This window comes from Cypionkella psychrotolerans, from assembly GCF_001294535.1.
Taxonomy (GTDB): Bacteria; Pseudomonadota; Alphaproteobacteria; order Rhodobacterales; family Rhodobacteraceae; genus Cypionkella; species Cypionkella psychrotolerans.
This window is the reverse complement of record NZ_LGIC01000083.1, coordinates 111,873-167,812: the sequence shown is the minus strand read 5'-3', so window position 1 is coordinate 167,812 and position 55,940 is coordinate 111,873. Positions and strand designations below refer to the sequence as shown.

55 protein-coding genes (2 of these 55 cut by a window edge) are annotated in these 55,940 nt (G+C 60.8%); 38 read left to right on the top strand and 17 right to left on the bottom strand.

The window, feature by feature from the left end; translation table 11 throughout:
- The 9 genes from AKV04_RS19310 to ribD all read left to right on the top strand — a co-directional run.
- Positions 1–1,020, top strand: partial view of a hypothetical protein gene (locus AKV04_RS19310; RefSeq protein ID WP_054008032.1) — the 3' portion only. The gene continues 141 nt to the left of window position 1, outside the view; only the last 1,020 of its 1,161 coding nucleotides appear in the window; its start codon lies off the left edge, out of view; its stop codon occupies positions 1,018–1,020.
- Positions 1,021–1,030: 10 nt separating this feature from the next.
- Positions 1,031–1,471, top strand: coding sequence for a hypothetical protein (locus AKV04_RS19305; RefSeq protein WP_054008031.1), 441 nt, complete (start codon positions 1,031–1,033; stop codon positions 1,469–1,471).
- A 149-nt stretch (positions 1,472–1,620) separates the two neighbouring features.
- Complete coding sequence (locus tag AKV04_RS27925) at positions 1,621–1,803, top strand: Com family DNA-binding transcriptional regulator (RefSeq protein ID WP_082351749.1); 183 nt, start codon at positions 1,621–1,623, stop codon at positions 1,801–1,803.
- Positions 1,800–2,624 (top strand): DNA adenine methylase, encoded by an 825-nt coding sequence (locus AKV04_RS19300; protein WP_054008030.1) that lies wholly within the window; start codon positions 1,800–1,802, stop codon positions 2,622–2,624. The genes AKV04_RS27925 and AKV04_RS19300 overlap by 4 nt, the downstream gene beginning before the upstream one ends.
- A gap of 478 nt (positions 2,625–3,102) precedes the next feature.
- Entirely contained in the window at positions 3,103–3,228 is a 126-nt protein-coding gene (locus AKV04_RS27615) for a hypothetical protein (protein WP_268871810.1), read from the top strand.
- 135 nt (positions 3,229–3,363) lie between these two features.
- A complete protein-coding gene (locus AKV04_RS19290; RefSeq protein ID WP_054008028.1) occupies positions 3,364–3,966 on the top strand; it encodes a hypothetical protein in 603 nt (200 codons plus the stop codon).
- A 363-nt stretch (positions 3,967–4,329) separates the two neighbouring features.
- Positions 4,330–5,214 carry a DUF3800 domain-containing protein gene (locus AKV04_RS25755; protein ID WP_082351748.1) on the top strand — a complete coding sequence of 295 codons (885 nt, stop codon included), beginning with the start codon at positions 4,330–4,332 and terminating at the stop codon, positions 5,212–5,214.
- A 428-nt stretch (positions 5,215–5,642) separates the two neighbouring features.
- The gene (nrdR, locus tag AKV04_RS19280) at positions 5,643–6,110 is read left to right on the top strand and encodes a transcriptional regulator NrdR (protein WP_054008026.1); all 468 of its coding nucleotides are present in this window, start codon (positions 5,643–5,645) and stop codon (positions 6,108–6,110) included.
- A gap of 14 nt (positions 6,111–6,124) precedes the next feature.
- Positions 6,125–7,192 (top strand): bifunctional diaminohydroxyphosphoribosylaminopyrimidine deaminase/5-amino-6-(5-phosphoribosylamino)uracil reductase RibD, encoded by a 1,068-nt coding sequence (ribD, locus tag AKV04_RS19275; RefSeq protein WP_054008025.1) that lies wholly within the window; start codon positions 6,125–6,127, stop codon positions 7,190–7,192.
- A gap of 84 nt (positions 7,193–7,276) precedes the next feature.
- On the opposite strand, the gene AKV04_RS19270 is transcribed toward ribD, so the two are convergent.
- Genes AKV04_RS19270 through AKV04_RS19260 form a run of 3 tightly spaced genes read right to left on the bottom strand, consistent with a single transcriptional unit; the run spans position 7,277 to position 10,233 of the window.
- Entirely contained in the window at positions 7,277–7,705 is a 429-nt protein-coding gene (locus AKV04_RS19270) for a VOC family protein (RefSeq protein ID WP_054008024.1), read from the bottom strand.
- A gap of 48 nt (positions 7,706–7,753) precedes the next feature.
- Positions 7,754–9,106 carry a hypothetical protein gene (locus tag AKV04_RS19265; RefSeq protein ID WP_054008023.1) on the bottom strand — a complete coding sequence of 451 codons (1,353 nt, stop codon included), beginning with the start codon at positions 9,104–9,106 and terminating at the stop codon, positions 7,754–7,756.
- A 5-nt stretch (positions 9,107–9,111) separates the two neighbouring features.
- Entirely contained in the window at positions 9,112–10,233 is a 1,122-nt protein-coding gene (locus tag AKV04_RS19260; protein ID WP_156317686.1) for a hypothetical protein, read from the bottom strand.
- 254 nt (positions 10,234–10,487) lie between these two features.
- Here AKV04_RS19260 and AKV04_RS19255 point away from each other — a divergent pair, with 254 nt between their 5' ends.
- Entirely contained in the window at positions 10,488–11,321 is an 834-nt protein-coding gene (locus tag AKV04_RS19255) for a thymidylate synthase (RefSeq protein ID WP_054008021.1), read from the top strand.
- Positions 11,322–11,334: 13 nt separating this feature from the next.
- Positions 11,335–11,811 (top strand): dihydrofolate reductase, encoded by a 477-nt coding sequence (locus tag AKV04_RS19250; RefSeq protein ID WP_054008020.1) that lies wholly within the window; start codon positions 11,335–11,337, stop codon positions 11,809–11,811.
- A 93-nt stretch (positions 11,812–11,904) separates the two neighbouring features.
- On the opposite strand, the gene AKV04_RS19245 is transcribed toward AKV04_RS19250, so the two are convergent.
- Genes AKV04_RS19245 through AKV04_RS19230 form a run of 4 tightly spaced genes read right to left on the bottom strand, consistent with a single transcriptional unit; the run spans position 11,905 to position 16,034 of the window.
- Positions 11,905–12,534 (bottom strand): ATP-binding cassette domain-containing protein, encoded by a 630-nt coding sequence (locus AKV04_RS19245; RefSeq protein WP_054008019.1) that lies wholly within the window; start codon positions 12,532–12,534, stop codon positions 11,905–11,907.
- Positions 12,531–14,192 (bottom strand): ABC transporter permease, encoded by a 1,662-nt coding sequence (locus tag AKV04_RS19240; RefSeq protein ID WP_054008018.1) that lies wholly within the window; start codon positions 14,190–14,192, stop codon positions 12,531–12,533. The genes AKV04_RS19245 and AKV04_RS19240 overlap by 4 nt, the downstream gene beginning before the upstream one ends.
- Positions 14,189–15,373: an ABC transporter substrate-binding protein gene (locus tag AKV04_RS19235; RefSeq protein ID WP_054008017.1), complete on the bottom strand. Its 1,185-nt coding sequence runs from the start codon at positions 15,371–15,373 to the stop codon at positions 14,189–14,191. The genes AKV04_RS19240 and AKV04_RS19235 overlap by 4 nt, the downstream gene beginning before the upstream one ends.
- A gap of 55 nt (positions 15,374–15,428) precedes the next feature.
- On the bottom strand, positions 15,429–16,034 hold the full coding sequence (locus AKV04_RS19230; RefSeq protein WP_054008016.1) for a CDP-alcohol phosphatidyltransferase family protein: 606 nt from the start codon (positions 16,032–16,034) through the stop codon (positions 15,429–15,431).
- A gap of 177 nt (positions 16,035–16,211) precedes the next feature.
- Here AKV04_RS19230 and AKV04_RS19225 point away from each other — a divergent pair, with 177 nt between their 5' ends.
- The 3 genes from AKV04_RS19225 (at position 16,212) to AKV04_RS19215 (ending at position 18,186) form a co-directional block, all read left to right on the top strand.
- The gene (locus AKV04_RS19225) at positions 16,212–17,333 is read left to right on the top strand and encodes an acyltransferase family protein (RefSeq protein WP_162232915.1); all 1,122 of its coding nucleotides are present in this window, start codon (positions 16,212–16,214) and stop codon (positions 17,331–17,333) included.
- A 128-nt stretch (positions 17,334–17,461) separates the two neighbouring features.
- Positions 17,462–17,866, top strand: a complete 405-nt coding sequence (locus AKV04_RS19220) for a DUF2177 family protein (protein ID WP_054008014.1) — start codon at positions 17,462–17,464, stop codon at positions 17,864–17,866.
- Entirely contained in the window at positions 17,863–18,186 is a 324-nt protein-coding gene (locus AKV04_RS19215) for an arsenate reductase family protein (RefSeq protein ID WP_054008013.1), read from the top strand. Before AKV04_RS19220 ends, AKV04_RS19215 begins: the two co-directional genes overlap by 4 nt.
- A 34-nt stretch (positions 18,187–18,220) precedes the next feature.
- Here the strand turns inward: AKV04_RS19215 and AKV04_RS19210 are convergent, their stop codons facing one another.
- Entirely contained in the window at positions 18,221–18,427 is a 207-nt protein-coding gene (locus tag AKV04_RS19210) for a cold-shock protein (protein WP_054008012.1), read from the bottom strand.
- A gap of 149 nt (positions 18,428–18,576) precedes the next feature.
- Here AKV04_RS19210 and AKV04_RS19205 point away from each other — a divergent pair, with 149 nt between their 5' ends.
- A complete protein-coding gene (locus AKV04_RS19205; protein ID WP_054008011.1) occupies positions 18,577–18,933 on the top strand; it encodes a hypothetical protein in 357 nt (118 codons plus the stop codon).
- A 197-nt stretch (positions 18,934–19,130) separates the two neighbouring features.
- Here AKV04_RS19205 and thrS read toward each other — a convergent pair whose 3' ends face one another.
- Positions 19,131–21,077 carry a threonine--tRNA ligase gene (thrS, locus tag AKV04_RS19200; protein ID WP_054008010.1) on the bottom strand — a complete coding sequence of 649 codons (1,947 nt, stop codon included), beginning with the start codon at positions 21,075–21,077 and terminating at the stop codon, positions 19,131–19,133.
- Between the two features lie 125 nt (positions 21,078–21,202).
- Here thrS and AKV04_RS19195 point away from each other — a divergent pair, with 125 nt between their 5' ends.
- Together AKV04_RS19195 and AKV04_RS19190 are read left to right on the top strand one after the other, a co-directional pair.
- Positions 21,203–21,958, top strand: a complete 756-nt coding sequence (locus tag AKV04_RS19195; RefSeq protein WP_054008009.1) for an alpha/beta hydrolase — start codon at positions 21,203–21,205, stop codon at positions 21,956–21,958.
- Positions 21,958–22,674, top strand: a complete 717-nt coding sequence (locus AKV04_RS19190; protein ID WP_054008008.1) for an alpha/beta fold hydrolase — start codon at positions 21,958–21,960, stop codon at positions 22,672–22,674. The genes AKV04_RS19195 and AKV04_RS19190 overlap by 1 nt, the downstream gene beginning before the upstream one ends.
- Before the next feature lie 50 nt (positions 22,675–22,724).
- Here the strand turns inward: AKV04_RS19190 and phaZ are convergent, their stop codons facing one another.
- A complete protein-coding gene (gene phaZ, locus AKV04_RS19185; protein ID WP_082351745.1) occupies positions 22,725–24,194 on the bottom strand; it encodes a polyhydroxyalkanoate depolymerase in 1,470 nt (489 codons plus the stop codon).
- Between the two features lie 104 nt (positions 24,195–24,298).
- Between phaZ and phaC the strand changes: the two genes are divergently transcribed.
- The 5 genes from phaC to AKV04_RS19160 all read left to right on the top strand — a co-directional run bounded on the left by phaC (position 24,299) and on the right by AKV04_RS19160 (position 28,950).
- Positions 24,299–26,104 carry a class I poly(R)-hydroxyalkanoic acid synthase gene (gene phaC, locus AKV04_RS19180; RefSeq protein ID WP_054008007.1) on the top strand — a complete coding sequence of 602 codons (1,806 nt, stop codon included), beginning with the start codon at positions 24,299–24,301 and terminating at the stop codon, positions 26,102–26,104.
- A gap of 154 nt (positions 26,105–26,258) precedes the next feature.
- Positions 26,259–26,714: a hypothetical protein gene (locus tag AKV04_RS19175; protein ID WP_054008006.1), complete on the top strand. Its 456-nt coding sequence runs from the start codon at positions 26,259–26,261 to the stop codon at positions 26,712–26,714.
- A 132-nt stretch (positions 26,715–26,846) separates the two neighbouring features.
- A complete protein-coding gene (gene phaR, locus AKV04_RS19170) occupies positions 26,847–27,401 on the top strand; it encodes a polyhydroxyalkanoate synthesis repressor PhaR (RefSeq protein ID WP_054008005.1) in 555 nt (184 codons plus the stop codon).
- Between the two features lie 15 nt (positions 27,402–27,416).
- Entirely contained in the window at positions 27,417–28,364 is a 948-nt protein-coding gene (locus AKV04_RS19165; protein WP_054008004.1) for a LysR family transcriptional regulator, read from the top strand.
- 64 nt (positions 28,365–28,428) lie between these two features.
- On the top strand, positions 28,429–28,950 hold the full coding sequence (locus AKV04_RS19160) for a PhnA domain-containing protein (protein WP_054008003.1): 522 nt from the start codon (positions 28,429–28,431) through the stop codon (positions 28,948–28,950).
- Between the two features lie 156 nt (positions 28,951–29,106).
- Here the strand turns inward: AKV04_RS19160 and AKV04_RS19155 are convergent, their stop codons facing one another.
- A complete protein-coding gene (locus AKV04_RS19155; protein WP_054008002.1) occupies positions 29,107–32,547 on the bottom strand; it encodes a pyruvate carboxylase in 3,441 nt (1,146 codons plus the stop codon).
- Positions 32,548–32,875: 328 nt separating this feature from the next.
- Between AKV04_RS19155 and AKV04_RS19150 the strand changes: the two genes are divergently transcribed.
- Complete coding sequence (locus AKV04_RS19150) at positions 32,876–35,308, top strand: ATP-dependent helicase (RefSeq protein WP_054008001.1); 2,433 nt, start codon at positions 32,876–32,878, stop codon at positions 35,306–35,308.
- Positions 35,309–35,386: 78 nt separating this feature from the next.
- Here AKV04_RS19150 and AKV04_RS19145 read toward each other — a convergent pair whose 3' ends face one another.
- Entirely contained in the window at positions 35,387–36,535 is a 1,149-nt protein-coding gene (locus AKV04_RS19145) for a benzoate/H(+) symporter BenE family transporter (protein WP_054008000.1), read from the bottom strand.
- A gap of 704 nt (positions 36,536–37,239) precedes the next feature.
- The gene (locus AKV04_RS19140; RefSeq protein WP_054007999.1) at positions 37,240–37,455 is read right to left on the bottom strand and encodes a DUF1127 domain-containing protein; all 216 of its coding nucleotides are present in this window, start codon (positions 37,453–37,455) and stop codon (positions 37,240–37,242) included.
- Between the two features lie 303 nt (positions 37,456–37,758).
- Between AKV04_RS19140 and AKV04_RS19135 the strand changes: the two genes are divergently transcribed.
- The 8 genes from AKV04_RS19135 (at position 37,759) to mraY (ending at position 47,299) form a co-directional block, all read left to right on the top strand.
- On the top strand, positions 37,759–38,859 hold the full coding sequence (locus AKV04_RS19135) for an Mrp/NBP35 family ATP-binding protein (protein ID WP_054007998.1): 1,101 nt from the start codon (positions 37,759–37,761) through the stop codon (positions 38,857–38,859).
- Positions 38,860–39,559: 700 nt separating this feature from the next.
- Complete coding sequence (locus AKV04_RS26515) at positions 39,560–40,057, top strand: division/cell wall cluster transcriptional repressor MraZ (RefSeq protein WP_162232914.1); 498 nt, start codon at positions 39,560–39,562, stop codon at positions 40,055–40,057.
- Position 40,058: 1 nt separating this feature from the next.
- Positions 40,059–41,072 carry a 16S rRNA (cytosine(1402)-N(4))-methyltransferase RsmH gene (gene rsmH, locus AKV04_RS19125; RefSeq protein WP_082351753.1) on the top strand — a complete coding sequence of 338 codons (1,014 nt, stop codon included), beginning with the start codon at positions 40,059–40,061 and terminating at the stop codon, positions 41,070–41,072.
- A 3-nt stretch (positions 41,073–41,075) separates the two neighbouring features.
- On the top strand, positions 41,076–41,447 hold the full coding sequence (gene ftsL, locus AKV04_RS19120) for a cell division protein FtsL (RefSeq protein WP_054007996.1): 372 nt from the start codon (positions 41,076–41,078) through the stop codon (positions 41,445–41,447).
- Entirely contained in the window at positions 41,444–43,231 is a 1,788-nt protein-coding gene (locus AKV04_RS19115) for a peptidoglycan D,D-transpeptidase FtsI family protein (protein WP_054007995.1), read from the top strand. Before ftsL ends, AKV04_RS19115 begins: the two co-directional genes overlap by 4 nt.
- Positions 43,232–43,246: 15 nt before the next feature.
- Positions 43,247–44,728 (top strand): UDP-N-acetylmuramoyl-L-alanyl-D-glutamate--2,6-diaminopimelate ligase, encoded by a 1,482-nt coding sequence (locus AKV04_RS19110; RefSeq protein WP_054007994.1) that lies wholly within the window; start codon positions 43,247–43,249, stop codon positions 44,726–44,728.
- On the top strand, positions 44,725–46,173 hold the full coding sequence (locus tag AKV04_RS19105; RefSeq protein WP_054007993.1) for a UDP-N-acetylmuramoyl-tripeptide--D-alanyl-D-alanine ligase: 1,449 nt from the start codon (positions 44,725–44,727) through the stop codon (positions 46,171–46,173). The genes AKV04_RS19110 and AKV04_RS19105 overlap by 4 nt, the downstream gene beginning before the upstream one ends.
- Before the next feature lie 43 nt (positions 46,174–46,216).
- Positions 46,217–47,299 (top strand): phospho-N-acetylmuramoyl-pentapeptide-transferase, encoded by a 1,083-nt coding sequence (gene mraY / locus AKV04_RS19100; protein WP_054007992.1) that lies wholly within the window; start codon positions 46,217–46,219, stop codon positions 47,297–47,299.
- A 137-nt stretch (positions 47,300–47,436) separates the two neighbouring features.
- Here the strand turns inward: mraY and AKV04_RS19095 are convergent, their stop codons facing one another.
- Positions 47,437–48,135: a hypothetical protein gene (locus AKV04_RS19095; protein ID WP_156317683.1), complete on the bottom strand. Its 699-nt coding sequence runs from the start codon at positions 48,133–48,135 to the stop codon at positions 47,437–47,439.
- A 313-nt stretch (positions 48,136–48,448) separates the two neighbouring features.
- Here AKV04_RS19095 and murD point away from each other — a divergent pair, with 313 nt between their 5' ends.
- Positions 48,449–49,849, top strand: coding sequence for a UDP-N-acetylmuramoyl-L-alanine--D-glutamate ligase (murD, locus tag AKV04_RS19090; protein ID WP_054007990.1), 1,401 nt, complete (start codon positions 48,449–48,451; stop codon positions 49,847–49,849).
- 213 nt (positions 49,850–50,062) lie between these two features.
- Here murD and AKV04_RS19085 read toward each other — a convergent pair whose 3' ends face one another.
- Positions 50,063–50,677 carry an NUDIX hydrolase gene (locus AKV04_RS19085; protein WP_054007989.1) on the bottom strand — a complete coding sequence of 205 codons (615 nt, stop codon included), beginning with the start codon at positions 50,675–50,677 and terminating at the stop codon, positions 50,063–50,065.
- Positions 50,674–51,144 (bottom strand): DUF983 domain-containing protein, encoded by a 471-nt coding sequence (locus AKV04_RS19080; protein WP_082351744.1) that lies wholly within the window; start codon positions 51,142–51,144, stop codon positions 50,674–50,676. The genes AKV04_RS19085 and AKV04_RS19080 overlap by 4 nt, the downstream gene beginning before the upstream one ends.
- A 197-nt stretch (positions 51,145–51,341) precedes the next feature.
- Between AKV04_RS19080 and AKV04_RS19075 the strand changes: the two genes are divergently transcribed.
- From AKV04_RS19075 to AKV04_RS19060, 4 genes are all read left to right on the top strand, one after another.
- Entirely contained in the window at positions 51,342–51,944 is a 603-nt protein-coding gene (locus tag AKV04_RS19075; protein ID WP_235815712.1) for an EF-hand domain-containing protein, read from the top strand.
- Between the two features lie 181 nt (positions 51,945–52,125).
- Positions 52,126–52,725 carry an RNA polymerase sigma factor gene (locus AKV04_RS19070; RefSeq protein WP_054007988.1) on the top strand — a complete coding sequence of 200 codons (600 nt, stop codon included), beginning with the start codon at positions 52,126–52,128 and terminating at the stop codon, positions 52,723–52,725.
- A 12-nt stretch (positions 52,726–52,737) separates the two neighbouring features.
- On the top strand, positions 52,738–53,070 hold the full coding sequence (locus AKV04_RS19065; RefSeq protein WP_156317679.1) for a dihydroorotate dehydrogenase: 333 nt from the start codon (positions 52,738–52,740) through the stop codon (positions 53,068–53,070).
- Between the two features lie 3 nt (positions 53,071–53,073).
- Entirely contained in the window at positions 53,074–53,592 is a 519-nt protein-coding gene (locus AKV04_RS19060; RefSeq protein WP_054007986.1) for a periplasmic heavy metal sensor, read from the top strand.
- 60 nt (positions 53,593–53,652) lie between these two features.
- Here AKV04_RS19060 and AKV04_RS19055 read toward each other — a convergent pair whose 3' ends face one another.
- The gene (locus tag AKV04_RS19055; protein WP_235815711.1) at positions 53,653–55,023 is read right to left on the bottom strand and encodes a diguanylate cyclase; all 1,371 of its coding nucleotides are present in this window, start codon (positions 55,021–55,023) and stop codon (positions 53,653–53,655) included.
- Positions 55,024–55,178: 155 nt separating this feature from the next.
- On the opposite strand from AKV04_RS19055, the gene AKV04_RS19050 reads away from it, so the two are divergent.
- Positions 55,179–55,460 carry a DUF3572 domain-containing protein gene (locus AKV04_RS19050; protein ID WP_054007984.1) on the top strand — a complete coding sequence of 94 codons (282 nt, stop codon included), beginning with the start codon at positions 55,179–55,181 and terminating at the stop codon, positions 55,458–55,460.
- A 78-nt stretch (positions 55,461–55,538) separates the two neighbouring features.
- Positions 55,539–55,940, top strand: partial view of an HAD family hydrolase gene (locus tag AKV04_RS19045; protein ID WP_082351752.1) — the 5' portion only. Its footprint extends 285 nt past the window's final position; 402 of the gene's 687 nt are visible here — the first part of the coding sequence; it begins with the start codon at positions 55,539–55,541; its stop codon lies beyond the right edge, outside the window.

Sequence of the window (55,940 nt, the reverse complement as noted above, 5' to 3'; positions counted from 1 at the left end):
TTGGGCGCCATGGGGGCGGCCATCGTCGCCAAAACCGCCGCCTACACCGTGGTGGTCGGCGACCGCGGTAAAGTGCTGGATTGCTCGAACACTTGGACACTGACCTTGCCTGCCGCAGCCACGGCCGGGACGGGGTTTTCGCTGCTGATCCGCAATGGCGGCAGCGGTATCATCACGCTGGACCCCAACGCGGCCGAGCTGATCAACGGGGCTTCGACCGTCCCTCTCGCGGCCGGGCAATCCACACTCCTCGTCTGCACTGGCACGGCTTGGGTCACGGTAGGCGCGGTGGGCAGCGATGCAGCGGCGTTTCTGGCCATCACCGGCACGGCGCTGCAATCCGCCCTCGATGACACCACAGTCGGGCGGATCATGAAGGTCGGGGCCTTCGGCTGGGGCATCAACAACACCGGACCCACGGCACTGACTGATCTCGATGCCAACCGGGTCAGCGGCTTGTTCTTCTGGGCCTCCACCGCCACAGGTGCGCCGGAAGTGGCGAATGGCGTGGTGCTGCATATGACTAAGTTCGCCGGGGTCACCCAGAACGGATCGCAGCAGCAAATCGCCTTCTCGGCATCGGGCACGGTGTTTTTCCGCTCGTCGAAAAGCACCGGGCTTTGGAGCGCGTGGACCAGTTTGCTGCAGGTCAGCACGGCTGGGCTGATGACGCTTGCGGGCAATGCCACCGGCGCGTTGGCCATTACCATTGCCGACGATGCCGTCGGCATCATCACTACACCGCGCCAAGGCGGCTTTGCGGACATCACTTGTGCTGGGGCCACCGCGAGCCCGCTGCCTGACTTCTCGGGGCAGGTGTATTTCGACGCGGGCACCACGCTGCAAATCATCAAGGGGGCTGCCTTCACCGGGCTTTCCGCGTTCTTCAATGTGGTGGCCACTGACGTGCTCGGCACCACCGGCACCGATGCTTACGTCACCGTGGCGGTGCAAGCCGGTGTCCTGAAAATCGAAAACCGCTCCGGTGCTGCGCGCACTTTCCAAGTCACCTTCAGCTGAGGTCCGCCCGATGATTGCCACACAAATCGACGCCACGACATGGATGGTCACCGAAGGCGAAACCGACCTCACGCCGGGTCAGCAGCACCGCGTGGCGCTGCCTGCCGGGAGCAGCTCGGCCGCCGCCGCGATTGCCTTGGTGCAGTCGATGTTTGCCCCGGAGCCCGTCTTGTCCCCTGAAGCAAAAGCCGCCGCCGAACTTGCCGCCCGTCGCAGCAATATGGTGTGCAGCCCCTTGCAGGGCCGTCTCACGGCCGGGCCTGCGATCTGCGCCGCACTGGATGCCACGGCCTCTGATCCAGCCACGCCTTGGGCCATGCGCGTGGCCATCCAGAACGCCCGCGAATGGCGGCGGACCTCGCAGACCATCGACGAGATGGCATGGTTGTTGGGCTTCGATCCTGCGCAAATGGACAGCCTGTTTGAAGCGGCAATGACCGTGGCTGTCTAAAGCAAAACCAGTCTCCTTTTAAGGAGGCCGGGGGGTGCGCTAACACCCTCCAGCACGGGGACTATCCGCCAAGACAAGCCCCGCCGACCAGATTAACATTATGGCCGCTCCACCCCTCGAGAGGCGCGGCGAACTTGGGTCTAAACTACATGCCGGATCAAGAGATTCGTTGCTGCGCTTGCGCGCGGTTGCTATTTAAAATGCAGGCAGGGGCGCTGGTTGGCACCCTTTCCGTGAAGTGCCCGCGCTGTCGGGCGTTCAATCATCTGAGGCCTTCGAGCCCGAACCCAGAGCGCACGCCTGCGCCAGACCCGTTCGGAGCCAAAACGTGAAGCCACAGACCCTCTCGCCGATCACACCCGTCCGCCCGGTTGCCCCATGGCTGGGCGGTAAGCGCAACCTTGCAAAACGCATCTGCGCGCTGATCGACAATGATACAAACCACACGACCTATGCCGAGCCTTTCGTCGGCATGGGCGGGATATTCTTGCGACGGACACGATGTCCGCGCGCAGAGTTCATCAATGATCGCGGTCGCGACGTCTACAACCTGTTCCGGGTGCTGCAGGAGCATTACGTCGCCTTCCTCGACATGCTGCGCTTCCAGATCACCACGCAGGCAAACTTCAACCGCCTGGTCGACGTTGACCCCGAAACCCTGACCGATTTGCAGCGCGCAGCGCGCTTTCTTTATCTGCAAAAGCTGGCCTTCGGTGGCAAGGTTTCTGGCAAGAACTTCGGCCTCTCAATGGATCGGCCGGGGCGGTTCAACCTGACCACGCTGGAGCCGGATCTCGAGGCCCTGCACAGCCGTCTTTCCGGCGTGACGGTGACCTGTCTGGACTTCGCCGATTTCATCCGCCGCGTGGATCGGCCTGAGACGCTGTTCTATCTCGATCCGCCCTATTGGGGCTGCGAGGGCGACTATGGCAAGGCGCTGTTTGCCCGCGAGCGGTTCGAGGAACTTGCGACCGTTCTAGGGGGCTTAAAGGGGCGTTTTATCCTGTCTTTAAACGACGTGGACGGCGTGCGCGAAACCTTCAAAGCCTTCCGATTTCGCGAGGTGAAAACCACCTATACCATCGCGGCAAAAGGGGCGGCACCGGAGCGGGCAGAGGTGCTGATTGCGAACTATGACCTAGGCAGCATTTGAGAGCTGTCGTCCTGAGATTGGGAACCAGATCGCACTTGCTGAAGTTATGTAACTGCACTCCAAATCTGTCGTGAGTGGCGGAGTGTAAGGCGCGTCGAATCGAGCCCTCGAGTTCGGCGCGCCTTTTTGCCAAAGCAGCAGCTCGGCGGAGGCCTTACATGATGAACAGGTAAAGCGCCCCGGCGAGAACGCAGTTAAATGTGAACAACACGACCGACAGGCGGACGTCATCCATAGCGATTCCCCCTTTTCATGCCGACAATTTATTCTGCGCGCGCCTCTTTTGATTGCAACAAAGACCGCGAAACATCGGCAAATTCTGGCTCATTTCCTGCGCGGCGACCGTCTGGCTGGACCGATCCGCTGCAGCCGGTAACGGCGTGGTGCCAATGGCTGCAGCGCGCGTGGCGCATGCTGAAGGCAGAACTGATGGGGTGAAAGGGGCGTTTAAACGGGGCTTAAATGCCCCGTTTAATGGGTGCGCGAAACCTTCAAAGCCTTCCGATTTCGCGAGGTCAAAACCACCTACACCATCGCGGCCAAGGGGGCGGCACCCGAGCGGGCCGAGGTGCTGATCTCGAACTATGAGCTGGGCGGGTTTTGACTGTGTGAAACCACCCTTTAAACAGGGCTTAAATGCCCCGTTTATTTTTCAAAATCTAACACGCCGTTCGCTGCAAGTCGCAGTTGCGCAACAGCATCATAACGGTGCTAAGATGCCTGTTCATGGAGGTGCTCAATGGGATTTGATGATTTTTTCGGTCTAACCTTAGGTGTGCAAGTGGCACTCGGTTCGGGCTACCTAGCATATTCCACCGCCTATGCCGGGCTTCGGCGTGATCACGGCACTGAAGACGCAATTTTCATCTCGTTGGCGTTTGGCGCACTTGCAACACTTGTATTCTCGATTTTGGAACCTTTCGGGAAGTGGTGGCAGTCGATAGGTGCGTTGCTCATTTGCTTGGTCGTCGGCAGCGCTTGGCGCATGTTCGCGCGCGGTTGGTGGCATAAAATTTTAGCATTTTTCGGAGTTCATCGGGAAGATGGCGTCCATTCGCCATGGCACGCTCTCATTCACGCAAAATATAAGGTAGGTCAGTTCTCTGTGCACACTAAGAACGGCCGTGTGCTTTATCTGAATGACAGGGCTGCATTTCACGGCTTGCCCTGGGACGGCTTATATCTTGGTGGAGATGGTGGGGTTGTGATGGTGGTGGAGGAGGAGGAGCTTCCCGACGGCACCACCGAACAACGTGCGGGCATCAAGGATACTGCATGGGGAACGCGCTTGACCTACATTCCAGCGGACGAGATCGAGCGCGTCAATATCCGTCTCAAATAGATATTATTTTTTGGGTGGTGGGGTCGGCCCGCCTGTCGTCAGTTTGTTTGGTGACACGCTGCTCTGGGTTCCACGGATCGGTGAAGGCGAAGCGCCTTTTTTGTCGCCCTGGGGCGCGCCAATCTTCTTCTCTGTCAAGACGATTCTCCTAATTAAACGATGTTAAGTTCAAATAGTGGACGCTGCGAGTGAGCTTTGCAAGGCTGCGTCAAATTGGATGGCGCTGCCACTCTCAGTGCGAATCTGAGTGCACGCTGAAGGCGGAGATCGGGCGTTAAACTGCCCTTTTATTGGGGCTTAAACGCCTCCTTTTATGTAGGTTAAGGATTTGACTCGGGGGGCAATTTCGTCTGCACTTGACCTATGAACATACGCCCCGAATCTGCTTCATTTGTGCTTTACGTCGACGAAGCTGGCGATGACGGCTTGAGAAGCTTTAAGCCAGAAGATCCGAAGGGATGCACTGAATGGTTGTGTCTTGCCGGATATTTGGTGCGCGCAGAAATCGACAAGACTTTGCCTGATGTTCATTTATCGCTTCGTCAGGCAGTGGGATCGCGCCAGTCGGATGTAATCCACTATAGGAACCTGAGTGACCCCAAAAGACTTGTTGCTTGTGAGCACTTGGCGAAGACGCCAGCGCGAGCTTTTGCGGTCTGTTCGTACAAACGAACACTTCAGAATTATCACAATCCTCGAGTAGTTGCCGCAAACGGGGGATCTTCGCAGTTTCTATACAACTGGCTGATCCGAATGCTCTTGGAGCGAGTGACCGATTTTGTAGTGCGTGACGCATCCTATGAGAGGAACAAAGATTACCTACGAGTCGTGTTTTCCCATCGTGGTGGCCACCGATTTGGCCAAATGAAAGCATATGTTGAACAGCTCAAGGCCCAAGCTGTCGGCAATAGCACGTGGATTAAGACCCGTGAGATTAGACCAGAAGTGCTCAGATTTCAGCATTTTGAGTCTGTGCCGTACTATCAGATGGCAGGATTGCAGTTGGCAGATATTGTCGCCAGCGCAGTCTATCAGGGGCTTGATACTCATGCTCCGCGTTGGACCTGTAACCCAGCAAAGGCCCTCTCGAGGCTGGTGGCGCGAGAGGTGGTGTCTGGACGAAGGCTGACAGCTGATTATGGGCTCACGCTAGTCCCGCAGCCCCACAAGGTCGCGCTGAGACACGATCAGCGTCAACTCTTCGAAGCATATGGCTATGTCTTCGATGAGGGACATGCGTTTCGATAACAGGGTAAGTGTGGGTTTCCGGGCCTAGGTTGATCATTCGCGTTAGGCCACGATCCGATGCGCGACCGTCGTTTGATCCGGCTACCCCAAAGGAGCGTCCAAGGTTTTCCGGCAAACCCACAAATTCAAAATAGCACACTAGACTTGCTGGGTCATTTCCATTTACGACCCGTTTCGATCAAAATCGTGTTGCTGCCAACTCTGCTGTCAAACTCTGCCAACTCTGCTGTCACGCCACACACAATCAGTGGCAGGTCACTCGGTTTTTAGACGTCACCTGAGTCCTGCCCGCCACAGTCTACAGCTATATGCAGTATCTGCGATCATCCCCCTAGGCGAAGGCTAGGCAATGGCGCTAGGGTCTGTGGATAACTCGGCAGGATAGCCGGGACCGAGGCAGTAACAAATAACAAGCAAGGAGGGAGCCGATGCGCTGCCCATTCTGCGGAAACGTCGATACGCAAGTCAAAGATAGCCGCCCTGCGGAGGATCACGTTTCGATCCGCCGCCGTCGGTTTTGCCCGGCCTGCGGTGGGCGCTTCACCACCTATGAGCGCGTGCAGTTACGTGATCTGGTCGTCGTCAAAACCTCGGGCAAGCGGGAGGATTTCGACCGCACCAAGCTGGAACGCTCGATCCGCATCGCGATGCAAAAACGCCCGATTGATCCCGAACGGATTGATCAGATGATTTCCGGAATCGTGCGCCGCTTGGAATCTTTGGGCGATACCGACATCTCGTCGAAGGTGATTGGTGAGATCGTGATGGAATCTTTAGCGCGCATCGACACGGTCGCCTATGTCCGGTTTGCCAGCGTTTACAAGAACTTCCAAGCCGCTGATGATTTCGACCGCTTCGTGTCTGAACTCCGCCCCGGCACCGCTGCGGACGAGTGAGCGACGCAGACCATATGGCCCATGCCTTGCGCATCGCTGCGCGGGGCTTGGGTCGTACTTGGCCCAATCCGGCCGTCGGCTGCGTGATCATAAAGCAGGGCGTGGTTGTGGGCCGAGGCTGGACCCAACCGGGGGGGCGCCCGCATGCCGAGGTGATGGCCTTGGCACAAGCCGGAGAGGCTGCGCGTGGGGCCACGGCTTACGTCACGTTGGAACCCTGCGCGCATCACGGCAAAACCCCGCCCTGCGCCGAAGCTTTAATCGCCGCAGGGGTGGCGCGGGTGGTGAGTGCGTTGCAAGACCCCGACCCGCGTGTATCGGGCAAAGGCCATGCCATGCTCCGTGCCGCTGGCATCGCAGTCACTGAAAACATTCTGCTAGCTGAGGCCACCCGCGCCAATGCGGGCTTCCTGAAACGCGTCACCCAAGGTCTGCCCTTCGTCACCCTGAAACTCGCCACCACCTTGGATGGCCGCATCGCCACCGCCTCAGGCGAATCGCGCTGGATCACCGGGCCTGTCGCCCGCCGCGCCGTCCATACCATGCGCCTGAACCATGACGCCGTGCTGATCGGCTCCGGCACCGCCCGCGCTGATGATCCTGATCTGACAGTGCGCGAGTTGGGTGCCACGCATCAACCGATCCGCATCGTGATGGACAGCCGCCTCAGCCACAGCCCAGACAGCCGCCTCGGTCATACCGCCAAAACCTCGCCGGTCTGGCTGCTGCACGGCCCCGACGCGCCACCGGAAAACCGGGATTCTTGGACAGGGCAGGGCGCGACCCTGCTGGAAACTGCCTGCGAAAACGGAACCATAAACCCCCGCGCGGCGCTGCAAGCCCTCGCTGGTCAAGGCCTCACCCGGATCTTCTGCGAAGGCGGCGGCACCTTAGCAGCCGCGCTGATCCGCGCCGATCTGGTCGACGACCTCGCCCTATTCACCGCAGGTGCACTGATCGGCGGTGACGGCCAAGCCAGCCTCGCCGCCCTCAACCTCACCACCCTCAAAGACGCCCCTCGTCTCACCCTGCGCGAGACCAAAACCATAGGACCAGACGCCTACAGCCTCTGGTCCTTTTGACTGTTCAATTTCTTAACCATTCACATTGGCTCAAATATCCCCGCCGGAGGCGCAGATTTCAGCCTGCACTCCGGGCGGAAATCCTCACCAACTCCCGGTATTGCCCATCGACGCCCAAGGCTCCGCCGCAGCCAAGGCCTCCCCCTTCTGCAAAATCTCGATCGAGACGTTGTCGGGCGAACGCACAAACGCCATATGACCATCGCGCGGCGGGCGGTTGATCAGCACACCATTGGCCGCCAAATGCGCGCAGGTGGCGTAAATGTCATCGACTTCGTAAGCCAAATGCCCGAAATGCCGCGAATCCGACGGCAGACCCGCATCGCCATCCCAGTTATAGGTCAGCTCCACCGGACACTCCGGCTGACCGGGAGGCGCCATGAACACCAGCGTAAAGCGGCCCTTGTCATTGGTATAGCGCTTGGTCTCCTCCAGCCCGAGCAGGCGGTAGAATGCCATCGAGGCATCAAGGTCCAGCACCCGGACCATGGTGTGCAGATATCGGATTGTCATGTCTCTCTCCTCATATCTTGGCTGAGAGGCGGGCCGAAGGTTGCCCGCCTAGAAATTGGATTTGAAGCCCATACTGACCCCAACCTCGCGCGTCGTGAACAAATCGACATTGGACGAGACGTCCGATGCTGTCACCGTTACGCTGGGCGAGAACCCCATATAATCAAATTCGTTCAAATCTAAAGTGACAGCCAGCAGATTTCGGTGATCAACCCGGCCATCCAACAGATCAAACGGTGAAAACGGATAGTCGCGCAACTCGGACGAGGCGCTCAGCGACAAGCCCATGCCCGCGACAGGCTGGGCTTTGCGCCACACCACGCGGGCCGCGATTGAGGTGTTCTCCAATCCGGGGCTTTCGGTCACAGTGTCGCGTCCCGACAGACTAAACTGCAAAATATCTCCGGTTTGCAGGCGCTTGGTGGCCGCCACCGTCATGCTATAGACGTCAGAAGATCGAATGGTGGCATCCAGCCGGGTTTGCTTTTCCCCCGAGACGCCAAGATACAGCCCCAAAGAATTCGACACGATCAGATCGCCGCCAAACTCCAGCCGCAGCCGATTGGCCAGATTACGCCCGCCAGACCAATCGTGGCCTGCAAACGCGCCAAAGCGGTAGGTTAGCTTGCTGTCCACCGGGCGATACAGCCGGGTTACTCCGGCTTCCACCGTGGCCGTGGCATAGTTTTTCGCCTCCGCCTCGGGCGCAATATCGTGGGCCTCAGATGACAGCCAGACCTGCGACTGATCAAGATGCAGCGAAAACTCAGTGCGCGTGGTGGCGGTGGGCGGCAGCCGATAGGTCAGATCGGCAGCAAAATTCGCCTCGATTCCCGACAAAGCCGACTGCTCGCCCGAGATTTCAATTTCAGGCGGCAACCACGGAATGCCGGGGTTGCGAAAGCTGGTCGCGGTCGAGCCGTTGTTGACGTTGGACGAGGGGCGGACTGACAGATCAAACTGCAAGATCAAAGGGTTGCTTGATCTAACATAGTCAAACTGCGCCCGAACCACCTCGCGCGCTTCGGGGCTGGTCGCCAGATCGGCGGCCTTGCGCAGCCACAACTGCGCGGCCCCTTTGCGATTGTCCTGCGCGTAAGAACTGGCAATAAACATCGCCGCACTAAAGCGGGTCTCGGGGTCTTGGGTGGCGCGGAAAGACAGCCGCGCCGCCTGACGCGACTCCGGCCCTGTCGACGAGGCCTGCGCTTTCAGAAAAAGCGCTGCCGCGTCATGCGGATCGCGGCCCAGCAAAGCCTCGGCTACTGCCATAGCGCCTATCTGATCGCCCGTGGCCATCAGTTGAAAGCCATATGCCCGCATTTGTGCAGGACTTAGCTCCCCTGCCGCCAAGGGCAGGGCTGCAACCATCATCCCAAGCACCAGCGCAAAGCGCAGCATCACCCTCACCGTTGCAGAATGAAGCCGCCGGTTTCGCGCACCCCTACACCTTCATAGCGCAGATCGTCGCCCTCAACCACATAGACGCCAACCACCTGTTGCCCGGCAGCGTTGTTCCCTGAAACCACGGCGTAATACTTGCCTTCTTCAAAGCTCACGGCCTTGCCACCGCTGTCGACGTAATAGCTGCCCAATTTGCCGACAATTTCGCCGTTGTCGTTCATCACGCCCGGCCCGATGGTGAATTGAATCGTCGGCAAGGTGCTGTTGGTGCGCCCGGTTTTGGCATCCAGCGCATCCAGCACGGTTTGGGTCACATCATTGCCAGCCAGATCGTAAATCCGGCGGTTGTAGACCCGGCCCTGCACTGCATTGCCGTCATTGAAATCGTCAAAGTCAATGTCCATCGTCATATCAGCGGTCGACATTTCCATGCCACCCGCACCTTTGAAATCACGCAGACCGGCAACTTTACCGCTGTAATGCGCCTGACCACGATAGGCGGGGTTCTTGGCACCCGAAGTCAGGAATTCTTCGCTGGTGCCTGAACCTTCGGCGGGCAAAGTCACCCCCCCGGTACGGCTATAGATAAAGCCGCCAAAGCCATAATCGACATATGACCCGGTGCGCACGATCGCGAATTTCACCGACCCGTCGTTTGACACGCCATAGATAGCACGATGTTGCAACTGATCAATCGGCTGGCCAGTCACGGAATCGGGCAAGCTGGGCTTGCCATCATACAAAGCATAGGTCGCTTTCTTGCCCGTGACATTGTTCAACTCGCCCGGCGTGGCGCGGTCAAACACGTTGTTGCCGTCAAAGCCAAGGTTATCGACCTTAAACGTATCGTTAGTGCCGTTGTAGCTGACCTCGGTGACATAGCCGTTGCCCGAATCGCCGTTCGAGGTATCCTTGCCCTTCGGCTCATACCGGGTGACGCCGGAGGCAGGCGTGGGCGAGGTGGTGCCCGGCGGCAGCCCGCCTTCGGTGGTAATTCCGCCGTTCGGATCAGGCGTTACGGGCGTGGTTGGGTCGGTCGGCACGGTCGTATCTGGAATAAACGGGTTGCCGCCACAGGCAGATAACAGCAGCATGGCCGCAAGCGTCAAACGGATCGGTTTCATCTGTGGTCCTGCCCATAGCATCAAAAATCACATCAACTTTGCGTGCAAAACCCTTGAAAGTCAAAGCGGATTCGATTTCGCCACCTGATCTTTCGCCGCTGTGCCCGCTTGGCATCACCCACTGCCCAGCGCAAGCTTCGGCCTTGGCCTGGCGCAGAGATCATGTCTATATATAGACAAACCACCGCCAATCCTGACAACAGCTTGTCACGCCGTCACAAAACCAAAACCCTCAAGCCAAACGGAACACAGACGTGCAAACCTATCTCGACGCATTGCGCCGCGTGCTGGCCGAGGGCCAAACCTCGACCGACCGCACCGGCACCGGGACGATTTCGTATTTTGGCATGCAGAGCCGCTACGATCTTTCGCAAGGCTTTCCTCTGGTCACCACCAAGAAATTGCACCTGAAATCCATCATCCACGAGCTGTTGTGGTTCCTGAATGGCGACACCAATATCGGCTATCTCAAGGCCAATGGCGTCGGCATCTGGGATGAATGGGCCGATGAAAACGGCGATCTTGGCCCGGTCTATGGCGCGCAATGGCGGCGGTTTCCGAAATTGACCCCGGCGGGCGACGACCCGCAAGGCCGCCCGCTTTACTACGCCGATAGCGTCGATCAGATCGCCGATCTGGTCACCGCGATTCGCAAAACCCCCGACAGCCGCCGCCTGATCGTCTCGGCCTGGAACCCCGGCGAGGTGCCAAACATGGCGCTGCCGCCCTGCCACACCCTTTGGCAAGTTCGCATCGCCGGGCGTAAACTTCATCTGCAACTCTACCAACGCTCGGCCGATATGTTCCTCGGTGTGCCGTTCAACATCGCCTCTTATGCGCTGCTGCAAAGTATGTTGGCGCATGTCACGGGCTACGAGCCGGGCGATTTCATCCACACCATGGGCGACGCGCATATCTATACCAACCACATGGAACAGGTGCAGACCCAACTCGCCCGCAGCCCAAAATCCTTGCCAACCCTGCGGATCAAGCGGCAAGTCAGCTCGATTTTTGATTTCAAATATGAAGATTTTGAGTTTCTGAACTACGATCCCGATCCCGCCATCAAAGCCCCCGTGGCTGTGTAAGGGGGCCGATCTCATGCTCAGCCTCGTCGTCGCCCGCGCCCGCAATGGGGCTATCGGCAAAGACAACCTGATCCCATGGCACGCGCCCGAGGATCTGGCGTTCTTTCAACGCGAAACCACCGGAGGCGCGATCATCATGGGCCGCAAAACCTGGGAAAGCCTGCCGTTCAAGCCGTTGAAAAACCGGCTGAATTGCGTGGTCTCGTCTGACAAATCCCTGACCGAGCATGTCTTCGCAACCCCCGAAGCTGCCCTCACATTTGCCCGCGCCAGCGGCTATGCCCGCTCCTATGGCATCGGTGGCGCAGGCATCTACCGCGCGCTGCTGCCCCTGGCGGATCGCCTGCTGATCACCGAAGTCGCGCTAGATATCCCTTATGCCGACGCCTTCTTCCCAGATTTTGACGCAAAAGACTGGCAGCAACTGTCCTCAATCCCATTGCGTGGAGAGGCTCCCATTTGCATCGCCACAGAATACCTCCGCCGCTGACTCTCTAAAACTTATCTAAAATTGTCATCCTCTGCGCTCAAATATCCTCGGGGTCCGGGGGCGAGCCCCCCGGGGTGTCCCACAATCCAACCCTCACAAAACCACCACCGCCCCGCCAGCCTCCGCCGCATCCTCGGGATCATGCGTCACCATCAAGGTCGCAATGCCGCGTGCGCGCAGATGGCCGAACAAGAACCGCCGCATCTCACCGCGCAAACCCGCATCCAGCTTGGAAAACGGCTCATCCAACAGCAAGGCCAAAGGCTCGGCCAACAGCGCCCGCATCAAAGCCGCCCGCGCCCGCTGTCCACCGGATAGCGTCGCGGGGTCACGCATATACATGTCCTGCAGCCCCGCTTGCGCCAAAGCCGCCTCCACTGCCGCCCGCCGCATTGCCCGGCCCCTCACCGCAGCAGGTAGCCCAAACGCCAGATTGTCCCCCAGCGACAAATGCGGAAACAGCAGCGCGTCCTGAAACATCACCCCGATCCGCCGCGCCTCGGCGGGCAGGGTGGTCATATCGCGGCCCTGCACCAGCACGCGGCCCGTGCAGGAAAACCCATGCGCCAGATGGCCGCCAATCGCATCCAGCAGGGTCGATTTGCCCACCCCCGACGGTCCCATCACCGTCGCCACCGCCCCACAGGCCACCTGTAATGACAAGGGCGCGAACAACGCCACCCCCCCACGCCGCACCGAAAGCTCCACCAGTTCCAGACTCATACTCCACCTCCGCGCAGATCACGCCTGTTGCGATGCCACCACGCCGGGATCAGCGCCGCCAGCGCATAGGCTGCAAAGGGCAGGGCGGCTTGCAGGCTGGCATACACCGCCGTCACCCGGCGATCTGAGCCCGACGACAACGTCACCGCCTCGGTCGTCAGTGTCGCAATCCGCCCCGCGCCCAAAAACAACGTCGGCAGATATTGCGCCACCGACACCGCCACGCCAATCGCGCCTGCGGTCATGATCGGGCCAAGCAACATCGGCAAGCGCAGTGTGAACAACCGCCGCCAGCGCCCCGCGCCCAAAGCTGCCGCCACCTGCAGCAACCGCGCATCCAAGGCCCGCCACGGCTCTGACAAGGCGATCATCACATAGGGAAACACGAACAAGGCCTGCGCCCAGACCACTGCTATGTAGCCGCCCGAGATGCCCGCCCGCAAAAACACCACGTTCAGCCCATAGAGAAACCCAATCTGCGGCATCAGCAGCGGCAGATAAATCAACGCCTCTGCCCAAGCCGCGCGCGTGAGGTCTTCTTCTGCCTCCAACCAGAACACCGCCAGCAGCAGCGACAGCATCACCGTCATCCCCGCCAAAATCAGCGTATTCATCAAGGCCTTACTCCACATCGCGCTCATCCAGAGCTCGCCAGACCAGCGTTCGGGCCAGATCATCGGATAAGACCACCGCCAGGTCAGCGACCACACCAGTAGCGACAGCAGCGCTGCCAAAGCTAACCCCATTAGCCCCCACACCCCAACCCGCGCCACCTGCAAACCCGGCGCCCAAGACACCCCCCGCCCGCCGCGCCGCAACCACCAGCGCCCGATCCCGCGCAGCACAACCTCCGCGCCCCAAAGCGCAGCAATACAGCCCACCACCAGCCCCGCTTGCAATAGCCCCCCCGCCGAGGCAGGCAGGATCATCGCCACATCGGCCGCATTGAACCAGCGCAGCACCGCCACCGCCAAAGTTGGCGGGTTCGACGGCCCCAGAATGATCGCCATATCCACCACTGACAGCCCGTAGGCCAGCACCACCCAAACCGGCAGCCGGATCAGCGGCCAAAGCTGCGGCAAGATCAGCTTGATCCACGCCAACCCCGGCCCATAGCCCATCGCCCGCCCCGCTGCGATGTGATGTGCCACCGGCAGTTGTGCCAGCCCCGACGCCATCACCAACAGCAAAAACGGCAGTTCCTTCACCACCAGCCCCAGCATCAGCGCCAGCCCCCAACCGTCATGCACTGTCGCCAGATCCGGCGGCGAAGCCCATCCCATCACCGGTGCCAAAACCCGCGCAATCCAGCCCGAGGGGGCCAAAACAAACGCCAACCCCACCGCCATCGCCGCGTGTGGTGTCGCCAGAAACGGGGCCAGCCAACGCATCCGCCCCGGCACGCTGGCACAAAACCCCATCGCCAAGGCCAGCGCGATCAGGGTCGAGCCCAGCCCCGTCACCAGCGTCAACCGCACACTACTCGCAAACCCCGGCTGGGCCAGCAGCATCCGCCACGGCTCCAACGACCATGCGCGTAGCCCCAGCGCCGGCAACACCCCAAAGGCCGCGCGCGCGGTTTCGGCCAATCCCACCACAATCGGCGCGATCAGCCCCAGCAATACCACCGCCAAAACCGCGCCGCGCAACTTGCTCATTTGGTGTAACGCTTGGCCCATTCCGCGACCAGCCGCGTCATCCAACTGGCATGAGGCTCCAGCAACACCGGCCCCAGATCCTCCAACGCGGGCAGGGCTGCAGCCTGCGGCAAAGCCGCAAACCCGGCCTTGCCCGCCGCATCCAACCGCGCTGGGTCCAGCACCGCAAACGAGCCCAAAACCGTAATATCCTGCATATGCGCTTGCGTGGCGGGCTCTAGCAAAAAGTTTGCCACCACCTCGGCCCCCGCCGCATGGGCCGCATTGTAGGGGATCGCCACGAAGCTGATATTGCCAATACTGCCCGCTTTCGGCACGAACACCCGCGCGGTCTCGGGCAATGTCCCTTCGGCAATCGCCGCCGCGGTCGAGGCCGGATCAAACGACATCGCAATATCGACCTCGCCATCATTCAGCATCTGGCTCTGCACCTCACCACTGGCCGGAAAGGTCGCCCCGCCTTGCCACAGGTTCGGCCGCAACGCGTCATACCACGCCCACAAAGGAGCAGTCGCCGCAGCAAAAGCCGCCTCGGTCACCGGCTGCTGCAACACGCCCGCATCGGGTGCCAGCTCAATCAACGCCTGCTTCAGAAACGTCGCCCCCATGAAGTTCGACGGGTCTGGATGCGTCATCCGCCCCTTATGCACCGCCGCCCAATCGACAAACCCAGCCATATCCGCTGGCACATCCGCCACCTTGGCGCTGTCATAGCTGAACACAAACTTAGCCAGCCGCCACGGGCTTTCCATGCCCTCGACCGGCACGGTAAAATCCACCGAAGTCGCCGAACCAGCCCCCAGATCAAGATATTTCGCGTTCGGCAACCCCGCCACAAACGGCCCGTGCAGTAAACCCTGCTCTTTCATCGCCAGAAAATTCGGCCCGTTGATCCAAATCAGATCGACCGAGCCATCCGTATCCTGCCCCGCCGCTTTCTCGGAAATCACCCGCGTCACCGCCTCCGCCGTGTCGGTCAGCTTCACCTGCTCAACCTTCACACCATACAGCGCCTCGGTCTGCGTGCCGACCCAAGCGATAAACGCGTTGGTGCGCGCATCGCCACCCCAAGCGTTGAAATACACCGTCTGGCCCTTCGCTTCGGCCAAAGTCTGCGCCCAATCAGCAAGCGCAGGGGTGGCAAACAGCAGCCCAAGGGCGGCGATCAGCGGCAGTTTCATGGCAACTCCAGTATCATAAATTCATATCATATCAGCACGATATAGCCCGCGCGCCTCACGCGGCAAAGGCCTGCCAGCCCATCCGCCAGCGCAACGCCGTGGTCAGGCAACAGGCAAGCGCATAGCCATAAGCCAGAACGGCAAACCACGCCGGAAACAACGCCATCGCGGCAAAGATCGCAATGGTTTCAAAGCCCTCGGTCAAGCCGCCGAGATAATAAATCCCCTTGCTGGGATAGTCCGCCGCCGTCAAACCGCGCCGCGCCGCAATGCTGGCAAAGGCCAGAAACGATGATCCGGTGCCGACAAAACTGGCGATCAGCACGGCGGCGGGCAGGGCATTGCCCCCCGGATCAGCCAAAGCAAACCCCAGTGGAAACAGCGCGTAAAACACGAAATCCAGCGCAATATCCAAAAACGCCCCGCGATCCGTCGGCCCGATAAGCCGCGCAACAGCACCATCCAAGCCATCCGCCACCCGGTTCAGCACCAGCAAAACCAGCGCCAGTCGATAAAACCCGAACGCCAAGGCAGGCACCGCCAGCGCGCCCAAAGCAAACCCGACGAGCGAGACTTGATCCGCCGTGACCCGGCGCGCAAGCCCGCGCGCGGGCCGTTGCAACAGCCTGTGCTGCAACGGCAAAAGTTTGGCGTCGATCATGCGTGCCCCCATATTTCGTCGCCAGCATAGGAGGTTACGTCGATCCGCCGAACGTTTTTCACACCAATGCCAAAAACGTGAGCATTTTGCGCGATTGCCGCGAAATCGCCCTCTCTCAGGGGGGGTAAATGCGCTACACACCCGTGACCGATTTGCCAGTCATCACCGGAGTTGCCCGTGCTACCATTGGACCGAGCCACCAATCCCAGCCTGCGTGCGCTTGAAGCTCTGCGCGGCTATGCCTCGGTCGTTGTGGTTTTGCACCATTTCGCCTTGGGGTTCTTGCCCGCGTTCAAGGCCCAAATGTCTCGGGGCTTGCCCGCTTACAGCTTGGGCTGGCTGCTCAACGGCACCGGAGCGGTCTATGTGTTCTTCTTGCTGTCGGGCTTTGTGTTGACGCTGAAGTATTTCGAAAGCGGCGAAGCCAAAGGGCTGATCGGTGCCGCAATCAAGCGCTTGCCCCGGCTGTGGCCACCCGCCGCTTATGGGGTCTTGCTGGGCTATATCGCCCTGCGGTTTCAGTTGAATTACAATGGCGAAGCGGCGATTTTGGCCGGGTCTGACTGGTTGGAAAAATTCGCCTATACCGATCAAACCCAAGACATCAGCCTGCTGCGTGCGGTGAAAGAAAGCATCACGGTGTTTCTGCGCTATCGCACTTTGCAGTTCAATTCGAACCTATGGACCATGGTTGTCGAATTCTATGGCAGTCTGCTTGCGCTGTTTGCGGCCTTCGCATTGGCAGGTCTGTTCCGCCCCCGTGTTTTGGCGCATAAACGGCAGTGCCTCATCAAAGCGGGCCTGATGTTGGCTGTGATTGCGGTCAATCTGATGATTCCGCACGGATATGGCTGGACGTTCACCGTCGGGGCCGGGCTGGCCTACGGCTACAGCCACCGCTATTTTTTGCCAAAACCGCTGGCGATTTGCATGGGTGTGCTGGGGTTGATCTTGGTTGGCTCTCCGGTTGCCGGACAGTCGATGCTGGGTGCGGCTTTGATCGTGCTGTGCGTCACCACGCCCAGTGCCACGCCGGGGTTTTTGCTCGGGCGGATCGGTCAGTTGTGCGGCCGCTGGTCCTTCCCGCTCTACATCAGCCACACCATCGGCGTGCTAACCCTTGGCAGCTTCGTTTATGTGAACGCCGCCAGCCTTGGCGCACCGCTGCAACTGATCGCCGCTTTCATCGCCACCTGGGCTTTCGCCATCACCTTCGCCTATCCGGTTTTGCGCTGGGAGGCGTGGTATCTGCCACGACTAAATGGCCAAATCCGGCGGCTGTTTGCGGACAAACCTTAATTTTTCGTTAAAACGACCCAGTTAACGCCTTGATATTAAACGCATCCAAAAGGTCCCGAGTTGGGACCCTCCGAAAACCCCTCGCCAAACTCACCCCGCAGCCTACCTTCCGGCCAAAGGAGAGCCCCATGCAAATCGCAACCCTCTATATCCTGACCGCGCTGATCTTCCTGATCCTCGATTCGGTGATGCTGACCCTCCACATGCAGCCGTTGTTCCGCCGCCACCTCGGCGATCAACTGCTGCCCGAAATCCGCTACCTCCCCGCCGCCGCCTTCTACGCGGCCTATATCGCGGGCCTGTTGTACCTGATTTCAATCCCCGGCCTGAAATCCGACACCCCCGTCTTCCTGCCCGCCGCGATCTTGGGCGCGATGGCCTACGGCACCTATGAATTCACCAGCTACGCGGTTATGAAAGCCTGGAGCCCCGAGATGGTCGCGACTGACCTGATCTGGGGCACCTTCCTGACCGCCGCCTCGGCTTGGGGCGGGGTTGCTTTGACCAAGATGATATTCAAAGGCCTGCAATGATCCTCTACGGCATCTCCACCTGCGACACCTGCAAGAAAGCCCTGAAAGCGCTGGAGGCGGCGGGCAAATCTGTGACCTTCCGCGACGTCCGCGCGGAACCGCTTTCCGAGGCCGAGATCGACAAGATCGTGATGGAATTTGGTGATCGCGCGGTGAACAAGCAGTCCACCACCTATCGCGGTTTCAACGATTTCCTGAAAGCCTCGGACCCCGAGGCACAAATTGCAGCCCAACCGGCCGTGATGAAACGACCAGTGATTGAGGCCGATGGCAAATACTACCTCGGCTGGGATGACGCGGTGCAAGCGGCCCTGCTGTAAGGAAAACGGCCCCCTGAAGGGCCGCTTTCAAACCTTAAAGCAAGCGCAGATCGCCTGCGGATTCCTTGCCATCGCGACCAGATTGCAGCTCGAAGCCGATCTTCTGGTTGTCATTCAGGCCCTTCAGCCCGGCGCGCTCGACTGCCGAGATGTGAACGAAGATATCCTTCCCGCCATCATCGGGCGCAATAAAGCCGTAGCCCTTTGTGCTGTTGAACCATTTTACGGTGCCGGTTGGCATGCCGTCTCTCCTATCTCAACCCTCCCGAGGCGATATTACCCCGGGCCGTGCAATCCAGGTCTTCCGGGCCAAGCTAGGCGTTCAGAAAGTCTGTCGTCACTGATGAAATCATGCCAAACCTTAGGCGAAAATCAAGCACGGAGATTCGGGTGAGAAACGCTGCACTGACTTTAGGCTTGATTGGCGGCGTTTTGGCCATGATTGTTGGGTTTTTTGGCTATGGCTATACCGAGTTCGTGGCCAGCCACGACGCGATTGGCGATTTCGGCAACCAAGTCGATCATCCGATGGTGATCAAAATGGCCAGCTTTCTGGCCCCGATCCTTGCGATTGCAGGGGCGGCGATGGCGCGGTCGCAAAATATTCCAGCGGGGGTTTTGATGCTGGCCTCGGCGGTGGGGATCTATGTCGCCTTCGGATTCAACGTCTTCACGATGTTCCCGATTGCGATGTGCGGCCTTGGCGGCCTGTTGGCACTGGCCGCGCGGCAACCGGATACCCATTAAACAGGGGCCGCCTCGGGTGGTGGGAGGCGGATCAGAAGACGCGCTGGGCGCGCGATTTCCGCCGAGCGGAGCCACCACTCAGCGGCGCTGCCGGGTCTTGGATTTGCTCTTTCTGAAATACCCCCGCCGGAGGCTTGCGCGGTTTCGGCGGAAGCCTCCGGCGGGGATATTTAGACCAAGATGAAATTGAGCAGGTTTCAGTGCCCCGACGGCGGCAAAGCGGCAAAGCCAAACTCGGCCAAGGCCTGATCCAAGCTAAGCGTCTCGGTGCGGTTGTCACCCAAGCGGCGCACCGACACCGTGCGGTCTTCGACTTCTTTCATCCCGACCGCAAGGATCACCGGAACCTTGCCGACAGAATGCTCGCGCACCTTGTAGTTGATCTTTTCATTGCGGGTGTCAGCTTCTGCCAGTACGCCTGCTTTGATCAACGCGTTGGTGATCTCATGCACGAACGGGTCGGCATCGGACACAATCGAGGCCACCACGACCTGACGCGGCGCCAGCCAGAACGGCAGTTTTCCAGCGTAGTTTTCGATCAGAATACCGATAAAACGCTCGAATGAGCCGAGGATCGCGCGGTGTAGCATATAGGGGCGGTGCTTTGCGCCATCCTCGCCGACATATTCCGCATCCAGCCGCACCGGCAGGTTCGGATCAACTTGGAAGGTGCCGCATTGCCATTTGCGGCCAATCGCGTCGGTCAGTTTGAAATCCAGCTTCGGGCCATAAAACGCGCCTTCGCCCGGATCGACCTCATAGGACACGCCAGCAGCCTTGATCGCGGCCTCCAGCATGCCTTCGACCTTATCCCATGTCTCATCCGAGCCGATGCGCACATCCGGGCGGGTGGAGAATTTGATCTCAAAGCCGTCAAAGCCGAGGTCTTTATAGACGCTGGCCAGCAGTTTGATGAAGGCCTCGCACTCCGAGCCGATCTGATCCTCGGTGCAGAAGATATGCGCATCGTCTTGCGTAAAGCCCCGCACCCGCATCAGGCCATGCATGGAACCTGACGACTCATAACGGTGGCAGGAGCCGAACTCGGCCAGCCGCAGCGGCAGGTCGCGGTAGGATTTCAAACCTTGGTTAAAGATCTGCACATGGCAGGGGCAGTTCATCGGTTTCAGCGCGTTGATGCGCTTTTCTTTCGCGCCTTCCTCGTCCACCTCGACGATGAACATATTCTCGCGGTAGGCTTCCCAGTGGCCGGATTTCTCCCACAGCACCCGGTCAACCACTTGTGGCGTCTTGATTTCCTTGTAGCCAGCCGCTTTTTGACGCCCGCGCATATAGTCTTCCAACTGGCGGTAAACCGTCCAGCCATGCGGGTGCCAGAACACCATGCCGGGGGCTTCGTCCTGGATGTGGAACAGGTCCATCTCACGGCCCAGCTTGCGGTGGTCGCGCTTGGCGGCCTCCTCGAGCATGGTCATATGGGCTTTCAGATCATCACGGTTTTTGAACGCGAGGCCATAGATGCGCTGCAGCATCGGCCGCGACGCGTCGCCGAGCCAATAAGCACCCGCCACATGCGTCAGCTTGAAGGCGTCGGCAGGCACCTGACCCGTGTGGGCAAAGTGCGGTCCACGGCAGAAATCCTGCCAATGCCCGTGCCAATACATCCGCAGGTCTTCACCCTCGGGGATGCGGTTGATCAGTTCGATCTTGAACGGCTCGTTCTTGTCTTCGTAGAATTTGATCGCCCGGGCGCGGTCCCACACCTCGGTGCGGACGGGATCGCGGGCGTTGATGATCTGCTTCATCTTGGCTTCGATCTGGCCGAGGTCTTCCGGCGTGAACGGCTCGGCGCGGTCGAAATCATAAAACCAGCCGTAATCGCGCACAGGACCAATAGTGACCTTCACATCCGGCCAGATTTCCTGCACCGCGCGCGCCATGATGTGGGCGGCATCGTGGCGGATCAGCTCCAGCGCTTGGGCATCATCGGCCAAAGTGTGGATGGCGATGCTGGCATCGCTGTGGATCGGCCACTGCAGGTCGTAATGCGCGCCGTTGACCGTGGCGGAGATGGCTTTCTTCGCCAGACCCGGTGCGATGGACATAGCCACCTCGGCAGCCGTCACGCCGGCGGCGTAATCGCGCTTATTGCCATCAGGGAACGTCAGGGAAATCTGGGACATTTCGTCCTCCTCGTCGTTTTGGCGCCTACGAAACGCCCGGTTGCGGGTTATGTGAGCGGGGTTTTGCCTATCGCCCGTGGCCTTGTCAACCGCAGGCGGCTAAGGTGAAGAAAAAGTGAGGCAGCATGACCGAACCGCACCAGTTGACCACAAAGCAGGGCCGCCGGATTGCCTATCATTTCACCAAGGGGCAGGGGCCTTGCGTGGTGTTTTTGGGCGGTTTCAAATCGGATATGACCGGGACCAAGGCGGTGTATTTGCAGGATTGGGCTGAGGCTGCTGGGCGTAGCTTTCTGCGCTTGGACTATTCCGGGCATGGAGTTTCCTCGGGTGATTTTCTCGACGGCGCGATTGGCGATTGGTTCGAGGATGCTTTGGCGGTGATAGAGGCGGTCACTTCGGGGCCGCTGGTGCTGGTGGGCTCGTCGATGGGCGGCTGGATTTCGCTGCTGGTGGCCAAGGCGATCCCAGTGCGGATTGTCGGTCTGGTCGGCATCGCTGCGGCACCTGACTTTACCGAAGACAACATGTGGGCGGATTTCACCGACGCGCAACGTGCTAATATCATGGACAAAGGCCAGATCGGCTTGCCGTCGGACTATGCCGACAGCCCCTATATCATCACCCGCCGCCTGATCGAGGAGGGTCGCAATCGGCTGGTTCTGCGCACGGCTTTGCCGCTGAATTTCCCCACCCGCTTGCTGCAAGGCACCGCTGATATTGACGTGCCGCCCTCGGTCGCGCTGCGTCTGCTGGATCACGCCACGGGCGAGGATATCCGCCTGACCTTGGTGAAAGGGGCCGATCACCGCTTTTCCACCCCCGCTTGCCTTGCCTTAATCACTGACGCCATCGCCGATGTGCTGAAGGCCACAAACTGATGCCGCATCCCGAACCCTTGGTACTGATCCCCGGCCTGATGGCCGATGCGCGGCTGTTTTTGCCGCAGATGGTGCGCTTAGGGGCGGCGCGGGCGATGCAGGTGGTGTTGCCGACCAAGGGCGAGACGGTGGAGCAGATGTCAGAGGCCGTCCTGCCCGGCCTGCCCGAGAAATTCGCGCTGTTGGGGCATGGCTTGGGCGGCGATATTGCGCTGGATCTGATCCGGCGGGTGCCAGATCGCGTCACCCGTGTGGTGCTAATGGCGACCGATCCTTTGTCGGAACCGCCACAAGCCGCCGCTGCCCGCGAAGCCCGGATTGTCGCCGCGAAATCGGGGCGCTTGGCCGAGGCGATGCGGCAGGAGATTCCGCTTTCGGCGATTGTCGAGGCCGATTGGCGCGACGAGATCATGGCCTTGGTGCAGGATATGGCGTTGGGCTTGGGCGAGGGTGTGTTCCTGCGCCAATCCCGCGCTTTGCAACGCCGCCCGGATCAGCAGAAAACCATGCGGCGAGTGAAGCTGCCGGTGTTGGTGATCGCAGGCGAAGCCGATACATTGGTGCCGATGCGCAGGCAGGAATTCACTGCCAATCTGATGCCCTATGGCAAACTGTTGGTGATCGAGGCCGCCGGGCATTTGGCGAGTTTGGAGCAGCCCGAGGTGGTGTCCAAGGCCATTGAGGAATTCCTCGCCGGGCCGATGATGCTGCGATAGGAAAAAGGCCCGAAGGTTTCCCCTCGAGCCTTTGTTGCAATAACAAGTCGTTAGCGCCTGGACTTTACCGAAGACAGTCGGGTGACGTTCGCGGCTGAGGTGACGGGTGTTTCGGCAACTGGTGCTGCGACAACGGGTGTTTCGGCAACCGGCTCTACTGCAACGGGCGCTGCGACAACCGGCGCTGCAGCAGCAGGCTCTACTGCAACAGGTGCTGCGACAACAGGTTCTTCAATATCTGCTGCTGCAATCGGTGCTGGTGCCACGGGCGCTTGGACAACGGGTGCTGCCCCCGAATTGGCGTCGATGAACGACAACACCAACGGCCGGATGTTCAGCCGCCAGCTTTTGCCAGCGAAGATGCCGTAATGGCCCGCGCCGGGCTCAAGGTGTTGCGCCTTCTTGCTGTCAGGCAGTCCGGTCAGCATATCCAGCGCGGCGACGCATTGGCCGGGGGCGGAAATGTCATCATTCTCGCCCTCAACCGTCATGACCGCAACGCGTGTGATCGCCCCGATATCGACCTTTTTGCCCGCAACGATGAATTCATTCTTCGCAATCTCACGGTTCTTGAAGATCCGCTCGACGGTGGAAAGGTAGAATTCGGCGGTCATATCCATCACCGCCAGATATTCGTCGTAAAAGCGGTTATGCGCGTCGTGATCCGAGGCATCACCCTGCGCCACCCGCATGATCTGATCGCTGAACGCTTTCGAGTGCCGCTCAGAATTCATCGACATGAAGCTTTGCAGTTGCAGCAAACCCGGATAGACCAACCGGCCGACGCCTTTGTATTTGAAGCCGACGCGCTGGATCGCGATCTGCTCCAACTGGCCCATGGTGATTCGGCGGCCAAAGTCGGTCACATCGGTCGCGGCCGCATCGGGGTCAATAGGCCCGCCGATCAGGGTTAGCGAGCGCGGCTGTGCATCGGGCTCTTCCGCCGCAAGATAGGCAGTCGCTGCCAAGGTCAGTGGCGCTGGCTGACACACCGCAATCACATGGGTATCAGGGCCGAGTGCCCGCATGAACTCGACCAGATACAGCGTGTAATCTTCAATATCGAACTTGCCTTCCGACACCGGAATGTCGCGGGCATTGTGCCAATCTGTGATATAGACATCGGCGTCTGGCAGCAGGCTGGACACGGTCGAACGCAGCAGTGTGGCATAATGTCCCGACATTGGGGCCACCAGCATCACTTTGCGGGCCATTGGCGCACGGCGGCGCACTTTGAACTGCATCAGGCTGCCAAAAGCACGCTCCACCACCGGCACCACATCAACCAAATGGTCTTGCGCATCGGGCCCCGGAATTGAGCGGATGCCCCAATCGGGCTTGACCACCATGCGGCCAAAGCTGCGTTCGGTCACCTCGCCCCAAGCTGCCATCATGTTCAGCATCGGGTTCATCGTCATCGAAAACGCCGGATAGGATGCCATCGCGCGTGCAGTGGCGCCCATCCACTCATTGGTGTTACGAATACTTTCCATAAGGTCGTAGGTCGCCATATACTTCATCACGACTCCTTGCGGGGATAGGGCCCCGGCCCAATCGTCGTCAGGCCCTCGCGGCGGGGCGACGTTATGCTGCACAGCAGAAAGAATAGGGGTTAAAAATTAACATGACAACCGAAGACACTGCTGCAGGTGCAAAATTAGAGAAGATGACTGCTAATCTTGCCAAAATTGAAGCGTTGTCAGCGCGTCTCATGGCCGCTTTAGCGCAGAAAAAACCCTCCGACCCCGGTGTGCAGGGGCCGGGGCAAGACATGTATATGAAAGCCGCCGCCGCCTATCTGGCCGGAATGATGCAGAATCCGGCGAAAGTGCTGGAGCATCAGGTCGCCTATTGGGGCAAAACGATGAAGCATTATGTCGAGGCGCAGCAGGCCTTGGCATCGGGTGAGTTGAAAGCCCCCGCCGACCCCGGTCCGAAAGATCGCCGCTTTGCCAATCCGCTCTGGGATACCCATCCGGCGTTCAACTATCTGAAACAGCAGTATTTGTTCAACGCCGAGGCCGTGCAGAATGCCGTCGGCGATATGGAATCCATCGACCCCGGCGACAAAAAACGCGTCGAGTATTTTACCAAGCAGATCGTCGATATGCTGTCGCCGACCAATTTTCTGGGCACCAACCCCGATGCTTTGGAAAAAGCGGTGGCGACCGACGGCGAAAGCCTTGTGCGCGGTCTGGAGAACCTCGTTGCCGACATTGAGGCCAACAATGGCGAACTCGCGGTGACATTGGCCGACCGCGAGGCGTTTGTGTTGGGCGAAAATATTGCCACCACGCCGGGATCAGTGGTGTTCCGCAACCGGATGCTGGAACTGATCCAGTACAGCCCCACCACCGAAACGGTTTTTCAAACCCCGCTGCTGATCTTCCCGCCATGGATCAACAAATTCTATGTGATGGATCTGAAGCCGCAAAACTCGCTGATCAAATGGATCGTCGATCAGGGCTTCACGCTGTTCATCGTCTCATGGGTCAACCCGGATGCGTCCTATGCCGATGTCGGCATGGATGATTACATCCGCGAAGGTTACCTCACCGCAATGGCCGAAGTGCGCCGCATCACCGATCAGAAACAGATCAATGCGGTCGGCTATTGCATCGCAGGCACCACGCTGAGCCTGACGCTGTCGCATCTCCACCGCGCAGGCGACACCTCGGTAAAATCCGCGACCTTCTTCACCATGCTGACCGATTTCTCTGATCCGGGTGAGGTCGGCGTTTTCCTCGACAATGATTTCCTTGATGGCATCGAACGCCAAAGCCTTGCCGATGGTATGCTCTCAAAAACCTTCATGAGCCGCACCTTCAGCTATCTGCGCTCGAATGACCTGATCTACGGTCCGGCGATCAAGAGCTATATGATGGGCGAGGCTCCCCCGGCGTTTGATCTGCTTTATTGGAACGGCGACGGCACCAATCTGCCCTGCAAAATGGCGATCGAATATCTGCGCGGGCTTTGCCAGGATGATGGTCTGGCCCGAGGCACTTATAAGGTCTTCGGCCATAACGTCAGCCTGAAGGATATCCAAATTCCGGTCTGCGCCATTGCCTGTGAAACCGACCATATCGCGCATTGGCGCGGCAGCTTTAACGGCTTCAAGCAGATGGGGTCGACCGACAAAACCTTCATCGTCTCGCAATCGGGCCATGTCGCGGGCATCATCAACCCGCCCTCGAAAGGCAAATACGGCCATTACACCAATGCGGGCCCCGTTGCAGGCGCACCGGATGACTGGATGGCAAGTGCCACCTTCAACAGCGGCAGTTGGTGGCCGCGGTGGGGGACATGGCTCGCCGCACAAGCGGGGGGGCAGGTGCCCGCCCGCATCCCAGGTGATTCGGTCCATCCGGTGCTTTGCGCCGCACCAGGCACCTATGTGTCGCAACAGCCAGATTCGCCAAAAGGTTGAGTTTGCAAGACTTTCCGTAAGGTAAGCCTGCGCGCGCCCTGCGACACTGTCATTGCCGCGTTGCAGAAAATTCACTTGCAATGCTGCACTGCAGCATTTATATCTGGCTCATCGAAAAGCGGGGCTGTCTCCCGCACACCTGTAGGAGCATACAATGACCAACGCGAATGACTTCACCAAAGTTATGCAGGACATGATGGCAAAGTTCCCGGTAGACGCTTCGGCGTTCCAGAACGCTTTCAAAACCCAAGCAGCTTTTGGCGAGAAACTGTCGAAAGTGGCTCTGGAAGCTGCTGAAAAATCGACCGAAATCTCGTCCAAATGGGCAAAAGAGACCATCGCCAAGCTGTCGGGCGCTGCCAAAGCTAAATCCGAGCCGGCTGACTACACCAAAGCCGTGACCGACTTTGCTTCGGCTGCTGCCGAACTGGCTTCGGAAAACATGGCTGCTTTCGCTGAAGTGGCGAAAAAAGTGCAGATGGAAACCGTTGAACTGATGCTGGCTGCTGGCAAAGACGTTTCGGCTGAAGCTTCGGCTGTTGTCAAAAAAGCCACCGACGAAGTGACCGCTGCGACCAAAAAAGCCACCGCGGCGACCGCTGCCAAGTAATCCGCAAGGATAGCGCATCCCAATTTCCTCCCTAAGTGGGGATGTGCAGGGCGGGCCATTGTGCCCGCCCTTTCTTTTTATGCTGCACTGTCCTAGACTTTCTCTGCACTGCAATATCTCGGGGAGAGAACTATGGCCGAACCTGCTAAGCCGCTGTTGATCAAGCGCTATGCCAGCCGTCGTCTCTATAACACCGAGACGTCTGATTACGTCACGCTTGAAGACATTGCGGGCTTCATCCGCGCGGGCCGCGAGGTGCAGATTGTCGATCTGAAATCCGGTGATGACCTGACCCGGCAATATCTGTTGCAGATCGTCGCGGAACACGAATCCAAGGGCGACACCGTTCTGCCGACCAATGTGCTGACCGATCTGGTGCGCAGCTACACCACCAACATTCAATCCGTGGTGCCGCAATTTCTCGCCGCCAGCTTTGAGATGCTGCGTGATGGTCCCACCAAGGTCATCGAGAACATGAACGCGATCCCGAATCCGCTGACCGCGATGCCGGGGTTTGATCTGATGCGCAAGCAGCAAGAAGCCTTCATGAAAACCATGATGGGCGGCGTTCCGGGCTGGGCAGGCTCTGGCCCCGCCAAGGAAGACGCAGCGCAAGACCCGGCCGAGGAATTGGCCGAGATCAAAAAGCAATTCGCCGAGCTGCAGAAAAAGCTGTCGAAGCTGTAAATGCCCGTATTATAGATGGCTGAACAACAAGGTCGCGTCACGCTTTGGGGGATCGAGGTTTTCCTCGCCGTCGCCGAAGAAGGCGCGATTTCTGCGGCTGCGAAACGCTTGGGGGTCAGCCCTTCGGCGATCAGCCAGCAGTTGACCGGGCTGGAAACCGCCTTGGCGGCGGTGCTGCTGGATCGCTCCGCCCGCCCGATGCGGCTGACGCCAGCGGGCGCGATGTTTCGCCGCCACGCCCAAACCATCCTCAACGCCGAAGCAGAGGCCCGCGCCGATCTGGCGGTGGCCGACCTTTCCGGCCTCACCACGCTGCGGCTGGGCATGATCGAAGATTTCGACGCCGAGGTGACGCCCAGTCTTTTGTCAGCCTTGGCGGGGGAGCTCAAAGGCTGTCGTTTCCTGCTGGAAACCGGGGCCAGCCACCGCCTGCTGGATCAGCTGGAAACCCGATCACTGGATATTGTCGTCGCCGCTGATCTCGACTCCGACACCGCCGATCAAGGCTGGCGCGAGGTGCATCCGCTGCTGGCCGAACCCTTCCTCGCCATCACCCCAAAAGGTCGCAGCCATACCGATCTGCCCTTGATCCAATACACCGCCAGACATGTGATGGGCCGCCAGATCGCGGGCCATCTGGCGCGGCAAAACCTGCGGTTGGCGCATCGCTTTGAACTCGACAGCTACCATGCGATCTTGGCAATGGTCGCGGGCGGGCAGGGCTGGACGATCCTGACACCGCTGGCGCTGCACCATGCCGCCCGTTTTCACGCGGCGATCGACGTCGCCCCGCTGCCGTTTGAACCCCTGCAACGCACCCTCTCGCTTTCCGCCCGCGAAGGCGTGCTGCGTGAGATGCCGCGCCAGATTGCCAGTCGTCTGCGCGGCTTGATCGCGGCGCAAATCGTCGCCCCCGCGCAGGCGGAATGGCCTTGGCTGGGCGAGACGCTGCGGGTGCTCTGACCCGCTTTGTGCTGGCCTTTGCTGGATGCGGGGTCTAGGGCTGGAGGAAACCAAAGGATATATCATGGCACTTTCCGATCTTCTGGCCCGCGCGGGCAATGCTTGTGAATTCTGCGGCGCAACAGCCGATCTGGCTGCGGTCGATGTGCCGCCTGCGGGTGAGGTGGCACTTTGCCCCGCCTGCCGCGAAGATGTGCCCGCCGATGCCTCGCATTGGCGCTGTCTGGAGGGTGCCGCTTGGTCGGCAGAGCCTGCGGTGCAATTGGCGGTCTGGCGCAAACTCGGGCAGTTGGCCGAGCCTTGGGCGGTTGAGGCGCGCGAGGGCATGATGTTGTCGGATGAGGTGCAGGGCTGGACGGAAGTTGCCGCCAGTGTCGAACATCGCGACAGCAATGGGGTTTTGTTGGCCCACGGTGATTCCGTGATGTTGATCAAGGATCTGGTGGTGAAGGGCGCGAATTTCACCGCCAAGCGGGGCACTGCGGTGCGGCGGATTTCTTTGGTGGCGGACAATCCCGAGCAGATTGAAGGCCGGGTTGAGGATCAGCGGATCGTGATCTTGACGGCGTTTGTGAAGAAGATTTAGGGCGGTCCCAACTCGGGACCTTTTTGATATGAAGTAATATCAATATCTTACAAGTCGAGATTCAGACTTTCTTAACGTTTGAACGCATAAACCCCGCACCATCTGGCGCGGGGTTTCATGTTAGGGAACACGATTTTTCTCAAAAATCGGCCGGGTTCATTCCAACTCGACCAGCAGATCCTTAGCATCAATCTGGCTGCCCGGATGCACATGCAACGCCTTCACCACTGCGGCGCGGTCGGCGTGGATGCCGGTTTCCATCTTCATCGCCTCAATCGTCAGCAGCAAATCGCCCGCGCTGACTTTCTGGCCGGCCACCACGGCGACAGATGCAATCGAGCCGGGCATCGGCGCGCCGATATGGCCCGGATTGCCCTCAACGGCTTTCGGCTTGGCCGCAACTTTCGCTTTGATCGCGCGGTTAGCCACCTTGATCACGCGGGGCTGACCGTTCAGCTCAAAGAACACCTTCACTTCGCCGTCATCGGTGGTCTCCCCCACCGCTTGCAGGCGAACTTCCAGCTTTTTGCCGGGGTCAATCTCGGCGGTGATTTCTTCGCCGGGGATCATGCCGTAAAAGAACGTCCGCGTCGGCAGCGTGCGCACCGGGCCGTAAGCCCTATGGCGGCCCATGTAATCGAGGAAGACTTTCGGATACATCAGGTAGCCGTTCAGATCCTCGTCGTCGATCTTGAAGCCGCCAAGTTCTTCGGACAGTTTCGCCCGCACCGCCGCTAGGTCAACGGGTGCCAAGCTTTCGCCGGGGCGGGCGGTTGAGGCGACTTCGCCCTTCAGCACCTTTTTGGAAATCCCCGCGGGCCAGCCACCATGCGGCTGGCCGAGGTTGCCTTTCAGCATATCGACCACCGACTCGGGGAAGGCGACGTCGATCTTCGGGTCTTCCACCTGCTTGCGGGTCAGACCTTGCGCCACCATCATCAGCGCCATGTCACCCACGACCTTCGACGAAGGCGTGACTTTCACGATATCGCCAAACATCTGGTTGGCGTCAGCGTAAGCCTGCGCCACCTCATGCCAGCGTTCTTCGAGGCCCAGCGAGCGCGCTTGAGCTTTCAGGTTGGTGAACTGACCGCCGGGCATCTCGTGCAGATAGACTTCCGAAGCCGGGGCGGGAATGCCGGATTCAAACGCCGCATATTGGCCGCGTACAGCTTCCCAATAGTTGGAGATCGAGCGGATCGCGGCCATATCCAGCCCCGTATCGCGGTCGGTGTGGCGCAGAGCCTCGACAATCGAGCCCAAGCAGGGCTGCGAGGTGCCGCCCGAGAACGCATCCATCGCCGCATCGACGCAATCGACGCCTGCATCCGACGCCGCAATGATCGTGGCTGCGGCTGCACCCGAGGTATCATGGGTGTGGAAGTGGATCGGCAAGCCGACCTCTTGCTTCAGCGTCTTGATCAGCAATTTGGCGGCGGCGGGTTTCAACAGCCCCGCCATATCCTTCAGCCCCAGCACATGCGCGCCTGCGGCTTTCAACTGTTTCGCGGTATCGACGTAGTATTTCAGGTTATATTTGGCGCGATCCGGGTCAAGCATATCGCCAGTATAGCAGACGGTGCCTTCGCAGACCTTGTTGGCCTCCAGCACCGCATCCATCGCGACGCGCATGTTTTCGACCCAGTTGAGTGAGTCGAACACCCGGAACACATCGACGCCGGTGCTGGCCGCCTGCTTCACAAACGCCTGCACCACATTGTCCGGATAGTTGGTGTAGCCGACGCCGTTAGAGGCGCGCAGCAGCATTTGCGTCATCACATTCGGCATCAATGCGCGCAGATCGCGCAGGCGCTGCCACGGACATTCCTGCAGGAAGCGGTAGGCGACATCAAAGGTCGCACCGCCCCAACATTCGACGCTGAAAAGCTGCGGCAGGTTGGCGGCGTAGGCGGGGGCGACCTTGATCATATCGATCGAGCGCATGCGGGTGGCGAGCAGCGATTGGTGGCCGTCGCGCATGGTGGTGTCGGTCAACAGCAGCTTTTGCTGTTTGCTCATCCAGTCGGCAACGGCTTGGGGCCCGTGTTGTTCCAGCAGGTTGCGGGTGCCCATTGCTGGCTCGACCAAGGCTTTCGGGGCCTTTGGCGTGCGGGCCTCGGCATGGGGTTTGTTGCGGCCAGCGGTTTCGGGATGCCCGTTGACGGTGATATCCGCGATATAGGTCAGGATTTTCGTCGCACGGTCGCGGCGTTTCTTGAACTGGAACAGTTCGGGCGTCGTGTCGATGAATTTGGTGGTGTAGGTGTCATCGAGGAAGGTCGGGTGCTTCAGCAGGTTGATGACGAATTCGATGTTGGTCGAAACCCCGCGAATACGGAATTCGCGCAACGCCCGGTCCATCCGCGCGATGGCGGCTTTCGGAGTTTGGGCGGTGGCCGTCACTTTGACCAGCAGCGAATCGTAATAGCGGGTGATCACGCCGCCCGCGTAGGCCGTACCGCCATCCAGACGAATGCCATTGCCGGTGGCAGAGCGGTAGGCGGTCAGGCGGCCATAATCCGGGATGAAGTTGTTCTGCGGGTCTTCGGTGGTGACACGGCATTGCAGCGCGTGGCCGGTCAGGTGGATTTCTTCTTGGTTGGCCTTGCCCGTCGCTTCGGCCAGGGTTTTGCCCTCGGCAATCAGGATTTGCGCTTGCACGATGTCGATGCCAGTGACCTGTTCGGTGACGGTATGCTCGACCTGAACGCGCGGATTGACCTCGATGAAATAGAACTGCTGGTTGTCCATATCCATCAGGAATTCGACGGTGCCAGCGCATTCATAGCCGACATAGGCGCAGATCCGGCGACCGAGATCGCAGACCTCGGCGCGCTGGGCGTCGGTCAGGTAGGGGGCGGGGGCGCGTTCCACCACCTTTTGGTTGCGGCGCTGCACGGTGCAATCGCGTTCATAAAGGTGATAAATCGCGCCGTGCTTGTCGCCAAGGATCTGCACCTCGACATGCCGCGCGCGGATGATCATCTTTTCAAGGTAGCCTTCGCCGTTGCCAAACGCGGCTTCGGCCTCACGACGGCCTTCGCGGACCTTATCGACCAGCTCGGCTTCCGACAGAATCGGCCGCATGCCGCGACCGCCACCGCCCCATGAGGCTTTCAGCATCAAAGGATAGCCGACCGCTGCGGCCTCTTTCTTGATGGCGTCAAAATCATCGCCGAGAACTTCGGTGGCCGGAATCACCGGAACCCCTGCGGCCATCGCGACGCGGCGGGCCGAGGCTTTGTCGCCCAAGGCGCGCATGGTGTCGGCTTTCGGGCCGATAAAGGTGATGCCGGCCTGATCGCAGGCATCGACGAAATCAGGGTTTTCCGACAGCAAACCATAGCCGGGGTGGATCGCATCGGCACCACAGGCCCGCGCCACCCGGATGATCTCCGGGATCGAGAGATAAGCGCCGACCGGGGACAGGCCCTCACCGATCAGATAGGCCTCATCCGCTTTGAAACGGTGCAGGCTGAGTTTATCTTCCTCGGCATAGACGGCGACGGTCTTTTTGCCCATCTCATTGGCTGCCCGCATCACGCGGATAGCAATTTCGCCGCGGTTGGCGATGAGGATTTTCTTGAATTCGGTCATAAGGCTGCTCCGGGTAACGGGGGAGTGGGCGTGATCGAGTTCGTACACTAGCCACGCTGCGGTGCAGCGCAAGGGGCGGAAACGCCATGATATGACAGATTTGCGATATGTCGGGCGCTAACATCCGACCGTTGCAGAAGGGACGATTCGTTGCCTAAAAAATGGGCGATATGCGAAGATGGCGCGGGGTTTTTGGCAGAATGGCTGAAGCCTTGGGCAAAGTGCTGAAAATCGCAGCGCAACAGAAGCGAGATAAACGCAAAACTTTCCTGTGAACAATGCGGGAACACTGCTTTATCTTGGCCGCGAACCCGGCTAAGTTGGCGCGATGAGCTGGACCGATGACGAAGATGCTTTTGCGGCGGCGGTGCCGCTGTCACAGCGCGCCCTTGGCCGAGGGGCAGCGCGGCCTGCACCCTATCTCGACGATCTGAACCCGGCGCAGCGTGAAGCGGTCGAGGCTTTGGACGGCCCGGTTTTGATGCTGGCGGGGGCGGGGACGGGCAAGACCAAGGCGCTGACCTCGCGGATCGTGCATCTTTTGAACATGGGCAAGGCGAGCCCGCGTGAGATCCTGTCGGTGACCTTCACCAACAAAGCCGCGCGTGAGATGAAGCTGCGGGTCGGGCGCTTGCTGGGCGATGTCGCCGAGGGCATGGCGTGGATGGGCACGTTTCACTCGCTGTCGGTGAAGATATTGCGCCGTCATGCCGAACTGGTGGGGTTAAAGAGCAACTTCACCATTCTGGATACAGATGATCAGTTGCGGCTGCTGAAGCAGTTGATTGCGGCGGCGAATATCGACGAAAAACGTTGGCCCGCGCGGATGTTGGCCTCGATGATTGATAGCTGGAAGAACCGCGCGATGACGCCGGACCGAGTGCCGTCGTCGGAGGCTTCGGCCTACAACAACCGTGGCACGGAACTGTATGCCCAGTATCAAGAGCGGCTGCGCACCCTGAACGCCACCGATTTTGGCGATCTGCTGCTGCATTGCGTGGTGATTTTCCAGAAGCATGAAGATGTGCTGGCGCAGTATCAGCGCTGGTTCAAATACATCCTCGTCGACGAATACCAAGACACCAACGTTGCGCAATATCTCTGGCTGCGGCTCTTGGCGCAGGGCCATCGCAACATCTGCTGTGTCGGCGATGATGATCAGTCGATCTACGGCTGGCGCGGGGCTGAGGTTGGCAACATCCTGCGGTTTGAGAAGGATTTTCCGGGCGCCAAGGTGGTGCGGCTGGAGCAGAATTACCGCTCGACCGCGCATATTCTCGCCGCCGCTTCGGGCATCATCGCCGCCAATGCTGACCGTTTGGGCAAGACGCTGTGGACGGCGGGCGCACAGGGCGAAAAGGTGCGGCTGATCGGCCATTGGGATGGCGAGGAAGAAGCCCGCTGGATCGGTGAGGAGATTGAGGCGGCGCAGCGCGGACGGCGCGGGATTGAGGCGACCTCATTGAACGGCATGGCGATTTTGGTGCGCGCCAGCCATCAGATGCGGGCGTTTGAGGATCGGTTTCTGACCATCGGGTTGCCGTATCGGGTGATCGGCGGGCCTCGGTTCTATGAACGCCAGGAAATTCGCGATGCGATGGCGTATTTCCGGCTGGCGGTTTCCCCGGAGGATGATCTGGCGTTTGAGCGGGTGGTGAACCTGCCGAAGCGCGGGCTTGGCGACAAGGCGCAGCAGGATATTCAACGCGAGGCGCGCGGGCAGGCGCTGCCGCTGCTGGATGGCGCGCGCAGTCTGGTCGCGCGCGGTGGCATTGGCGGCAAGGGGGCCGGGCAGTTGCGCGGCTTTGTTGAAGGCGTGGATCGCTGGCACGCGGCTTTGACCGGCGCGCGGGTTGTGCCGCCCGAAGATGCGCTGATCGAGCCGATGCTGCCGGATACGCCGCCTGCGAATGATCTCAGCCATGTGCGGCTGGCCGAGGTTATTCTTGAGGAATCCGGCTATGTCTCGATGTGGCAGAACGACAAAACGCCGGAAGCGCCGGGGCGGTTGGAGAACCTGAAAGAACTGGTGAAGGCGTTGGAGCAGTTCGACAGCCTGCAAGGCTTCCTCGAACATGTCAGCCTGATCATGGAGAATGACAACGAGGAAGCGGCGGAGAAAGTGTCGATCATGACGCTGCACGCCGCTAAGGGTTTGGAATTCCCGGTGGTCTTTTTGCCCGGTTGGGAGGATGGGTTGTTCCCGAGCCAACGCTCGATGGATGAGAGCGGCAAGAAGGGCTTGGAGGAAGAACGCCGTCTGGCCTATGTCGGCATCACGCGGGCGGAGGCGTTGTGCACGATTTCTTTCGCGTCGAATAGGCGGGTGTATGGCCAGTGGCAAAGCCAGTTGCCCAGCCGTTTCATTGACGAATTGCCCGAAAAGCACGTCGAAGTGCTGACGCCACCCAGCCTGCATCGGGGTGGTTATGGGGCTGCGGCCCCGTCTTATGGCGCGGCGCTGGAAGATCGGGCGGTGAAGGCGGATGTCTATAACTCGCCGGGGTGGAAGCGGATGCAGGACCGCTCGGCGCAGCGTGGGGTCAGCCAACCGCGTGAGGCGCGCAATGTGACAATTGATGCGCAGGCTTTGTCATCTTACATCATCGGCGACCGGGTGTTTCACACAAAGTTCGGCTATGGCGAGATTATGGGCATTGAGGGCGATAAGCTGAGCATCGAATTTGATCATGCCGGATCGAAGATGATCGTGGCGCGCTGGGTGGTGCCGGCGCATCAGGTCGATGACGTGCCGTTTTAGGGCGGACCGGGTAAAGCAGGGCGGAATTTGAGAAATTCCGGCACGAAATTCGTGGCGAATTTCGGTTTGGTGTCGAGGTTAGGCAGTAGGCTTGAACCGCTCCAAAGCATAAACGGCCAGACCTGCCAGCAAGCCCCAGAACGCGGCTCCAATCCCGAAAGCGGCGACTCCTGATGCCGTCCCTGCCAAGGTCACCGTCGCGGCAAAGCGGGTGTGCGGTGGGGTGAAAGCCCCGGTCAGTGCGCCCATCAGCGGCCCAAGCAGCGCCAAAGCCACCAAAGCTGTCATCAACGCGGGTGGCAGGGCGGCCAGAATCGGCAGGATCAACGGGCCGAGCAAGCCCAGCATGACCCAGAATCCAGCATAGACCAGGCCGACCTTCCAGCGCTGGGTGCGGTCGGGGTGGGTGTCGTCACCGAGGCAAATCGCCGCCGTGATCGCGGCCATGCTGATCGTATGTGCGCCAAACAGGCCAGCTATGGCGGAAATCCCGCCAGTAGTGATTAGGGCGGGGCCGACGGGGGGCTCGTATCCGGCGGCGCGCAGCGTGGCGAAGCCGGGCAGGTTTTGCGAGGCCATCGTCACCAGATACAGCGGCAGGCCGAGGCCCAACAGCACATCCAGCCGGAACGCTGGCGGGATGAAAGTCAGGGTCGGCAGCGGCAGGGAAAGCTGCGGCAGGTGTGCTGCTCCGGTCACGAAGGCAAGGATCAGCCCAGTGGCGAGCGCCGCCAGCACGGCGAGGGCGGGGTTTTTCAGCCGCACCAGCAGAAACACCGCGATCATTGGGAACACCAAGCCGGGCAGGCTTTGGGCGGCGAGGCTGCCCTTCAGACAGAACGGCAACAGCACGCCTGCGAGCATTCCTGCGGCGACTCCGTCCGGGATCAGCGCTACGAGGCGACCCAAGGGGCGCAAGGCTCCGGTCAAGGCGATCAGCACGCCCGCGAGCACGAAAGCACCCACAGCCTCGGCCATGCTGATGCCGCTGGTGGCGGCGATCAGCGCGGCGCCAGGGGTGGACCACGCCAGTACGACGGGGATGCGGTTTGCATAGCTGAGATAGGCCGATCCCACTGCCTTGGCGATGCAGATTGCGAACACCCAGCTGGCGGTTTGCGCAGGGCTGGCACCGAGGGCTGCGGCGGCGGAAAGCACGAGGGCGATGGTAGAGCCGTAGCCGACCAAGGCGGCCACGAGCGCCGCTGAAAGCATAGAAATCCGCATGAGCCCGCCTGTTTTGCCGCAGCCAGAGTATCGTGGGGCGGATCGGCGGATGCAAGGGGATGAGGAAGGCGGCACCCTAGGGAGGAGGAAAGGGTGCCGCCAAATCGTGCAGGCCAGGGAGGAGGTTGGCCGCTCGAACTTATGATGCGCTGCCCGGGAGGAGGTGGGCCGGGGAATTAAAGCGGCAGCGACCCTAGGGAGGAGGTAAGGGCCGCTGCCTGATCACACAGGCCCGGGAGGAGGTGGGCCGCGCGAATAGGGTGCGACGATCTGAGGGAGGAGAACAGATCGCCGCGTGTCCGAGAGCCTAAGGGAGGAGAAGGCTCATCGAAGAAAATAGGGTGGCGGTGATCCAGGGAGGAGGTTGGATCACCGCCTGATCACACAGGCCCGGGAGGAGGTGGGCCGCGCGAATAGGGTGGCAGCGATCCCAGGGAGGAGGACGGGATCGCTGCCGGATCGACAGGGCCAAGGGAGGAGGTTTGGCCCGACGAATAGGGCGCGACGATCTGAGGAAGGAGACCAGATCGCCACCGTCGGATTTCGTTTTTGCCATAAGTCAAACACGAAACCCGACTTCCGAGAGCCTAAGGTAGGAGAAGGCTCATCGAAGAGAATAAAAAGGCGACGGCGCAAGGGAGGAGTTGAGCGCCGCCGCGCCGTGAAACCAAGCCGCTGGGAGGAGGTAGCGGCCGGTTCAGGGATTACTTGCCGTAAGCTGCCTCACGAGCGATTTCGGTGATCAGCGAACGGGCGATGCCCAGATCGGACAGCTCACGGTCGGTCAGCTGACGCAATTCGCGGATGGTGCGGTCATAGACCCGACGGCGTGCCAGCATTGCCGAGATCGAAGCAAAGATGCCCGAGATACGGTCGGTTGCCGATACTTGGACGGCGCGGGTTGAATTCACATATGCCATGATAGCCTCACTTTTTGTTCTGCGAGCGGTTGGTCTTGGCCGGATGCCTAAACCCTTCTGTTCCGCTGTTATCGATAACATGGGGCAAATGCTGCAACTGCACAATAGTCTGAGTGATCAATGCTGCCATGCGGCACACGCATGGCTTAGTGTCGTAAAATATTCATACTTAACAGGCGCTTCGCTGAATATTTGAGCGTTTGGTCAACAGGGCTTGCCCTTTCTGGTAAAGCGCACAACTTTGTGGTGCGCAACTGCTGATTTAGATAGCATACAAACTAAAATGCGGGCGAAGGAAAAACAATGAGCGTGACTCGGGATGAGGTGATGGCGGTTCTGGCGCGGGTGCAGGTGCCTGGCGGCACGCTGGTGTCGCGCGATCTGGTGCGGGCGGTGATGGTCGAAGGTGGCCTCGTGCGATTCGTTATTGAAGCGCCGACGCCTGCCGAGGCGCGCGATCTGGCCCCGGCGCAGGTGGCGGCAGAGATGGCGGTGAAGGCGCTGCCGGGGGTGACGGATGTGCAGGCGGTGATGACGGCGCACGGCCCCGCGCCGAAACCGGCTACGGCGCCGCCGCCAATGTTGGGTGCAAATCCCGGCGCTGTGAAGATCGGCCAGCACCCGACGCCGCATCAGGGCGGCCCTGCGCGGATTGCAGGCGTGGACCGGATTATCGCGATTGGTTCGGGCAAGGGCGGGGTGGGCAAATCCACCGTGTCTTCCAATCTTGCGGTCGCCTTGGCGAAACAGGGGCGACGGGTAGGCTTGCTGGATGCTGATATATATGGCCCCAGCCAGCCGCGGATGATGGGGGTGAACAAACGCCCGGCCAGCCCTGATGGCAAGATTATTGAGCCGTTGCACGCGCATGGCGTCACCATGATGTCCATCGGCCTGATGCTGAAGGAAGATGAGGCGGTGATCTGGCGTGGCCCGATGCTGATGGGCGCGTTGCAGCAGTTGTTGGGGCAGGTGGCTTGGGGTGAGTTGGATGTGCTGATCATCGACCTGCCACCGGGCACCGGCGATATTCAACTGACACTGTGTCAGCGCACGCATCTGACCGGGGCGATTGTGGTCTCCACCCCGCAGGACGTGGCTTTGCTGGATGCCCGCAAGGCGCTGGATATGTTCCAGAAGCTGAAAACCCCGGTGCTGGGGCTGATCGAGAACATGTCGACCTACATCTGCCCGAATTGCGGCCATGAGGAACACCTGTTCGGCCATGGCGGCGTGGCGGCAGAGGCCAAGCGGCTGGACCTGCCGTTCTTGGGTGAATTGCCGCTGTCTATAGATGTGCGTCTGGCGGGGGATGCGGGGGTGCCGATTGCGGTCGGCGACAGCCCGCATGCGCAGGCCTATGCGCGCTTGGCGCAAAGGCTGATCGCGGGTGGCATGGCCTAGGCTTGGGTTTTCAACGCATCGAGCGCGGTATGGTGACGAGGCTGGGTTGAATCCCCAGCCTCCGCTGATCCCAAATGGGACTTCATGGGAAAGCCGCTGCGGCGAATCACTTCATCTGGGAAATCATGGGAAAACCGGGGGAAACTCCGGTTTTTTGCGTTTCTGCGTGGTAATCAACCGTCGATTCGGCCAGCTTCTGCGCAACATCTGGGTGATTTCTGCAAGCGCCCGAAAATTTTTGGGAAATCATGGGAGCCTGCGGAGAGATTTCTGAAAATCTATATCTAGTGTTCACGCCGCTGTGAAAGCGGCGTTACTGCCTAAATTTAGCATCCCGAGCCACAAGATGCTGTTTTTCGCTCGACCCGAAAACAAGATATTCCCCACATTCACCCAAAGATTTCCATTGCTTCCCATGAAATCCCATGGCATCCCTATCTCACGAAGACGGAACGGCGGGACAAAAAAGCAGGGGCGGCTGAAGACCCCGAACAAGGCGAAAAAGACAGGCTCATACAGGCACCCCGCCTTTCCAACTTTGACAGATCCGGCGCGCGAGCGAGCAGACATCTCCCCCAGGTGGCAAGCGCAGCAGGACGCCCAGCGATGGGACAGACGGCGGATCGAGCAGTGGCAGCAGCTCGGTCCGCCTTTTCTATTTCAGGGGTTGAAAACCCCAAAAGGAGCCGAAAGGCCGATGGTGAGTGAGGCGTTCAGAGGCGAGTTCTACCAGAAGGTAGACAGCAAGGCGCGGGTATCCATCCCAGCAGCCTTCCGCCGCATTCTGGAAGCAGAAGACCCCTCCTCTGATGATGCGCGCCCCAAGGTTTACATGGTTTATGGCGGCAAAAGCCGCAATTTCGTCGAGTGTTACTCGAAGTCGGGGGCCGATGCATTGGCCGCCAAGATCGAAGCAATGGAACTGGGTTCGGACGACCGCGATAAGGCAGAGCGCGATTTGATTTCGCGCTCGGTGATGGTCGAGATTGAGCCCGATGGCCGGATCGTTTTGCCGCTGAAAGTGCGCGCCAAGATGGGCTTTTCGGCAGACGATATTGCTGGCGAGGCGGCTTTTGCGGGCTACACCAACCGCTTCAAGCTGTATCGTCGTGAGGTCTACGACGCCGAATTCAATGATGACGACGATGATGGTGTCGATCCCTTGGCCCTTGTCGGCCGGGCTGCGCGGGCGGGCTGACATGGACCCGATCCGCGACCAGAACATCGGCCGCTCTCCGCATATCCCCGTATTGTTGCGGCCTTTGTTGGCCGCTGTCGCCCCGGTGCGTGGGCTGTGGCTGGACGGCACCTTTGGGGCAGGCGGCTATACCAAGGGTTTGCTGGAGGCAGGCGCCGATTGTGTGATTGGCGTCGACCGTGACCCTTTGGCGCTGGAAATGGCGGCGCCTTGGGCGGGGGAATACGGTGACAAACTGCGGCTGGTGGCAGGGAATTTCTCGGACATGGATCAACATGCCGGGGAATTGCTCGATGGCGTTGTGCTCGATCTCGGCGTGTCGTCGATGCAGATTGATCAGGCCGAACGTGGATTTTCGTTTCAGAAAGACGGCCCCTTGGACATGCGGATGAGCCAATCGGGCGAGTCGGCAGCGGATATCGTCAACACCGCCACTGAGCAGCGCCTCGCCGATATCCTGTATCATTTCGGTGAAGAACGCGCCTCGCGCCGGATCGCCCATGCGATTGTCGAACAGCGCGCTGAGCCGATTGTCACGACGTTGCGGCTGGCCGAGATTGTCGCGAAATGCCTGCCGCGCCCGAAGCCGGGGCAAAGCCACCCCGCCACGCGGTCTTTCCAAGCCTTGCGTATCGCGGTGAACGAGGAATTTACCCAGTTGGTGCAGGGGCTTCTGGCCGCAGAACGGGCGCTGAAACCCGGCGGGCTGCTGGCCGTCGTCACCTTCCATTCGCTGGAAGACCGCGTGGTGAAACGCTTCTTCCAACAGGCAGCGGGCGAGGAGCCGAACTCCAACCGCTATGCGCCCGTCAAAGAAAACACCACCGCGCGGTTTGAATTGGTCACCCGCAAGGCGATTGGCCCGGATGACCTTGAACTCGAAGAAAACCCGCGCGCGCGTTCGGCCAAGCTGCGCGTCGCACGGCGCACCGCAGCGCCTGCCAAAGACATTGAAGGTGCGGCGCTGAACGCCCCCGATCTGCCGAAACCTTCCAACAAAAAAGGACACCGCTAAGCCATGCGCCCTGTGCTTTACGTTCTGTCGTTTCTCGCCGTGATGGCGTTGGGGTTTTGGGCCTATCGTGAGAATTACGCGACCCAAGCCGCATTGCGCGATGTGACTGATTTGCAGAACGAAATCGGCTCTCTGCGCGAAAGCCTGTCGATCGAGCGCGCCGAATGGGCGTATCTCAATCGCCCCGAACGGCTGCGCGATCTGGCGACACTGAACTTTGACCGCCTTGGCCTGCTGCCTATGGTGCCGCAGCAATTCGGTGTCACCGCACAAATCGCCTTCCCGCCAGCACCTTTGATCACCAATCTGCCGATTGCGGGCGGTGAAATGGTGTCTGGCACGCTTGCCGCGACAGAAGGGGAGCAAACGCCATGACCCGCACGCCTTTGCGCCCACTGGCCCGTATTCTGAACGCCCGCCAAAAGGGTGAGAACCCCGACAGCATCGAGCGCGAGAACTTGCGCTTGCGCCACGAAGTCCTGCGCGACAAATCCCGTGGCAGCGCTCAGGTGCGCCTTGTCATCCTCGCCTTGTGCTTTTTCGGCGCCTTCACCCTGATCGGCGCGCGGATGGGCACGATTGCGGCCTCGGAACCGGTCGAGCCGCGCACGGCTTCCGCAGGGGCGGAAATTGACGCAGGCCGCGCCGATATCGTTGACCGCAATGGCCGGATTCTGGCCACCAACATGCTGACCCATGCGCTGTACGTCCAAACCCGCGATCTGATCGACCCGGCGCGGGTGGCGAAAGAACTCGCCGCGATCTTCCCCGATCTGGATGAAAAAGCCCTGCTGCGCCGCTTTACTGATGGCCGCAGCTTCCTCTGGGTGCGCAAGGTTCTCAGCCCCGAACAAATGCAACTGGTGCATGAAATCGGCGACCCCGGCCTGCTGTTTGGCCCGCGTGAGATGCGGCTTTACCCCAATGGCACCCTCGCCGCGCATGTGCTGGGTGGCTCGTCCTTTGGCGCAGAAGGCGTGAACAGCGCCGAAGTGATCGGCACCGCCGGGCTTGAGAAATTTGAAGACGCGCGCTTGCGTGATCCAGCGCAAGCCGGCACGCCCTTGGTCACTTCGCTGGATATCACCGTACAGGCGGCGGTCGAGGATGTGCTAGGCGCGGGCATCACCATGATGAACGCCAAGGGTGGCGCGGCGATTCTGATGGATGTGAACACCGGCGAAATCGTGGCGCTTGCTGCTGGCCCGACCTTCGATCCGAACGACCGCCCCGCCAACCCGACCTCGGGCGATCCGTCTGACAGCCCGTTGTTCAACCGCGCGGTGCAAGGCGTCTATGAGCTGGGCTCAACCTTCAAAATCTTCGCGGCTTCGCAAGCGATTGAGCTGGGTTTGGTGACACCAGAAACCCTCGTCGATGCCAATGCGCCGATGTATTACGGCAAGTTCAAGATCAATGAGTTTGAGGGCCACAACTACGGCCCGCTGCTGTCAGTGTCTGATATCATTGCGAAATCCTCCAACGTCGGCACCGCCCATATCGCAATGATGATCGGCGGCGAGCGTCAGCAGGCCTTTCTGAAATCATTGGGCTTGTTTGATGCCTCTCCGGTGGAACTGGTCGAGGCGAAGGGCGCGAAACCTTTGCGCCCGGCGCGTTGGCCGGAAATCGTCACCATCACCGCCGCCTATGGCCATGGTATCTCGGGTAGCCCGCTGAACCTTGCCACCGCCTACGCCAGCATCGCCAATGGCGGCATAAAGGTGACGCCGACGCTGCTGAAGCGCACCGAGCCGATGCAGGGGGAGAGGATCCTGTCGAAACGTGTTGCCCTTCTGGCCGTCAGCATGATGCGCCGGGTGGTCACCGAAGGCACCGCCAGTTTGGGCGATGTGCCGGGCTATGCGGTGGCGGGCAAGACCGGCACCGCCGAGAAAACCAAGCGCGGCGGCGGCTATATCAAGGATAAGGTTGTGAACACGTTTGCGAGCGTCTTCCCGGCCAATGATCCGAAATATGTGCTGGTGGTGACGCTGGACGAGCCTTCGGAAAATACCGGATCAAAACCGCGCCGCACCGCGGGTTGGACCGCCGTTCCGGTTGCTGCCGAGATCATCCGCCGTGCAGCGCCTTTGCTGGGGATGCGGCCACAGGTTGAAGCCGCCAGCTTGGATGGGCTAGTAGCCGTCAAGAATTAAGCTTGGGGGCATGTCGTGGCAGATCGGACAAAAACACTCGCAGATTTGGGCCTGACCGCCCGCGAAGGCCGCAACCCGGTTCTGACGGGCATCACGCTGGATAGCCGCGCGGTAGAGGATGGTTTCCTGTTCGCCGCCATGCCGGGCACTGCGGTGCATGGCGCAAGCTACATCGAACTGGCCTTGGCCAAGGGGGCTGCGGCGATCTTGACCGATGCGGCAGGCGCAAAGCTGGCAGCCGAGGCTTTGGCGGGTTCTGACGCGGCGTTGGTCGTCGCAGAAGACCCGCGCGAGGCGATTGCCCGCGCCGCAGCGCTGTGGTTCGGCAGCCAGCCCGCCACGATGATCGCCGTGACTGGCACCAACGGCAAAACATCCGTGGCGACCTTTGCGCGCCAGATCTGGATGGCTTTGGGCCATGCCGCGATCAACATCGGCACCACCGGGGTTGAAGGCGCATGGTCGGCTCCCTCTGCCCATACCACGCCTGACCCCATCACTTTGCACCGGATGCTGAGCCTCGCGGCGGCAGAGGGCGTCACCCATGCCGCGATGGAGGCTTCCTCTCACGGGCTTGATCAGCGCCGGATGGATGGCGTGCGGCTGAAGGCGGCGGGTTTTACCAACTTCACCCAAGACCACCTCGATTATCACCACACGTTCGAGGCTTATTTCGCCGCCAAAGCTGCCTTGTTCGACCGCGTGCTGCCCGAAGATGGCTGCGCCGTGATCAACATGAACGACCCCAAGGGGCATGAGGTGGCGCTGATCGCGGTGGCGCGGGGGCAAAGCCTAATCTCGGTCGGCACGGGCGAGGGCTGCGATCTGCGCATCCTCGGCCAGCGCTTTGACGCCAAGGGCCAAGATGTGCGCTATGAATGGAAAGGCACGCCCTACCAAGTGCGCCTGAACCTGATCGGTGGCTTTCAGGCTGAGAACGTGGCTTTGGCCGCTGGCTTGGTGATCGGGGCAGGCGAATCCGCGCGCGATGTGTTCGCCGTGTTGCCGCAACTGGCAGGCGTGCGGGGGCGGATGCAACTCGCAGGCACCCGCAAAAACGGCGCTTCGGTGTTTGTCGATTACGCCCATACGCCCGACGCCCTGCAAACCGCCCTGCGCGCCCTGCGTCCGCATGTGATGGGCCGGGTGATCGTGGTGTTCGGCGCAGGTGGTGACCGCGACACCACCAAACGCCCGCTGATGGGGGCGGCTGCCCGCGACAATGCCGATGTGCTCTATGTCACCGACGACAACCCCCGATCCGAAGATCCCGCCCTGATCCGTGCCGCCATCATGGCCGCTTGCCCCGAAGCCAACGAGGTCGGTGACCGCGCCGAGGCGATCCTGCTGGCCGTCGATGCCCTGCAACCCGGCGACGCTTTGCTGGTCGCAGGCAAGGGGCATGAGAGCGGTCAGGTGATCATGGGCAACATCTACCCGTTTGACGATGTGGAACAGGCCAGCATCGCCGTCGCCGCACTGGATGGATTGCTATGACCACAAAACTAGATCCGCTTTGGACCTCTGCCGACGCAGTAACCGCCACCGGCGGGCGCTCAACCGCCATATGGACCGCCACCGGAGTCTCCATCGACACCCGCACCATTCAGCCCGGCGATCTGTTCGTGGCGCTGAAAGACATCCGCGACGGCCATGATTTCGTTGCCACCGCCTTGGCGAAAGGCGCGGCCGCCGCCCTCGTCTCCCACATCCCCGACGATGTTGTCCCCGATGCGCGCTTGCTGATTGTCGATGATGTGCTGCAAGCGCTTGAAAAGCTGGGCGCTTTCGCCCGCGCCCGCACCCGCGCCAAAGTGGTTGGCGTCACCGGATCGGTCGGCAAAACCTCGACCAAGGAAATGCTCCGCCGCATCCTGTCTGGCCAAGGCAAAACCCACGCCGCCGAGGCCAGCTATAACAACCACTGGGGCGTGCCGCTGACCCTCGCCCGGATGCCCGCCGACACCGACTTCGCGGTGATCGAGATCGGCATGAACCACCCCGGTGAGATCGCGCCCCTCGCGCGCCTCGCCGACCTCGACGTCGCCCTGATCACCATCGTCGCCCCGGCGCATCTGGAGGCGTTCAACGATCTGGAAGGCATCGCCCGCGAGAAAGCCGCGATCTTCGACGGCCTGCGCCCGGGCGGCACAGCGATTTTCCCCGGCGATCAAAGCATCACCCCGATCCTGCAAGCCAAAGCCGCCGCAGTCGGGGCCAAAGCCATCACTTTTGGTGCCAACGCCACCGCCGACTACCGCCTGAGCGATGTCACCCTCTGCGACACCGCCACCATCGTGAAAGCCACCCGTATGGGCACCCCGAGCCTGTTCAAAGTCCTCTCCCCTGGCCGCCACTTCGCCGCCAACGGGCTTGGCGCTTTGGCCGTCGCTGATGCGCTAAACCTTGATCCGATGATTGCCGCCTCTGACCTCGGCCAATGGAAACCACCCGCAGGTCGTGGCACGCGGGAACACATCCAGCTTGATATTGTTGAGGAAACCAGCTTCGATCTGATCGACGACGCCTTCAACGCCAACCCGACCTCGCTGGCCGCCGCCTTGGATGTGCTGATCGCCGCCACACCGCAAGACGGCATCGGCCGCGTCGGCAAGGGCCGCCGCATCGCCATCCTTGGTGACATGCTGGAGCTTGGCCCGACCGAAATCGCTTTGCATGAAGCCGTAGCCCAGCACCCGCATCTGAACAAAATCGACCTGATCCACTGCGTCGGCCCCCGGATGAAGTCGTTGTGGAGCAAACTCCCGCGCGCCCAGCGTGGCGAGTGGGTGGCTGACGCCAAAGATCTCGCCGCGCGCCCGCGCAGCCTGATTGACGCTGGGGATATTCTGCTGGTGAAGGGCTCGAAGGGCATAAAAGTCAGCCTGATCGTTGACGCCCTGCGCAAATTGGGGCACCCAGCGCCCGACACAAAGCAATAAGGCGCGTGGTCATGCCGTCCCGCGCGCAACAAGGAGAAGCGTAATGCTGTATTGGCTCACCGAGTTTTCGGATGGCGGCGACGTCTTCAACCTGTTTCGCTACATCACCTTCCGCGCCGGTTGCGCCTTTGCCACCGCCCTCATCTTCGGTTTCATCTTTGGCCGTCCGCTGATTGATCTTCTGCGCCGCAAGCAAGGCAAGGGCCAACCGATCCGCGATGACGGCCCGCAAAGCCATTTCATCAAGGCAGGCACCCCCACCATGGGCGGGCTTTTGATCCTGTCGGCGCTGATGGTCTCCACTCTGATGTGGGCGCGGCTCGACAACCCCTATGTCTGGATCGTGGTGCTGGTCACTTTGGCCTTCGGGCTGATCGGTTTCGCCGACGATTACGCCAAAGTCACCAAGCAAAACACCAAAGGCGTCTCGGGCCGGGTGCGGATGATCGCGGGCCTCGCCATCGCCGCGATGGCGACCTATGCGGCGTCCAGCTTTCATCCGCCCGAGCTCACCAACCAACTGGCATTGCCGCTGTTCAAAAACGTGCTGCTGGATTTCGGCGTGTTTTTCGTCCCCTTTGGCATGATTGTCATCGTCGGGGCCGCCAATGCGGTGAACCTGACCGATGGGCTTGATGGCCTTGCTATCATGCCGGTGATGATTGCGGGCGGCACCTTGGGGGTGATCTCCTACATCGTCGGTAACTATAATTTCGCCGAATACCTTGGCGTGCATTTCGTTCCCGGCACCGGGGAGCTTCTGGTTTTCGCCGCCGCTTTGTTCGGCGGCGGCCTCGGCTTCCTGTGGTACAACGCCCCCCCGGCGGCGGTGTTCATGGGCGACACCGGCTCACTCGCCCTCGGCGGCGCCCTTGGTGCCATCGCCGTCTGCACCAAGCACGAAATCGTCCTCGCCATCGTCGGCGGCCTGTTTGTGGTCGAGGCGCTGAGCGTGATCATCCAGGTGCTGTATTTCAAACGCACAGGCAAGCGCGTGTTCCTGATGGCCCCGATTCACCATCATTTTGAGAAAAAAGGCTGGGCCGAACCGCAAATCGTCATCCGGTTCTGGATCATCAGCCTGATCCTCGCGATGATCGGGCTGGCGACACTGAAGGTCCGGTAAGACGGCACGGCATGGGTAGGGCGGGGTTCACCCCACCGCCCTTCGCCACGGCATCGACACCCTACAAATGAAGACGCCTGACGATCCGATCGTCAGGCGTTTTCATTTATGCTGCTGACCAGATCAAAGCCAGCAAGTCACGACCCCGGCAGCAGGTTGAACAGGCTACGGTCGCCAAACATCAACCCAGAATTCGCACCAAAGTTATAGGTCGCGCCAATCTTGGCATAGGTTTCCGATCCAGCATCGGTGTTCAACGCCCCAAGCTCCGCGAACATTTTTGAGCTTTCGCCCAAGCCGAACGAACCGCGCAAACCATAGCGTGTCAGCGACGTGCCATCAAACGAGCCGTGATCGAGCGACCCGCCAATGCCCACGCCATTGCCCATCACCATGCCGCCGCTGACACCCAGCACCGTGCCGCTGCCACCATCGTCTTCGGCATGCGCGACATAGCCCTGCACACCGCCTGTGCCAAAATTCTGCGCCGCCTCAAGCCCATAAATATCCGTGCGCCCGCCGTTCACCGCATCCATGCCGTAAAACGCGCCAAGGGCCGTGCTGTCGCCCAGCTTATAGGTGCCGTGCGTCACGAAATTCGTGGCCGTCTCATCGGCGAAGTTCAGCATATTGACGCCCAGATCCATCTGCATGCCAAACTGCGGTCCAAACGCCAGCTCGACTGAGCCGCTGATATTGGTCTTGGCCACCGAGAAATCATCGGTAAACCCCGATTGCGACAGCTTAACCTGCCCGCCTGTCATCTCGGCCTGGGCGGCTGAGCTTGCCAGAACAAGGCTAAGGGCGACGAGGGTGTGCTTGCTAACAACCTGCATAATGGTCACTTTCTTATTTTTGACTGCTTGGGTCAGCATAGAGTCACAGCGCGCGCGTCACCAGCTTTGAAGGGCAAACGCCCTGAGGTGGTGCGATAGTGTTGCGGTGGAGACTCACCTCAGACGCCTTTGCCAATCATAGGGCGGGGTTCACCCCGCCACGCCGGGAAAAACCTAACAACCTCTTAACACCTCACCCCTAACCCCTTGATAAACCACACCCCGCCCCTCTGTCCACGCGTGGACAGATGCCGCCTTGCCCCGCCCCCCCGGCTCGGGGCATTGTCTGGGCGAGATAAAACCGGAGGCTGCTATGATTCCCGTAAAAGGCTATGAGGGCCAAAAAGTGGCCGTGCTGGGTCTGGGCCGCTCCGGCCTTGCCACCGCCCGCGCCCTGACTGCTGGCGGGGCCGAGGCGCTGATCTGGGACGACAGCCCCGAGGCCCGTTTGAAGGCCGAGGCCGAGGGTTTCACCTGCACCGACCTGACCCGAGCGGGCGCTTTTGACGGCGTGGTGGCCCTGATCACCTCACCCGGCATCCCGCATCTTTATCCCACCCCGAACAAAGTGATCGCGCGGGCCTTGGAAGTCGGGGTGCCGCTCGACAACGATATCGGCCTGTTCTTCCGCAGCTTTGCTGGCCCGGAATGGGATGATTTCGACCTCACCCCCCGGGTGATTTGCGTGACCGGATCGAACGGTAAATCCACCACGACGGCGCTGATCCATCATATCCTTGAGGTGGCCGGACGGGCGACGCAGATGGCGGGCAATATCGGCCGCGGCGTGCTGGATATCGAGCCCGCGCAGGATGGTGAGGTGGTGGTGCTGGAACTGTCCTCCTACCAAACCGACCTCGCCCGCAGCCTGACCCCGGATGTCGCGGTGTTCACCAATCTCTCGCCGGATCATCTGGACCGCCACGCCGGGATGGGCGGCTATTTCGCAGCGAAGCGGCGGCTTTTCTCGGAAGGCGGCCCAGATCGCGCGGTGATCGGGGTGGATGAGGTCGAGGGGCGGTTTCTGGCCAACCAGATGTCGGAAGGCCCGCAGGATGACCGGGTGATCCGGATTTCCTCGGGGCAGAAGCTGGAGGGGTTTGGCTGGGCCGTGTTTGCCCGCAAAGGCTTTCTGGCGGAATGGCGGCGCGGCAAGCAGGTGGCCTCGGTGGATTTGAGGGAAGTGGCGGGCCTGCCGGGGGCGCATAATCATCAGAATGCTTGCGCGGCCTACGCGGCCTGTCGCAGCCTTGGGATCGGGCCGAAGCTGATTGAGACGGCGTTTCATTCGTTTGCGGGGTTGCCGCACCGCAGCCAGTTGGTCGGTGAGAAGGCCGGGGTGCGGTTTATCAATGACAGCAAGGCCACCAATGTCGATGCGGCGGCCAAGGCTTTGCAGGCGTTTCCGAAGATCCGCTGGATCGCGGGCGGGATGGGTAAGGAGGGCGGGATTGCGGGGCTGGTGCCGCATCTGGGATCGGTGGTGAAAGCCTACCTGATCGGACATTCGGCGCGCGATTTTGCGCTGGAATTGGGCGACACCGCCTATGAGATTTGTGAGACGATGGAGCGTGCCGTTTCTCGGGCAGCTGAGGAAGCTGTGGCGGGGGAGGTGGTGTTGCTGGCCCCGGCGGCGGCCTCGTTTGATCAGTATCCGAATTTTGAGGTGCGGGGCGATGATTTTGCCGCGCGGGTGAAGGCTTTGGTGGGGTGATGCCGGGAGGTCCCAACGCGGGACAATTTTTATTATGTTTTATTTCAAATGGTTATGGGTCGGCGTTCAGGAAGTCTTAACCTTTCTGCCCAATTGCTCTTTTTGAAATACTCCCGCCGGAGGCTTCGGGGGCTGGCGGCGCGTGCCTCCGGCGGGGATATTTGAGCACAGAGGATGACCTTAAGTGGGTGGTTTTGACGCTGGGTGGCTTGCTTACAACCTGCGGAAGGTTGGCACCGGACCGGAGTTGTCGAAGAACGGCACGCCGGGTTGGGTTTGGCCGCGCAAAAGGGCGGTCACTTCGGCGAGGACGATCTCGGTGATGAAGGGCAGATCGAGCGCGCGGGCGGCCGCGAGGCCAATCCAATGCAGGTGCGACAGCTCGGTCAGGGTGTCGGAGAAGGTTTCGGTGTCGCCCGCAACACCTGCGGCGGAGGTCAGGAAAAACCGCGCGTCAAAGCGGCGCGGGCGGCCCGGTGGGGTGATGGCGCGGAACATGAAGCGCAGGGCACCGGGGGCGGGACCCGGCAGCGAAAGCCCGGTTTCCTCGGTCAACTCGCGCAGGGCTGCGGTCGCAAGCGTGCCCGGTGTGGGGGCATCTGCGGGGCAGTTCAGCGTCAGGCGGTGGGCGCAATCGACAGTGAGGCCGGGCTGGGCATCGGTGGCATCTTCGGCATCGACGCCGCCACCGGGGAAGACGTACTTCGAGGGCATGAAGGCGGCGGCATGGCCGCGCTGGCCCATCAGCACCTCAAATCCGGTGCCCGCAGGCCGCCACAGCACGATGGTGGCGGCGGGGCGGATGGTCTCGGCTGCGGCGTTGCTCACAGCTGCTCGGGTGCGGCGGGGACGTTGGCGATGGTGCGGCCAAAGCCGTGCATCCGCTTGGCCCATTGCAGCCCGACCAGCGCGCCTTTCAGGCGCGGCAGCAGATAGAGCGACAGCGCCACGGTGCCGATGGAGAATAAGGTGACCAAAGTGGCAGGCTCGGGGCGGTATTTCACGAAGACGAACATCAAGAGCGGTGCCATCAGATGGCCGACGATCAGGATGGTGAGGTAGGCCGGGCCATCATCGGCGCGTTGCGCGGTGAAATCCTCGGAACACACCGGACAGCTTTCGCGCACCTTCAGATAGCCTTTCAGCAGGGGGCCCGCGCCGCAATTCGGGCAGCGCCGCGCCCAACCCCGGCGCAGGGCGGGCCAAGTCGGACGCTCGGCGAAAGCGTCGTGATCATGGGCGTGGTGATCAAGGGTCCCGTGATCGGGGGTAAGGTGCAGGGCGGCGTCGGTCATCGGAAAATCCTGAATGCGAGAGGCATGTTCTAACCGATGTGGGGACGAAAGTTGAGTGCTTACACGGGGGGGCGGTGCTTTGTCGCAAGCGGGGCTGAAAAAATCCAGCGGCGCTGCGCGACGGAAACCGAAAGCTGCGGCGTTTATCTGGGTATGAACGCCATGGCAGAGGCTGCGGCGAGCTTGAGGAGAACAGCATGCTTAACAGCAAAACGGCGATCAACAGCAAAATAGCGCGCTACAGCACACTGGCGGGCAATCCGAAACTGGCAGGGTCGGCCTTGATTCTGGTGGCGGCTTTGATGGGGGCTGCGGCCTATGCGCAGGATGCCACACCGCCGCAAACGCCGCATGGCGGGTTTGATTTTGCCACTTTGGACGCGGACAAAGACGGCAAAGTGACCAAAGCCGAGGTAGAGGCGTTCCGTGCCGCCAAGGTCAAGGCGATGGACGCCAATGCGGATGGCAAGATATCGGCAGATGAGCTGGCGGCCCCGCGGATTGCGGCCTCGACAGATCGGATCAAGGCGCGCTCGGCGGAGATGGTCAAGAAGATGGACTCGGATGGCGACGGGTTGTTGAGCGCGGCTGAGATGGCGGCGCGTCCGGGGCCGGAGATGCTGTTTGATCGGATCGACGCCAATGCGGACGGGGCGGTCACCCAAGATGAGGTCGATGCCGCGCGCAAGGCGATGCATGAGAAGCATGGCAAGGGCCACGGCAAACACGGCAAGCATGGTTCTGCGATGGAGGATGACATGATGGGCGGGCCGGATGGTGGGGATGATCCGGCGAACTGATCAAACCTGATCTGGCGCCCTGATCTGGGTTGGGGTCGATGATCCCCAGAGGCTTTGGCCGGGATCGGGGCGTCAGGGGTGGGGTTTGCGGTTGTTGCCGCAGACCCCACGTCACAGCGAAACCCAGATCTGTTGCGAAACATTGCCAGCCCGGAGCAAGCCGGGTAAGCCCGATCACAGGATGACAATGCCGCGCGATACCCTTGCAGACTTGGCCGATGAGGCGCTGGTGGTGCTCTATGCCCATGGCGACCCCGATGCCGCACGGCTGCTGGCTGGGCGGCTGTTGCCACGGGTTTTGGGCTATGCCGGGCGGATGCTGGCGGATCGCATTGAGGCCGAGGATGTGGCGCAAGAGGCGATGCTGCGGCTGTGGAAGGTGGCGCCGGAGTGGCGGCAGGGTGAGGCGAAGGTCTCAACCTGGATTTACCGGGTGGTGGCCAATCTCTGCACGGATCGTCTGCGGGCGCGTAGGCGGCGGCGGGCCGAGGCGCTGGATGATGTGGCGGAACCTGCGGATGGGGCGGCGTCTGTTGTGGCGGGGATGATCGAGGCGGATCGGATGGCGGCGCTGGATCTGGCTTTGGCGGCCTTGCCCGAGCGGCAGCGGGAAGCGGTGGTGTTGCGGCATATTGAGGGCTTCAGCAACCCCGAGATTGCCGAGATTTTGCAGATTGGCGTGGAAGCGGTGGAAAGTCTGACGGCGCGGGGCAAGCGGGCTTTGGCTGCGCTGTTGTCCGGGCAGCGGGCGGCTTTGGGGTACGAAGATGGCGGGGTGTGAGGAGGCGGAATGATGGATGATCTTGACGATCTGTTTGCCGGGGCATCGCGGGCTTTGGTTCCGCCCTCGGATGCGCTGATGGCGCGGGTTATGGCGGATGCGGCGGCATTGCAGGTGCGGCCTGTGGTGGCGGTGGTGCCGCGTGCAGGCTGGTTGGCGGGGCTGGCGGCATTGTTTGGCGGCGCGGGATCGCTGGTGGGTGTGGGTTCGGCTGCGGTGGCGGGGTTGTTTTTCGGCTTTGTGCAGCCCGAGGGTATGGGCGCGGTTGCGGAGATGTGGGCGGGGAGTGCGGTCGATCAGGTCGATTTGATGCCGCAGCTCGATGTGCTTTTGGCAGAGGAATAGGTGATGAGCGGAGCGGCTGTGGTGAAAGCGCCGGGCAAGGGGTTGCGGATCGCGCTGGCGGTCTCGGTGGCGCTGAACCTGGCCGTGGCGGGGCTGTTTGCGGGCTCGTTTCTGAAAGATCACGAGGAGGGCGGGCCGCGTGGGGTGCGCGAGATTGGCTTTGGTCCGTTTTCCGAGGCGTTGAGCCGGGACGATCGCAAGGCGTTGCGGCGCGCGTTGCTGGCGCGGATGCCCGAGATGCGGCAGGCGCGGCAAGAGGCAGGCCGGGATGCGCAGGTTTTGCTGGGGGTGTTGCGGGCTGATCCGTTTGATCCGGGCCAACTTACAGCGGTGCTGGAGGCGCAAAGGGTGCGGATGGCGGGGCGGTTTGAGGTGGGGCAGGGCCTTATGCGCGATTTGCTGGTGGCGATGACGCCCGAGGCGCGGCAGGCGTTTGCGGATCGGCTGGAGAAGCGCTTGCAGCACGGCGGCAAGGACGGGCTGGATAAGTTTGGCGATGAGGGGCTGCCGCCGAAGCCTTAGGGATTTCTGAATGTTACGTTGGGGCCGGGGGGCGACGCCTCGGCCTTTTGCAGGACCGTGTTAGGCGGCGGTGCGGCTGATAGTGACTTGGTTGCGGCCCGCCGATTTGGCGTAAAGCAAGGCGCGGTCGGCGCGGTCGATCAGTTCGGACAGGGTGTCTTTGATGCAGGGTGTCGTGGTATCGGCCGAGGTGGCAAGGCCGATGGATACGGTGACGTGCAGGCTGGAAAAATCGCCGATCCGCACCGAGGATTGCTCAACGGTGCGGCACAGGCGTTCGGCAATGCTGCGGGCCTCAGTAAGCGAGGTTTCGGGCAGAGCGATCAGGAATTCTTCGCCACCGATGCGGGCAAGCAGATCGCCCGCCCGCAGATTGCGGTTCAGCCTGTCGGCCACCTCGATCAGCACCGCGTCGCCTGCGGCATGGCCCCAGCGGTCGTTCACCGATTTGAAGCGATCCAGATCGACCACCATCACGGCAAATTCCTGCCCCGAGCGGCGGGAAATATCGGCGATGGCGGCGAGTTGCGCCATGCCGTAACGGCGGTTGTGCAAACCCGTCAGGCTGTCGATCATCGCCAAGCGCAATCCGTCTTGCACCGAGGCCCGCATCGCATCGGCCTCACGTTTTCGCACCAGCAGCCGGGCCAGACGCAGCGCGAGTTCTTCGGCGGGGATGCCATCTGCCACCAGATCATGCGCCCCAAGATCAAACGCCACCGCCGCCGCGATGGCCGAGCCGAGGCCGGATTGCACGCAAAACGCGGCATGGCGGCTGTGGGTGCGCGAGCGCAGTTCTGACATCAACCGCAGACCAGAGCCCGGACCGTTGAAATCGGATTCGATCAGGAAAACGTCGGGCGTGGCACCATGATGCATGCCTTCGGTCATCGCCTCTTCTGCCGTCATGGCAAGCACGCGGTCGGTTAGATGCGGGGCCACATCGCGGCGCAGTTTCAGCGCCACTTCGCTGCGTTGGGTGATCAGGGCGATCACGCCGGGTTGGTAAAACGTCGCCGGGGCTTCGGCCAGACCCAGCATGGCAATGCCGTCGTGATGCGGTGCGAAACCTTCCACCTCATCGCGGGCGCGCATGAAGCTGCGGATACGCGCCAACAGGCTTTGATCATCCAGCGGTTTTTGCAGGAAATCGTCGGCCCCGGCGCGGAAGGCGGCGCAGCGGGCTGTTGCATCCAGAAGCGGTGAGCAGATCACGATTGGCACATGCCGCAACGCGGGTTCCGCGCGCAATCGTTCCAGCAAGTGCAGCCCCGGCATATCTGGCAGGGAGAGTTCAAGCAGAATCAGATCGGGCGCTTCGGTCAACGCAAGTTTCAGACCGGCCGCGCCATCGGCCGCCAAAAGCGGTGTGTAGCCAGCAGCCGTCAGCCTGACCTTCATGACGATGCGATTTGTCGCAACATCGTCCACAATGAGTATCTTGCCGACCATTGTCGAAACGCCTGAGTTAAGTGTTAAGCTTGTGTTTCCAGTGTGCCGCCGAAAGGGTTAAGAAATCCTTTCCAAAACCAATATCTCAGATGCGCAATTGTCGCGTGACCTGTGCAAAACCTAGGAAATGCGGCATGAATAGGCGGGAATCTGCTGAAACTCTGGCTTTGCAGGCGTTTGCTTGGCTTTTGGCGCAGGATGATCTGGTGGGGGTCTTCCTTAACGCGACGGGCGCCGGGCAGGGGGAATTGGCCGCCCTTGCGGGTGATCCGGTGTTTTTGGGCGCGGTATTGGATTTTCTGATGGAGGATGATTCGCGGGTGATCGGATTCTGCGATGCCGCAGGCCTGCCCTATACGGCGGTGATGCAGGCGCGGGCGGGCTTGCCGGGGGGCGAATTGCCAAACTGGACCTGATTGCGTTTTCGGTTTGGGCGCGGCAGGGTGCGGGCCAAAAGCGGACCCGCTCAGCGGGCTGACCTAATGGAGACGAGCATGATTGAGGCGCTGATTTTCGACAAGGACGGCACGTTGTTTGATTTCCGCCTGAGCTGGGGGGCGTGGACTCGCAACCTGTTGGCCGAGTTGGGCGATGCCGATGGGCGGTTGGCCTCGGTTCTGGGCTATGATGCGGCGCGGAATGATTTTGCCGCCGACAGCCCGGTGATCGCAATGACCACGCCCCAGATCGCCGATATTCTGCTGCCGCATTTGCCGGGGCTGGGGTTGGAGGAGTTGTTGGAGCGGATGAACCAGCTTTCCGCCGATGCGCCGATGGTGCCTGCGGTGGATTTGCCTGCCGTGTTGGGGGCATTGCGGGCGCGCGGGCTGAAGCTGGGTTTGGCGACCAATGACACCGAGCTGCCTGCGCGGCGGCATTTGGCCGGGGCCGGGGTG

What these genes read in the sequence shown, in the direction of transcription:
- AKV04_RS19095 (WP_156317683.1), bottom strand. Translation starts at nt 48,135, where the DNA reads ATGCAGGTTGTTAGCAAGCACACCCTCGTCGCCCTTAGCCTTGTTCTG.
- thrS (WP_054008010.1), bottom strand. Translation starts at nt 21,077, where the DNA reads ATGTCCCAGATTTCCCTGACGTTCCCTGATGGCAATAAGCGCGATTAC.
- AKV04_RS19080 (WP_082351744.1), bottom strand. Translation starts at nt 51,144, where the DNA reads ATGACCGACGCCGCCCTGCACCTTACCCCCGATCACGGGACCCTTGAT.
- AKV04_RS19150 (WP_054008001.1), top strand. Translation starts at nt 32,876, where the DNA reads ATGAGCTGGACCGATGACGAAGATGCTTTTGCGGCGGCGGTGCCGCTG.
- AKV04_RS19210 (WP_054008012.1), bottom strand. Translation starts at nt 18,427, where the DNA reads ATGCCAACCGGCACCGTAAAATGGTTCAACAGCACAAAGGGCTACGGC.
- rsmH (WP_082351753.1), top strand. Translation starts at nt 40,059, where the DNA reads ATGGACCCGATCCGCGACCAGAACATCGGCCGCTCTCCGCATATCCCC.
- AKV04_RS19195 (WP_054008009.1), top strand. Translation starts at nt 21,203, where the DNA reads ATGACCGAACCGCACCAGTTGACCACAAAGCAGGGCCGCCGGATTGCC.
- phaR (WP_054008005.1), top strand. Translation starts at nt 26,847, where the DNA reads ATGGCCGAACCTGCTAAGCCGCTGTTGATCAAGCGCTATGCCAGCCGT.
- AKV04_RS27925 (WP_082351749.1), top strand. Translation starts at nt 1,621, where the DNA reads ATGCCGGATCAAGAGATTCGTTGCTGCGCTTGCGCGCGGTTGCTATTT.
- murD (WP_054007990.1), top strand. Translation starts at nt 48,449, where the DNA reads ATGATTCCCGTAAAAGGCTATGAGGGCCAAAAAGTGGCCGTGCTGGGT.
- AKV04_RS19265 (WP_054008023.1), bottom strand. Translation starts at nt 9,106, where the DNA reads ATGCTGCGCTTTGCGCTGGTGCTTGGGATGATGGTTGCAGCCCTGCCC.
- nrdR (WP_054008026.1), top strand. Translation starts at nt 5,643, where the DNA reads ATGCGCTGCCCATTCTGCGGAAACGTCGATACGCAAGTCAAAGATAGC.
- phaC (WP_054008007.1), top strand. Translation starts at nt 24,299, where the DNA reads ATGACAACCGAAGACACTGCTGCAGGTGCAAAATTAGAGAAGATGACT.
- AKV04_RS19250 (WP_054008020.1), top strand. Translation starts at nt 11,335, where the DNA reads ATGCTCAGCCTCGTCGTCGCCCGCGCCCGCAATGGGGCTATCGGCAAA.
- AKV04_RS19160 (WP_054008003.1), top strand. Translation starts at nt 28,429, where the DNA reads ATGGCACTTTCCGATCTTCTGGCCCGCGCGGGCAATGCTTGTGAATTC.
- AKV04_RS19075 (WP_235815712.1), top strand. Translation starts at nt 51,342, where the DNA reads ATGCTTAACAGCAAAACGGCGATCAACAGCAAAATAGCGCGCTACAGC.
- AKV04_RS19175 (WP_054008006.1), top strand. Translation starts at nt 26,259, where the DNA reads ATGACCAACGCGAATGACTTCACCAAAGTTATGCAGGACATGATGGCA.
- phaZ (WP_082351745.1), bottom strand. Translation starts at nt 24,194, where the DNA reads ATGAAGTATATGGCGACCTACGACCTTATGGAAAGTATTCGTAACACC.
- AKV04_RS19230 (WP_054008016.1), bottom strand. Translation starts at nt 16,034, where the DNA reads ATGATCGACGCCAAACTTTTGCCGTTGCAGCACAGGCTGTTGCAACGG.
- AKV04_RS19065 (WP_156317679.1), top strand. Translation starts at nt 52,738, where the DNA reads ATGGATGATCTTGACGATCTGTTTGCCGGGGCATCGCGGGCTTTGGTT.
- mraY (WP_054007992.1), top strand. Translation starts at nt 46,217, where the DNA reads ATGCTGTATTGGCTCACCGAGTTTTCGGATGGCGGCGACGTCTTCAAC.
- ftsL (WP_054007996.1), top strand. Translation starts at nt 41,076, where the DNA reads ATGCGCCCTGTGCTTTACGTTCTGTCGTTTCTCGCCGTGATGGCGTTG.
- AKV04_RS19140 (WP_054007999.1), bottom strand. Translation starts at nt 37,455, where the DNA reads ATGGCATATGTGAATTCAACCCGCGCCGTCCAAGTATCGGCAACCGAC.
- AKV04_RS19290 (WP_054008028.1), top strand. Translation starts at nt 3,364, where the DNA reads ATGGGATTTGATGATTTTTTCGGTCTAACCTTAGGTGTGCAAGTGGCA.
- AKV04_RS19305 (WP_054008031.1), top strand. Translation starts at nt 1,031, where the DNA reads ATGATTGCCACACAAATCGACGCCACGACATGGATGGTCACCGAAGGC.
- AKV04_RS19135 (WP_054007998.1), top strand. Translation starts at nt 37,759, where the DNA reads ATGAGCGTGACTCGGGATGAGGTGATGGCGGTTCTGGCGCGGGTGCAG.
- AKV04_RS19115 (WP_054007995.1), top strand. Translation starts at nt 41,444, where the DNA reads ATGACCCGCACGCCTTTGCGCCCACTGGCCCGTATTCTGAACGCCCGC.
- AKV04_RS19270 (WP_054008024.1), bottom strand. Translation starts at nt 7,705, where the DNA reads ATGACAATCCGATATCTGCACACCATGGTCCGGGTGCTGGACCTTGAT.
- AKV04_RS19235 (WP_054008017.1), bottom strand. Translation starts at nt 15,373, where the DNA reads ATGAAACTGCCGCTGATCGCCGCCCTTGGGCTGCTGTTTGCCACCCCT.
- ribD (WP_054008025.1), top strand. Translation starts at nt 6,125, where the DNA reads ATGGCCCATGCCTTGCGCATCGCTGCGCGGGGCTTGGGTCGTACTTGG.
- AKV04_RS19190 (WP_054008008.1), top strand. Translation starts at nt 21,958, where the DNA reads ATGCCGCATCCCGAACCCTTGGTACTGATCCCCGGCCTGATGGCCGAT.
- AKV04_RS19105 (WP_054007993.1), top strand. Translation starts at nt 44,725, where the DNA reads ATGACCACAAAACTAGATCCGCTTTGGACCTCTGCCGACGCAGTAACC.
- AKV04_RS19260 (WP_156317686.1), bottom strand. Translation starts at nt 10,233, where the DNA reads ATGAAACCGATCCGTTTGACGCTTGCGGCCATGCTGCTGTTATCTGCC.
- AKV04_RS19145 (WP_054008000.1), bottom strand. Translation starts at nt 36,535, where the DNA reads ATGCGGATTTCTATGCTTTCAGCGGCGCTCGTGGCCGCCTTGGTCGGC.
- AKV04_RS19060 (WP_054007986.1), top strand. Translation starts at nt 53,074, where the DNA reads ATGAGCGGAGCGGCTGTGGTGAAAGCGCCGGGCAAGGGGTTGCGGATC.
- AKV04_RS19050 (WP_054007984.1), top strand. Translation starts at nt 55,179, where the DNA reads ATGAATAGGCGGGAATCTGCTGAAACTCTGGCTTTGCAGGCGTTTGCT.
- AKV04_RS19245 (WP_054008019.1), bottom strand. Translation starts at nt 12,534, where the DNA reads ATGAGTCTGGAACTGGTGGAGCTTTCGGTGCGGCGTGGGGGGGTGGCG.
- AKV04_RS25755 (WP_082351748.1), top strand. Translation starts at nt 4,330, where the DNA reads ATGAACATACGCCCCGAATCTGCTTCATTTGTGCTTTACGTCGACGAA.
- AKV04_RS19165 (WP_054008004.1), top strand. Translation starts at nt 27,417, where the DNA reads ATGGCTGAACAACAAGGTCGCGTCACGCTTTGGGGGATCGAGGTTTTC.
- AKV04_RS19070 (WP_054007988.1), top strand. Translation starts at nt 52,126, where the DNA reads ATGACAATGCCGCGCGATACCCTTGCAGACTTGGCCGATGAGGCGCTG.
- AKV04_RS19220 (WP_054008014.1), top strand. Translation starts at nt 17,462, where the DNA reads ATGCAAATCGCAACCCTCTATATCCTGACCGCGCTGATCTTCCTGATC.
- AKV04_RS19240 (WP_054008018.1), bottom strand. Translation starts at nt 14,192, where the DNA reads ATGAGCAAGTTGCGCGGCGCGGTTTTGGCGGTGGTATTGCTGGGGCTG.
- AKV04_RS19215 (WP_054008013.1), top strand. Translation starts at nt 17,863, where the DNA reads ATGATCCTCTACGGCATCTCCACCTGCGACACCTGCAAGAAAGCCCTG.
- AKV04_RS19155 (WP_054008002.1), bottom strand. Translation starts at nt 32,547, where the DNA reads ATGACCGAATTCAAGAAAATCCTCATCGCCAACCGCGGCGAAATTGCT.